Annotated in this window: 54 protein-coding genes, 16 tRNA genes and 1 rRNA gene (1 of these 71 running past the window's edge); 47 read left to right on the forward strand and 24 right to left on the reverse strand. The window is 41.0% G+C overall.

Annotation, left to right across the window (positions count from 1 at the left end; translation table 11 throughout):
• Positions 1 to 217: 217 nt before the first annotated feature.
• The 17 genes from rrf to WFH04_RS09730 all read left to right on the forward strand — a co-directional run bounded on the left by rrf (position 218) and on the right by WFH04_RS09730 (position 2,146).
• Positions 218 to 333, forward strand: a 5S ribosomal RNA gene (gene rrf / locus WFH04_RS09650).
• Positions 334 to 385: 52 nt separating this feature from the next.
• Positions 386 to 460: transfer RNA gene (locus WFH04_RS09655), tRNA-Asn, on the forward strand.
• Between the two features lie 3 nt (positions 461 to 463).
• Positions 464 to 554 (forward strand) — tRNA-Ser (locus tag WFH04_RS09660).
• A 27-nt stretch (positions 555 to 581) separates the two neighbouring features.
• Positions 582 to 656: transfer RNA gene (locus WFH04_RS09665), tRNA-Glu, on the forward strand.
• A gap of 210 nt (positions 657 to 866) precedes the next feature.
• Positions 867 to 942 (forward strand) — tRNA-Val (locus tag WFH04_RS09670).
• A 133-nt stretch (positions 943 to 1,075) separates the two neighbouring features.
• Positions 1,076 to 1,150, forward strand: a tRNA-Met gene (locus tag WFH04_RS09675).
• Positions 1,151 to 1,153: 3 nt separating this feature from the next.
• Positions 1,154 to 1,229: transfer RNA gene (locus tag WFH04_RS09680), tRNA-Asp, on the forward strand.
• An 8-nt stretch (positions 1,230 to 1,237) separates the two neighbouring features.
• Positions 1,238 to 1,313: transfer RNA gene (locus WFH04_RS09685), tRNA-Phe, on the forward strand.
• Positions 1,314 to 1,326: 13 nt separating this feature from the next.
• Positions 1,327 to 1,402 (forward strand) — tRNA-Thr (locus tag WFH04_RS09690).
• Between the two features lie 7 nt (positions 1,403 to 1,409).
• Positions 1,410 to 1,494 (forward strand) — tRNA-Tyr (locus WFH04_RS09695).
• 7 nt (positions 1,495 to 1,501) lie between these two features.
• Positions 1,502 to 1,575: transfer RNA gene (locus WFH04_RS09700), tRNA-Trp, on the forward strand.
• Positions 1,576 to 1,599: 24 nt separating this feature from the next.
• Positions 1,600 to 1,675: transfer RNA gene (locus WFH04_RS09705), tRNA-His, on the forward strand.
• Positions 1,676 to 1,708: 33 nt separating this feature from the next.
• Positions 1,709 to 1,784 (forward strand) — tRNA-His (locus WFH04_RS09710).
• A 10-nt stretch (positions 1,785 to 1,794) separates the two neighbouring features.
• A tRNA-Gln gene (locus tag WFH04_RS09715) sits at positions 1,795 to 1,866 on the forward strand.
• Positions 1,867 to 1,870: 4 nt separating this feature from the next.
• Positions 1,871 to 1,945 (forward strand) — tRNA-Gly (locus WFH04_RS09720).
• A gap of 10 nt (positions 1,946 to 1,955) precedes the next feature.
• Positions 1,956 to 2,029: transfer RNA gene (locus WFH04_RS09725), tRNA-Cys, on the forward strand.
• Between the two features lie 36 nt (positions 2,030 to 2,065).
• Positions 2,066 to 2,146, forward strand: a tRNA-Leu gene (locus WFH04_RS09730).
• Positions 2,147 to 2,299: 153 nt separating this feature from the next.
• Here WFH04_RS09730 and WFH04_RS09735 read toward each other — a convergent pair.
• On the reverse strand, positions 2,300 to 3,004 hold the full coding sequence (locus tag WFH04_RS09735; RefSeq protein ID WP_336823848.1) for a B3/B4 domain-containing protein: 705 nt from the start codon (positions 3,002 to 3,004) through the stop codon (positions 2,300 to 2,302).
• A gap of 55 nt (positions 3,005 to 3,059) precedes the next feature.
• Here WFH04_RS09735 and queG point away from each other — a divergent pair, with 55 nt between their 5' ends.
• Positions 3,060 to 4,187, forward strand: coding sequence for a tRNA epoxyqueuosine(34) reductase QueG (queG, locus tag WFH04_RS09740; RefSeq protein WP_336823849.1), 1,128 nt, complete (start codon positions 3,060 to 3,062; stop codon positions 4,185 to 4,187).
• A gap of 16 nt (positions 4,188 to 4,203) precedes the next feature.
• A complete protein-coding gene (gene trmL, locus WFH04_RS09745; RefSeq protein ID WP_336823850.1) occupies positions 4,204 to 4,677 on the forward strand; it encodes a tRNA (uridine(34)/cytosine(34)/5-carboxymethylaminomethyluridine(34)-2'-O)-methyltransferase TrmL in 474 nt (157 codons plus the stop codon).
• Between the two features lie 244 nt (positions 4,678 to 4,921).
• On the opposite strand, the gene WFH04_RS09750 is transcribed toward trmL, so the two are convergent.
• On the reverse strand, positions 4,922 to 6,223 hold the full coding sequence (locus WFH04_RS09750) for an NCS2 family permease (protein ID WP_336823851.1): 1,302 nt from the start codon (positions 6,221 to 6,223) through the stop codon (positions 4,922 to 4,924).
• 154 nt (positions 6,224 to 6,377) lie between these two features.
• Here WFH04_RS09750 and WFH04_RS09755 point away from each other — a divergent pair, with 154 nt between their 5' ends.
• Positions 6,378 to 7,211: an aldo/keto reductase gene (locus WFH04_RS09755; RefSeq protein ID WP_336823852.1), complete on the forward strand. Its 834-nt coding sequence runs from the start codon at positions 6,378 to 6,380 to the stop codon at positions 7,209 to 7,211.
• Positions 7,212 to 7,292: 81 nt separating this feature from the next.
• Positions 7,293 to 8,231 carry a methyl-accepting chemotaxis protein gene (locus tag WFH04_RS09760; RefSeq protein ID WP_336823853.1) on the forward strand — a complete coding sequence of 313 codons (939 nt, stop codon included), beginning with the start codon at positions 7,293 to 7,295 and terminating at the stop codon, positions 8,229 to 8,231.
• A gap of 259 nt (positions 8,232 to 8,490) precedes the next feature.
• Here the strand turns inward: WFH04_RS09760 and WFH04_RS09765 are convergent, their stop codons facing one another.
• The 3 genes from WFH04_RS09765 to WFH04_RS09775 are packed head-to-tail and all read right to left on the reverse strand — an operon-like array spanning position 8,491 to position 10,246.
• Positions 8,491 to 9,333, reverse strand: a complete 843-nt coding sequence (locus WFH04_RS09765) for an RluA family pseudouridine synthase (protein ID WP_336823854.1) — start codon at positions 9,331 to 9,333, stop codon at positions 8,491 to 8,493.
• An 11-nt stretch (positions 9,334 to 9,344) separates the two neighbouring features.
• On the reverse strand, positions 9,345 to 9,821 hold the full coding sequence (locus tag WFH04_RS09770) for a thioredoxin family protein (RefSeq protein WP_336823855.1): 477 nt from the start codon (positions 9,819 to 9,821) through the stop codon (positions 9,345 to 9,347).
• The gene (locus WFH04_RS09775) at positions 9,818 to 10,246 is read right to left on the reverse strand and encodes a disulfide oxidoreductase (protein ID WP_336823856.1); all 429 of its coding nucleotides are present in this window, start codon (positions 10,244 to 10,246) and stop codon (positions 9,818 to 9,820) included. The genes WFH04_RS09770 and WFH04_RS09775 overlap by 4 nt, the downstream gene beginning before the upstream one ends.
• Positions 10,247 to 10,370: 124 nt before the next feature.
• Here WFH04_RS09775 and WFH04_RS09780 point away from each other — a divergent pair, with 124 nt between their 5' ends.
• Both WFH04_RS09780 and WFH04_RS09785 read left to right on the forward strand, forming a co-directional pair.
• Entirely contained in the window at positions 10,371 to 11,915 is a 1,545-nt protein-coding gene (locus tag WFH04_RS09780; protein WP_336823857.1) for a GNAT family N-acetyltransferase, read from the forward strand.
• A gap of 379 nt (positions 11,916 to 12,294) precedes the next feature.
• Positions 12,295 to 12,477, forward strand: a complete 183-nt coding sequence (locus tag WFH04_RS09785) for a hypothetical protein (protein ID WP_336823858.1) — start codon at positions 12,295 to 12,297, stop codon at positions 12,475 to 12,477.
• 210 nt (positions 12,478 to 12,687) lie between these two features.
• Here WFH04_RS09785 and WFH04_RS09790 read toward each other — a convergent pair whose 3' ends face one another.
• Positions 12,688 to 14,028: a hemolysin family protein gene (locus tag WFH04_RS09790; protein ID WP_336823859.1), complete on the reverse strand. Its 1,341-nt coding sequence runs from the start codon at positions 14,026 to 14,028 to the stop codon at positions 12,688 to 12,690.
• Positions 14,029 to 14,814: 786 nt separating this feature from the next.
• On the opposite strand from WFH04_RS09790, the gene WFH04_RS09795 reads away from it, so the two are divergent.
• From WFH04_RS09795 to WFH04_RS09805, 3 genes are all read left to right on the forward strand, one after another.
• Complete coding sequence (locus WFH04_RS09795; protein WP_336823860.1) at positions 14,815 to 16,554, forward strand: ABC transporter ATP-binding protein; 1,740 nt, start codon at positions 14,815 to 14,817, stop codon at positions 16,552 to 16,554.
• Position 16,555: 1 nt separating this feature from the next.
• Positions 16,556 to 18,307, forward strand: coding sequence for an ABC transporter ATP-binding protein (locus tag WFH04_RS09800; protein WP_336823861.1), 1,752 nt, complete (start codon positions 16,556 to 16,558; stop codon positions 18,305 to 18,307).
• Positions 18,308 to 19,481: 1,174 nt separating this feature from the next.
• The gene (locus tag WFH04_RS09805) at positions 19,482 to 20,744 is read left to right on the forward strand and encodes an MFS transporter (protein ID WP_408020185.1); all 1,263 of its coding nucleotides are present in this window, start codon (positions 19,482 to 19,484) and stop codon (positions 20,742 to 20,744) included.
• A 93-nt stretch (positions 20,745 to 20,837) separates the two neighbouring features.
• On the opposite strand, the gene WFH04_RS09810 is transcribed toward WFH04_RS09805, so the two are convergent.
• From WFH04_RS09810 to WFH04_RS09835, 6 genes are all read right to left on the reverse strand, one after another.
• Positions 20,838 to 22,682, reverse strand: coding sequence for an ABC transporter permease (locus WFH04_RS09810; RefSeq protein ID WP_336823863.1), 1,845 nt, complete (start codon positions 22,680 to 22,682; stop codon positions 20,838 to 20,840).
• Positions 22,672 to 23,433, reverse strand: coding sequence for an ABC transporter ATP-binding protein (locus tag WFH04_RS09815; RefSeq protein WP_336823864.1), 762 nt, complete (start codon positions 23,431 to 23,433; stop codon positions 22,672 to 22,674). The genes WFH04_RS09810 and WFH04_RS09815 overlap by 11 nt, the downstream gene beginning before the upstream one ends.
• 112 nt (positions 23,434 to 23,545) lie before the next feature.
• Entirely contained in the window at positions 23,546 to 24,535 is a 990-nt protein-coding gene (locus tag WFH04_RS09820; RefSeq protein ID WP_336823865.1) for a sensor histidine kinase, read from the reverse strand.
• Positions 24,532 to 25,224, reverse strand: a complete 693-nt coding sequence (locus tag WFH04_RS09825) for a response regulator transcription factor (RefSeq protein WP_336823866.1) — start codon at positions 25,222 to 25,224, stop codon at positions 24,532 to 24,534. Before WFH04_RS09825 ends, WFH04_RS09820 begins: the two co-directional genes overlap by 4 nt.
• A gap of 256 nt (positions 25,225 to 25,480) precedes the next feature.
• The gene (locus tag WFH04_RS09830; protein ID WP_336823867.1) at positions 25,481 to 25,633 is read right to left on the reverse strand and encodes a hypothetical protein; all 153 of its coding nucleotides are present in this window, start codon (positions 25,631 to 25,633) and stop codon (positions 25,481 to 25,483) included.
• A gap of 47 nt (positions 25,634 to 25,680) precedes the next feature.
• On the reverse strand, positions 25,681 to 25,884 hold the full coding sequence (locus WFH04_RS09835) for a YheE family protein (protein WP_336823868.1): 204 nt from the start codon (positions 25,882 to 25,884) through the stop codon (positions 25,681 to 25,683).
• 52 nt (positions 25,885 to 25,936) lie between these two features.
• Between WFH04_RS09835 and WFH04_RS09840 the strand changes: the two genes are divergently transcribed.
• Entirely contained in the window at positions 25,937 to 26,344 is a 408-nt protein-coding gene (locus tag WFH04_RS09840) for a ferritin family protein (protein WP_336823869.1), read from the forward strand.
• A 20-nt stretch (positions 26,345 to 26,364) separates the two neighbouring features.
• Here WFH04_RS09840 and WFH04_RS09845 read toward each other — a convergent pair whose 3' ends face one another.
• From WFH04_RS09845 to WFH04_RS09855, 3 genes are read right to left on the reverse strand one after another with little or no spacing between them, the layout of a single operon-like run.
• Entirely contained in the window at positions 26,365 to 27,165 is an 801-nt protein-coding gene (locus tag WFH04_RS09845) for an ABC transporter substrate-binding protein (protein WP_336823870.1), read from the reverse strand.
• Positions 27,166 to 27,193: 28 nt separating this feature from the next.
• Entirely contained in the window at positions 27,194 to 28,231 is a 1,038-nt protein-coding gene (locus WFH04_RS09850) for a hypothetical protein (RefSeq protein ID WP_336823871.1), read from the reverse strand.
• 37 nt (positions 28,232 to 28,268) lie between these two features.
• Positions 28,269 to 29,291 (reverse strand): S66 family peptidase, encoded by a 1,023-nt coding sequence (locus tag WFH04_RS09855; RefSeq protein WP_336823872.1) that lies wholly within the window; start codon positions 29,289 to 29,291, stop codon positions 28,269 to 28,271.
• Positions 29,292 to 30,018: 727 nt separating this feature from the next.
• Between WFH04_RS09855 and WFH04_RS09860 the strand changes: the two genes are divergently transcribed.
• From WFH04_RS09860 to WFH04_RS09880, 5 genes are all read left to right on the forward strand, one after another.
• On the forward strand, positions 30,019 to 30,678 hold the full coding sequence (locus tag WFH04_RS09860; protein ID WP_336823873.1) for a glyoxalase: 660 nt from the start codon (positions 30,019 to 30,021) through the stop codon (positions 30,676 to 30,678).
• An 87-nt stretch (positions 30,679 to 30,765) separates the two neighbouring features.
• Entirely contained in the window at positions 30,766 to 31,920 is a 1,155-nt protein-coding gene (locus WFH04_RS09865) for a DUF445 domain-containing protein (protein ID WP_336823874.1), read from the forward strand.
• Between the two features lie 13 nt (positions 31,921 to 31,933).
• Complete coding sequence (locus WFH04_RS09870) at positions 31,934 to 32,287, forward strand: YlbF/YmcA family competence regulator (RefSeq protein WP_336823875.1); 354 nt, start codon at positions 31,934 to 31,936, stop codon at positions 32,285 to 32,287.
• A 142-nt stretch (positions 32,288 to 32,429) separates the two neighbouring features.
• The gene (locus WFH04_RS09875; RefSeq protein ID WP_336823876.1) at positions 32,430 to 33,944 is read left to right on the forward strand and encodes a coproporphyrinogen III oxidase; all 1,515 of its coding nucleotides are present in this window, start codon (positions 32,430 to 32,432) and stop codon (positions 33,942 to 33,944) included.
• Between the two features lie 243 nt (positions 33,945 to 34,187).
• Positions 34,188 to 34,967, forward strand: a complete 780-nt coding sequence (locus WFH04_RS09880) for an enoyl-CoA hydratase (protein WP_336823877.1) — start codon at positions 34,188 to 34,190, stop codon at positions 34,965 to 34,967.
• 10 nt (positions 34,968 to 34,977) lie between these two features.
• On the opposite strand, the gene mgsA is transcribed toward WFH04_RS09880, so the two are convergent.
• Both mgsA and WFH04_RS09890 read right to left on the reverse strand, forming a co-directional pair.
• On the reverse strand, positions 34,978 to 35,412 hold the full coding sequence (gene mgsA / locus WFH04_RS09885) for a methylglyoxal synthase (protein ID WP_336823878.1): 435 nt from the start codon (positions 35,410 to 35,412) through the stop codon (positions 34,978 to 34,980).
• An 83-nt stretch (positions 35,413 to 35,495) separates the two neighbouring features.
• Complete coding sequence (locus tag WFH04_RS09890) at positions 35,496 to 35,681, reverse strand: YhzD family protein (protein ID WP_336823879.1); 186 nt, start codon at positions 35,679 to 35,681, stop codon at positions 35,496 to 35,498.
• Positions 35,682 to 36,050: 369 nt separating this feature from the next.
• On the opposite strand from WFH04_RS09890, the gene WFH04_RS09895 reads away from it, so the two are divergent.
• From WFH04_RS09895 to yhaM, 8 genes are all read left to right on the forward strand, one after another.
• The gene (locus WFH04_RS09895) at positions 36,051 to 36,248 is read left to right on the forward strand and encodes a helix-turn-helix transcriptional regulator (RefSeq protein ID WP_336823907.1); all 198 of its coding nucleotides are present in this window, start codon (positions 36,051 to 36,053) and stop codon (positions 36,246 to 36,248) included.
• Between the two features lie 2 nt (positions 36,249 to 36,250).
• Positions 36,251 to 36,562, forward strand: coding sequence for a DUF2178 domain-containing protein (locus WFH04_RS09900; protein WP_336823880.1), 312 nt, complete (start codon positions 36,251 to 36,253; stop codon positions 36,560 to 36,562).
• A gap of 19 nt (positions 36,563 to 36,581) precedes the next feature.
• Positions 36,582 to 36,881 (forward strand): DUF2178 domain-containing protein, encoded by a 300-nt coding sequence (locus tag WFH04_RS09905; protein ID WP_336823881.1) that lies wholly within the window; start codon positions 36,582 to 36,584, stop codon positions 36,879 to 36,881.
• A 24-nt stretch (positions 36,882 to 36,905) separates the two neighbouring features.
• Positions 36,906 to 37,805: an ABC transporter ATP-binding protein gene (locus tag WFH04_RS09910; RefSeq protein WP_336823882.1), complete on the forward strand. Its 900-nt coding sequence runs from the start codon at positions 36,906 to 36,908 to the stop codon at positions 37,803 to 37,805.
• Positions 37,798 to 39,057, forward strand: a complete 1,260-nt coding sequence (locus WFH04_RS09915) for an ABC transporter permease (RefSeq protein WP_336823883.1) — start codon at positions 37,798 to 37,800, stop codon at positions 39,055 to 39,057. Before WFH04_RS09910 ends, WFH04_RS09915 begins: the two co-directional genes overlap by 8 nt.
• A gap of 107 nt (positions 39,058 to 39,164) precedes the next feature.
• A complete protein-coding gene (locus tag WFH04_RS09920) occupies positions 39,165 to 40,385 on the forward strand; it encodes a metallophosphoesterase family protein (protein ID WP_336823884.1) in 1,221 nt (406 codons plus the stop codon).
• Between the two features lie 9 nt (positions 40,386 to 40,394).
• Positions 40,395 to 43,400 carry an AAA family ATPase gene (locus WFH04_RS09925; RefSeq protein WP_336823885.1) on the forward strand — a complete coding sequence of 1,002 codons (3,006 nt, stop codon included), beginning with the start codon at positions 40,395 to 40,397 and terminating at the stop codon, positions 43,398 to 43,400.
• Positions 43,291 to 44,217, forward strand: a complete 927-nt coding sequence (gene yhaM / locus WFH04_RS09930; RefSeq protein WP_336823908.1) for a 3'-5' exoribonuclease YhaM — start codon at positions 43,291 to 43,293, stop codon at positions 44,215 to 44,217. Before WFH04_RS09925 ends, yhaM begins: the two co-directional genes overlap by 110 nt.
• A gap of 51 nt (positions 44,218 to 44,268) precedes the next feature.
• Here the strand turns inward: yhaM and WFH04_RS09935 are convergent, their stop codons facing one another.
• Positions 44,269 to 45,168: a peptidylprolyl isomerase gene (locus WFH04_RS09935; RefSeq protein ID WP_336823886.1), complete on the reverse strand. Its 900-nt coding sequence runs from the start codon at positions 45,166 to 45,168 to the stop codon at positions 44,269 to 44,271.
• A gap of 142 nt (positions 45,169 to 45,310) precedes the next feature.
• On the opposite strand from WFH04_RS09935, the gene WFH04_RS09940 reads away from it, so the two are divergent.
• The gene (locus tag WFH04_RS09940) at positions 45,311 to 45,409 is read left to right on the forward strand and encodes a YjcZ family sporulation protein (protein ID WP_336823887.1); all 99 of its coding nucleotides are present in this window, start codon (positions 45,311 to 45,313) and stop codon (positions 45,407 to 45,409) included.
• Positions 45,410 to 45,532: 123 nt separating this feature from the next.
• Here WFH04_RS09940 and WFH04_RS09945 read toward each other — a convergent pair whose 3' ends face one another.
• The 5 genes from WFH04_RS09945 to WFH04_RS09965 all read right to left on the reverse strand — a co-directional run bounded on the left by WFH04_RS09945 (position 45,533) and on the right by WFH04_RS09965 (position 48,367).
• Entirely contained in the window at positions 45,533 to 45,724 is a 192-nt protein-coding gene (locus WFH04_RS09945) for a hypothetical protein (RefSeq protein WP_381482395.1), read from the reverse strand.
• Between the two features lie 53 nt (positions 45,725 to 45,777).
• Positions 45,778 to 46,392 carry an HTH-type transcriptional regulator Hpr gene (locus tag WFH04_RS09950; protein WP_336823889.1) on the reverse strand — a complete coding sequence of 205 codons (615 nt, stop codon included), beginning with the start codon at positions 46,390 to 46,392 and terminating at the stop codon, positions 45,778 to 45,780.
• A 128-nt stretch (positions 46,393 to 46,520) separates the two neighbouring features.
• Positions 46,521 to 46,883 (reverse strand): YtxH domain-containing protein, encoded by a 363-nt coding sequence (locus WFH04_RS09955; RefSeq protein ID WP_336823890.1) that lies wholly within the window; start codon positions 46,881 to 46,883, stop codon positions 46,521 to 46,523.
• Positions 46,884 to 47,301: 418 nt separating this feature from the next.
• Positions 47,302 to 47,826 carry a tryptophan transporter gene (locus WFH04_RS09960; protein WP_336823891.1) on the reverse strand — a complete coding sequence of 175 codons (525 nt, stop codon included), beginning with the start codon at positions 47,824 to 47,826 and terminating at the stop codon, positions 47,302 to 47,304.
• A 109-nt stretch (positions 47,827 to 47,935) separates the two neighbouring features.
• On the reverse strand, positions 47,936 to 48,367 hold the full coding sequence (locus WFH04_RS09965; protein WP_336823892.1) for an HIT family protein: 432 nt from the start codon (positions 48,365 to 48,367) through the stop codon (positions 47,936 to 47,938).
• Positions 48,368 to 48,547: 180 nt separating this feature from the next.
• Here WFH04_RS09965 and WFH04_RS09970 point away from each other — a divergent pair, with 180 nt between their 5' ends.
• From WFH04_RS09970 to WFH04_RS09995, 6 genes are all read left to right on the forward strand, one after another.
• Complete coding sequence (locus tag WFH04_RS09970; protein WP_336823893.1) at positions 48,548 to 49,297, forward strand: ABC transporter ATP-binding protein; 750 nt, start codon at positions 48,548 to 48,550, stop codon at positions 49,295 to 49,297.
• The gene (locus tag WFH04_RS09975) at positions 49,281 to 50,495 is read left to right on the forward strand and encodes an ABC transporter permease (RefSeq protein WP_336823894.1); all 1,215 of its coding nucleotides are present in this window, start codon (positions 49,281 to 49,283) and stop codon (positions 50,493 to 50,495) included. Before WFH04_RS09970 ends, WFH04_RS09975 begins: the two co-directional genes overlap by 17 nt.
• Before the next feature lie 97 nt (positions 50,496 to 50,592).
• Positions 50,593 to 50,826, forward strand: coding sequence for an IDEAL domain-containing protein (locus tag WFH04_RS09980; RefSeq protein WP_336823895.1), 234 nt, complete (start codon positions 50,593 to 50,595; stop codon positions 50,824 to 50,826).
• A 371-nt stretch (positions 50,827 to 51,197) separates the two neighbouring features.
• The gene (gene uvrB, locus WFH04_RS09985) at positions 51,198 to 53,180 is read left to right on the forward strand and encodes an excinuclease ABC subunit UvrB (protein ID WP_336823896.1); all 1,983 of its coding nucleotides are present in this window, start codon (positions 51,198 to 51,200) and stop codon (positions 53,178 to 53,180) included.
• A 5-nt stretch (positions 53,181 to 53,185) separates the two neighbouring features.
• Entirely contained in the window at positions 53,186 to 56,050 is a 2,865-nt protein-coding gene (gene uvrA, locus WFH04_RS09990) for an excinuclease ABC subunit UvrA (protein WP_336823897.1), read from the forward strand.
• A 135-nt stretch (positions 56,051 to 56,185) separates the two neighbouring features.
• Positions 56,186 to 57,379: a DUF4097 family beta strand repeat-containing protein gene (locus WFH04_RS09995; protein ID WP_336823898.1), complete on the forward strand. Its 1,194-nt coding sequence runs from the start codon at positions 56,186 to 56,188 to the stop codon at positions 57,377 to 57,379.
• A gap of 288 nt (positions 57,380 to 57,667) precedes the next feature.
• Here the strand turns inward: WFH04_RS09995 and WFH04_RS10000 are convergent, their stop codons facing one another.
• On the reverse strand, positions 57,668 to 57,671 hold the final stretch of the coding sequence (locus tag WFH04_RS10000) for an N-acetylmuramoyl-L-alanine amidase family protein (protein WP_336823899.1). Its footprint extends 548 nt past the window's final position; the window shows 4 of its 552 coding nt (coding positions 549–552); its start codon lies beyond the right edge, outside the window — the gene reads right to left on this strand; the stop codon is at positions 57,668 to 57,670.

Raw genomic sequence — 57,671 nt, forward strand, 5'->3', positions numbered from 1 at the left:
TGCAGCTGACGGATACTAATCGATCGAGGACTTAACCTATAAGAAAAGCGGAGACGACCGTTTAACCGCTGAGGCTGGACAAAGAAAAAATTGCACGGTTGATTGATGTACGATGTCTGTTTTATCCGGTTTTGAGCGAATAAAAATACTTTTTTGTAAAAAACGCTTGAAATTTCCAGTGAGATCTGATATACTAAATCTTGTCTTGTGAAAGTAGTCCAGTGATAATGGCGAAGAGGTCACACCCGTTCCCATACCGAACACGGAAGTTAAGCTCTTCAGCGCTGATGGTAGTGAGGGGCTTCCCCTTGTGAGAGTAAGACATCGCTGGGCTGCAATTCTCAAAGAGAATGAACTATACAAAGGTCATTCGTTTCATTATTATTCCGCAGTAGCTCAGTGGTAGAGCAATCGGCTGTTAACCGATCGGTCGTAGGTTCGAGTCCTACCTGCGGAGCCAAATGGAGAGCTGTCCGAGTGGCCGAAGGAGCACGATTGGAAATCGTGTATACGCTAACCGCGTATCAAGGGTTCAAATCCCTTGCTCTCCGCCAGATTTATACAATAGATAATATACATATGGCCCCTTGGTCAAGCGGTTAAGACACCGCCCTTTCACGGCGGTAACACGGGTTCGAATCCCGTAGGGGTCACCATTCTATTTAAAGACTCGTACAACAGTACGTGACTGATTGAGCGAATGAAGCTGACGCAGTAATGCGAAGCTTATCGCACTCCCGTTAAAATTGGGAGAAGCGAGTAGAACAAGGAAGCGATTGAGTGAAAGAAGGAGCGTACAACGGTACGTGACTGATTGAGTGAATGAAGCTGACGCAGTAATGCGAAGCTTATCGCAATTTTAACCCGGAGGATTAGCTCAGCTGGGAGAGCACCTGCCTTACAAGCAGGGGGTCGGCGGTTCGAACCCGTCATCCTCCACCATAATTATTATCGCGGGGTGGAGCAAATCTCATAACGCAGAATGTGATTTGTGAAATTTACTAAAAGGAAATTTCAACTAACTCCCATAAACAGCTGGATGCGTAGGATTTAAAAGTCTTACAACTATTATTATCGCGGGGTGGAGCAGTGGTAGCTCGTCGGGCTCATAACCCGAAGGTCGCAGGTTCAAATCCTGCCCCCGCAACCAAAAGGTCCCGTGGTGTAGCGGTTAACATGCCTGCCTGTCACGCAGGAGATCGCCGGTTCGATCCCGGTCGGGACCGCCATTATATGTGGCTCAGTAGCTCAGTCGGTAGAGCAAAGGACTGAAAATCCTTGTGTCGGCGGTTCGATTCCGTCCTGAGCCACCATATTTATCACCGTGCCGGTGTAGCTCAACTGGTAGAGCAACTGACTTGTAATCAGTAGGTTGAGGGTTCAAGTCCTTTCGCCGGCACCATGCTCTTGGTGGGGTAGCGAAGTGGCTAAACGCGGCGGACTGTAAATCCGCTCCCTCCGGGTTCGGCGGTTCGAATCCGTCCCCCACCACCATCTTTACAGGGGCATAGTTTAACGGTAGAATAGAGGTCTCCAAAACCTTTGGTGTGGGTTCGATTCCTACTGCCCCTGCCATTACAGTTGCAACTCAATATTATGGCGGTTGTGGCGAAGTGGTTAACGCATCGGATTGTGGTTCCGACATTCGAGGGTTCGATTCCCTTCAGCCGCCCCATCCATGCAGTCAAACATAAATACTAATATTATGGCGATTGTGGCGAAGTGGTTAACGCATCGGATTGTGGTTCCGACATTCGAGGGTTCGATTCCCTTCAGTCGCCCCATTTAAAGCTTTGGGGTATAGCCAAGCGGTAAGGCAACGGACTTTGACTCCGTCATTCGTTGGTTCGAATCCAGCTACCCCAGTTTCGCGGAAGTAGTTCAGTGGTAGAATACGACCTTGCCAAGGTCGGGGTCGCGGGTTCGAATCCCGTCTTCCGCTCCACTTTTTCTACGGCGGCATAGCCAAGCGGTAAGGCACGGGTCTGCAACACCCTTACCACCGGTTCGATTCCGGTTGCCGCCTCCAGTATTTTATGTACGCTGTTGGATATTATCATTATATGCCCGAGTGGTGGAATGGCAGACACGTCGCACTCAAAATGCGATGCCGCGAGGCGTGCCGGTTCAAGTCCGGCCTCGGGTATCCACGGAAAAAGCACAACAGATGTTGTGCTTTTTCATTTTCATAGCTTCTCTCTATTTACTATTTGGATCTGAAAAGCCCTTGCAGCAAGGTTGCAAGGGCTTTTTCCTTAGAGACCTGAGATTGGATACACATCGTTTTTTGAGAAAACAATTATTCAATACTATCGTCTATCTCAATCGCTGCTTGTCCTTTATGTAAGACATAGGAGGTAACATCGCCTCCGCTAATGCTAGTGAACATATTCCCGCATGCTTCTGTTAGCTTATATGCTTCTTCAGCTTCCATTAACGGACGAATGAAGAATATGTGCAGTGCATCGGTCGTTTCTTCAGTAACCGCTGTACGGACCGAATCGACGAAAGGGCTGCCGAATGGGCTGTAATCATCTTTTAGTACCAAAATATTCTGAAGCGAGTTGAAGCGGCCGTTAAGACCATCATATCCATCCTCTTCGCTACCTCTGTCCAGTCGGATATTCCCTACAATTTTATGTAGATCGTAAATACCTGCTGGAATTTCGTATTGCAGAGAAAAGAAAGTATTCAAGTCGACTGCACTATGAAAGGGCATTAAATAGTTTTGCTTTTTTACTCTTCTAAAAAGAGCTTCTGCTGAAGGACGATAACGGTTCGGATCTGCACCTAACTTTTTCCAAGCATCTCGCCATTCCTTTATTCCCGAGAATTGAGTGAGCTCTTTTTGTTCTAACTCAAAAAAGAGCTGTTCTTGAAATAATTGCAAACGACCTTTTAGCATTTGGGGAGATTCTGTGACGGTAATTTTGGTATAATGATTAATGCCTAATTTTAAGTTTGGTAACCGTTCAAATACTGTTGGCTCGATATCAAATCTCAATAAGATCACCCTACTATTCTTTTTGTCAATTTTATCATATAGGAGGCGGATTGGTGTGAATGTCGCTCAATTACAACAAGAAATACGAGATTATGCGATGGCCATTGGAATAGATAAAATCGGTTTCACGACTGCAGCTCCATTCCGTGAAATGAAAAATAGGCTTAGACGGCAGCAAGAGTTAGGGTTTCAATCAGGCTTTGAAGAAGAAGACATCGAAAAACGGACAAATCCTGCTTTGCTTTTAGATGAAGCTGAAAGTATTTTATCTATTGCTGTTGCTTATCCGTCCAAAATGGAGAATCCACCTAAAGGAACGAAGAGTGAACGAAGAGGGATCTTTTGCAGAGCGTCTTGGGGTGTTGATTACCATACGGTTTTACGGGAGAAGCTATCGCTCTTAGAAGATTATATTAAGGAAAGGGTACCGCAAGCACATTGCCGCTCTATGGTCGATACAGGGGAGCTAGTCGATCGGGCAGTAGCTGAAAGGGCTGGCATCGGCTGGTCCGCAAAAAATTGCTCAATTATTACTCCGGAGTTTGGGTCTTATGTTTATCTTGGCGAAATGATAACGAATATCCCATTCGCGCCAGATCGGCCTATGGAGGATGAATGTGGAGACTGTACGCTTTGTTTAGACGCCTGTCCGACTGGAGCTTTAATCCAAGGTGGGCAATTGAATGCTCAGCGTTGTATTGCATTCCTGACGCAAACGAAGCAATCCGTTCCTGAAGAATTTCGTGCAAAAATCGGAAATAGGGTTTATGGTTGCGATACATGCCAAACGATTTGTCCAAAAAATAAAAGAAAATTTAATTTACATCAAAATGCATTTCAGCCTGAACCAGAATTGGTCAAACCGCTATTAAAACCGATGCTTACTTTATCCAATAGGCAATTTAAGGAGACATATGGGCATATGTCGGGTTCATGGCGTGGGAAAAATCCTATTCAGCGGAATGCAATCATTGCACTCGCACACTTTAAAGATGAATCGGCGGTACCTGATTTAATAGGCCTAATGGAGAAAGATCCGAGACCAATGATTCGCGGCACAGCTGCATGGGCGCTTGGCCAAATAGGGAACTCGGAAGGGCTCGAAGCAGTGCAAAGAGCTTTACCGAATGAAGAAAATGAAGAAGTGTGTAGTGAAATGAGAAAAGCAATCGAGACTGTGTGAAGGAAGTGTACTTGAAATGACAATACATGTAGCTCTTTTTGAACCTTTAATCCCTGCTAATACGGGAAATATAGCAAGAACTTGTGCAGGAACAGGCACGAAGCTTCATTTAATCAAACCACTTGGTTTTTCTACAGATGATAAGATGTTAAAGAGAGCAGGGCTCGATTATTGGGAACATGTCGATATCACATATCATGAGGGACTCAATGAATTTTTTAATGCTTTTCCGGACGGAGAATTTTATTTCATTACGAAGTTTGGCAAGCAGACGTATTCTTCCTTTGATTTTACAGATACAACGAAAGACATCTTCTTTGTATTCGGCAAGGAAACGACAGGGCTTCCTGACGAAGTGGTTGCTGAAAATGAAGAGCATTGCTTGCGCATTCCGATGAATGAACATATCCGTTCATTGAATTTATCCAATACAGCAGCGATATTAATTTACGAAGCACTGCGGCAACAATCATTTTTGGACTTGAAATAATAAAACGGGACAGCCGATCATGGCATGTCCCGTTTTTTGATGCTTATTTTTTCACTTTACCAGGTTTATCTTCATAGCCGCCTGTTAGAATTGCTGATAAGAAAGCGAAGCAAACGCCCATAATAAGGATTAGTTTCATCGGGTGTACCTCCTGTAAAATCATTAGTCCTTTATATAGTATACCTTAAACGTGCTAAAATTGAAATGTCTGTCATACGTAAATGTGACATTGTTTCAACAATGATTAATGCGGCAAAAATAGAAGCTGGTAAGCAAACAGCAAGGCGAAAACATATAAAAGGACAGGAACTTGCTTCCATTTTCCTTTTACGACCTTCAATAATGGGTAGGTGATAAACCCTAATGCAATTCCCGTTGCGATGCTCGATGTTAATGGCATCGTTAAAATGACTAGAAATGCAGGGAACGCTTCATCAAACGAATCCCAATCGATATGCTTTACTGTGCCGATCATTAGGCTACCAACGATGATTAATGCAGGAGCTGTAATGGCGGCGACATTGGATAGGGCACCGACGACAGGACTGAAAAATGCTGCGCCAATGAATAAGACAGCTACGGTCAATGTCGTTAAACCAGTGCGTCCCCCAACCGCAACACCTGAAGAAGATTCAACATACGCAGATGTCGGGCTTGTTCCAACCATAGCGCCTGCAGTTGCGGCAATTGAATCCGCAAGCAATGCATGTCTTGCGCGAGGCAATGACTTCCCTTTCATGAGACCAGCCTGCTTTGCTACGCCGATCATCGTGCCTGTCGTATCAAATAATGTCACGATAAGAAATGCGAATACAACCCCATAAAGCCCATGTGAAATCACATCTCCTACTGCCTCGATTGGATTCCAAACAATAATTCCTTCGGGGAGATGGGGCAGCTTCCATGGTGCTCCTTCAAATTGTAATTGCTTTGTGAAAAAGGCTACAATCCCAGTAAAAATCATGCCGATAAAAATGGCTCCATAAACATTCAAAGTCATTAATACAATTGTGACGAGCAATCCGAATAATGTTAAGAGTACGGGCGGTGATGTTAAATCACCTAATTTTACAAGAGTCGATTCATGTGACACAACTAAGCCGGAAAGACGCAAGCCTAAGAAAGCGATGAAAAGTCCAATGCCTGCTGTAATCCCATGCTTTAAATTTTCTGGAATGGACTCAATGAGTTTTTCACGGAAAGATGTTAAGGATAGCAGTACAAATAAAAGACCTGCAACGAATACGGCAGAAAAAGCTGTTAAATAATCAAGCTGTCCATCTGAAGCGATAACAACTGAAGCAAAATACGCATTCAACCCCATTCCGGGAGCTATCGCAATCGGATAGTTCGCAAATAACGCCATCCAAAGTGTGCCTATAACGGTTGCTACGATTGTTGCCAAGAATACTTGGTCAAATGGTACGCCGGCATCAGACAAAATGATCGGATTTACGATAACGATATACACCATAGTCAAAAAAGTAGTCATGCCCGATAGTAGTTCTGTTTTTACTGTTGTATTTTTTTCTTTAAGTTGAAACAAGTGAATATACCCCTCTCAAAACACGAACAATTTTACATGCATTTATAATATTATTCGTTTTACACACGAAAAGCAACCATTATCTTAATACAAGTTCGAAAAAAGTATTTATTCATTGTACAATTAGAGAAAATGATAAAGGAAGGTAAAGTCCATGACATCAATTTATCGCAAGGAGCTCACTTTATCGAACGGCGTTGCAATGCCTCAATTAGGATTAGGTGTTTACAAAATGACTGACCCTAAAGAGACGGAGACTGCTATTTCATACGCATTGGAAGTTGGTTATCGAGCAATTGACACTGCTGCAATTTATGAGAATGAAATGGAGACTGGAAATGCAATCCGCCAGTCGGGCATTCCGCGTGAGGAATTGTTCATTACATCGAAGGTTTGGAACAATGATCAAGGATATGATGAAACATTAAGAGCCTTTGAAGTTTCATTGGAAAAGTTGGGTGTCTCTTATTTGGACCTTTATTTGACCCATTGGCCTGTTGCTCATAAGTATGTAGATACGTATCGTGCAATTGAGCGTCTTTACGAGGAAAAGTTAATTCGAGCAACAGGTGTGTCCAACCACCATGCCCATCATTTGAAAGAGCTTTTTAAAACGGCAAATGTACAGCCAATGGTGAATCAAATTGAAGTTCATCCAAGGCTTACGCAGGAACCGCTAAGGGAATTTTGTGCGGAACACGGAATCGTTGTCACTTCTTGGTCTCCTCTAGCGAGAGGAAAGTTAATGGAGCATCCAACTTTGCTCCATATTGCGGCGAAGCATGGCAAAACGACTGCCCAAGTCATCATCCGGTGGCATTTGCAAAATGGATTAGTCGTCATCCCGAAAAGCGTCACTCCTAAGAGAATTAAAGAGAACATCGAAGTGGCGGATTTTGAGCTTACACTCGAAGATATGATGACGATCAATGCACTGAATATGGATGAACGAACAGGGACTAATCCCGAAAAATATGACACACTATAAATGTGACTTTTGAACCTGAGCCTTTCCTCACAATTCATAGTATACTAAGAGTAGATGACAGAGTAATAGGGAGGAATTGTTTTGTTCAGAAGTAAAAAAACAGAAAAAAATGGTGCTGTATTAATTGAGGAAATTGAAAAATTAAAATCTGAATATGCCAATAAAAAAGCTGAAGAGATGGATCGACTGCGCGAGTTGAAGGACGAGTTGCATGCAGCTGTTGACCAGCATGAGAAAGTGAATGCACAGCATACTGTTTTAGGGGATGCAGTAACAGAAATTGAAAAGAAATTTGACAATGTTGGCGAATTAAGCGAACAATCTACTGAAAAATCAAATGAGTTATATGAGAAAGGCTATTCTTTGGAAGAAAAAGCGCAGCGAATGGTAGAAGAGGCTACTGAAGGTACGAAAGAAGTCCATGCGACAGCAGGTGTAATTAAGGAGTTAGGTAGTCAAATCCAGTCTTCCGAAAAGAATATGTCGAATTTAAGTGAACGTTCCGTTGAAATCCAATCCATCGTCGGTGTCATTGAAGATATCGCTGCACAAACGAATTTATTGGCATTGAATGCTTCCATCGAAGCCGCAAGAGCAGGGGAGTCAGGAAAAGGATTTGCTGTCGTCGCGCAAGAGGTTCGTAAATTGGCAGAAAGCACATCTGACAGCACAGCGAATATTCAAACGCTGACGAATGCGTTGCGGGATGAAATTGAACAAGCTCTTGCTGCAACGAAGAAAAGTGCAGCTCTTATTGAAAAAGGCATTACCGTCAGCATGGCAACAGCAGAAAAAATGGAGCGGATCTTAGGTACTGTTGAAGAAAGCAAAATAGATATTACAGCAATTCAGGAAATGATTGAAGAGCAGAAGAAATTGGCGGAGCGGGTGAAAATGGAGCTATCGGATGCCAATTCATTATTCAGCGAAGCGCATGCACTGATTGTTGATCATATTGATGACGCGAAAGAAGTGGACTTACGCCTGGAAAATGGCATAAGGCAATTATCATTCTCATAAAAACAAGCCGGAGTCCTGTTGAGGGTCCGGCTTGTTTCAGATTGTTGACAAACGCTCGCATACTGCGAATCGAACAGCAAAGAGTTGGTTCGATTTGCCTTAATTTCTGCGTTCTTTGCAGAAATTAAGGCAGCTTTACGATTAAGCATATTTAGGTTGCCTTCCTTGACAAGCGTTTTCAAGCCAAGCTGGGCAAACATATATCTCATGACTACAAACCTTTAAAAAGACTGTAGATATAGTGAAAAGATACTTTGTTTCATACGATCCATTCAATTGTAATCGGTTTTTCTGTAATTGGATGTTCGAATGAAATCTTTTTCGCTGCCAATCGATACTGCCCGTCCTCAGTTGGACTGCCATCATATAACGTATCGCCAACAACGGGGTGGCCAATATGTGAAAAATGTACACGGATTTGATGAGTTCGGCCAGTTACTAATGAGGCTTCAACCGTCGTGGAATCAGACCTTCTCTCCATCACGCGAAAATGGGTAGTCGCTTTTTGGCCAGATGGGGATACTCTTCGTTTCGTAGAATGATGCCGATCGCGCCCGATCGGATAATTGAGCACGCCTTTCGTTCGCTTCATGACCCCTTCAACTTCTGCATGATAAATTCTCGTCACTTCATGCTGCTCCAATTTCCGATCCATGATCGATTTAGCAATTGGATGCTTTGCACATAGAATAATGCCGGAAGTCCCCTGATCTAAACGATGGATATGCTCTACGTATTCTCCGCCATTCGTCGCGATAGATTTCATCATTGCATTCATGAACGTACCGCCATTATCTTTTTCATTCGGATGGACCGAAATGCCTGCGGGTTTTACGGCAGCGATTATATGCTCATCTTCGAAAAGTATGTCGACTCCACTTACATCATCTTGTTCATAGTCGGATTTCGCATGAAAGTGAAAATGTAAAACAGCATTTAGAGGCAAAGGAATCCGCCAATCAACCGGTTCGCCGGAAGGATCTGTCACCGCCTTGTCCATTCGCATTTGATGGACAGTTTTTTTGCCGATTTTCCACTTGTCAAGTAGCAGCTTTTCAATTGTCAGCTCTTCTTCATCTACTACATAGTGAAAATAGTTCATTGGATTATTCCTCATTTATTAACATAGCGATCAAAGAAAGCTTTAATATCTTCTTCAGGATTATTTGGCAAACCTGACATTCTGCCGACTTCTTTACCGTCTTCATAATGGATGAGCGTTGGCCAAGATTTAACGCCATAAGGTTGCGCTTCTTTTCCAAACTCCAACATATTGAATTGGTAAATATGGATGCCTTCCTCTTTTGCCAAAGGCATTAGGATTGGCGTCATTTGTTGGCAATATTGGCATTCTGGAGAAAAGAAGTATGCCGTCACTGATTCCCCGGAAGACACCTTGTCATATAAATCTTCTGGAAGTACGATGTTGCTATAGTTTTCATTGCCGATTAATGCGATTGTTGATTTAGATAAGTTATCCGTTCCGTAAGGGTTATCTTTCAGTTTCTCTTTGTTTGATTGATTCGTCAAGACGACGATTAAAACAAAAATCGCAACGATGACTCCCCCGATAATAAGCAATTTCTTCATTTTGTAAACTCCTTTTGCCATTTCATCATGAACAGGCTTGTAATGAAAATAAGTATGAAAGCTAGTAGGGCCATAAATGGAATTGTAATAAACCCTAAGTAATTGACGTATTGTCCCGTACAAGGGACATTCCCGCATGCAGGGGCACTTTCCTTCAAAAAGCTAAGTTTTTGTATACTATAATGGTAGAGCGACATGCAACCGCCAATGAGAGAAAATAATGCTGTCGTCAATGCAATGTTACTATTTTTTTGAATTAAAGCGATTCCTGAAATTAATATAAGCGGATACATTAGGATCCTTTGATACCAACATAATGTACAAGGTTCAAAGCCGCGCACTTCGGAAAAATACAATGAACCTAATGTTGCAATCAAGGAAACTGTAAAGATAAATAACAGGCTATTTTCCAATCGTTTTGGCATCTGTTCAACTCCTGTATCAAAGACTTATATATGATTATAGTGTGTGGATGGGACCATGTAAAATATTCACTCTCCTTGACTTTTTAGCCGTAACTTGGGTAAACATGGAGAGAGGTGATGAAAGATGAGCGAGGAATTTGATTTATCTTCATTTGAAATGAGTATGATTATCCGACAGATGGAAGAAAAGGATATTGAAAAGATTTTGCGTATGCAGGAAATTTGCTTTCCCGGGATGGAGCCTTGGGAGGAAGAGCATTTGAAGAGCCATTTGGCCATTTTCCCTGAGGGGCAAATCGTTGCCGAGTTGGATGGTGAAATTATCGGCTCGTGTTCGAGTTTAATGATTAACTTTGATGAATACGATGATCGACATACTTGGGATGATATTTCGGCACACGGCTACATAACGAACCATAATCCTGAGGGCTATAATCTGTACGGTATTGAAGTGATGGTCCATCCCGATTATCGACGGATGAAAGTAGGGCAGCGGCTATATGATGCAAGGAAGGAACTTGCCCAAAGGATGAACTTAAAGTCGATTATTATCGGTGGCAGGATTCCGAATTACTATCAGTATGCGAATGAAATGTCTGCAAGGGAATATGTAGAAGCAGTTACAAGGCATAAGATTTACGATCCTGTGTTGACGTTTCAACTATTGAATGATTTTACATTGATGCGCATTAATCCGAATTACTTGCCTGATGATAAGGCATCTAAGAAATATGCAACATTAATGGAATGGAATAATGTTGATTATAAAGCGACGACGAAGCGGCATTATAAGACGAGTTATCCAGTTCGTATATGTGTCGTGCAATATTTAATGCGGAAGATCTCTTCATTTGAAGAGATGGCAAATCAATGTGAGTACTTTGTCGATGTTGCATCAGACGCCAATTCCGATTTTGTAGTCTTCCCGGAAATCTTTACGACGCAGCTGATGTCTTTCTTGGACGAGCCTTCCCCGAGCCGGGCAGTCCGCAGGTTAACGGAGTTCACTCCACAATACATCGAGTTATTCACCAATTTGGCGGTTCGATACAATGTGAACATTATCGGAGGATCACACTTTGTTGAAGAAGAGGATGAGGAAGTATATAACATCGCCTATTTGTTCCGTCGGGACGGTTCAATTGAAAAGCAGTATAAAATTCATATTACACCAAATGAGCGGAAATGGTGGGGAATTAGCCAAGGCGACTCGGTTCGTGTATTTGACACGGACTGTGGGAAAATTGCTATTCAAATTTGCTATGATATTGAATTTCCAGAGCTTGCCCGCATTGCGACCGATAAAGGGGCAAATATTATTTTTACACCATTTTGCACAGAAGACCGGCAAGGCTATTTACGCGTTCGTTACTGTGCGCAAGCCCGAGCAATCGAAAACCAAATTTACACAGTCATTTCCGGCACGGTAGGTAATTTGCCTCAAACGGAGAATATGGATATTCAATATGCGCAATCGGCCATTTTTTCCCCATCGGATTTTGAATTCGCGAGGGATGGAATTGTTGGCGAAACGAATGCCAATTTAGAGACGGTATTGATTGGCGATGTGGATCTTGAAATACTTCGTCGTCAAAGGCAGGACGGCACTGTTAAACAGCTAAAAGACCGCAGACATGACGTATACCATGTAGAATATAAAAAGGATTAAAGAAAAAGAGGATTGGACTTTATCAGCATTGCACTGCTCTGGATTCGGTACACGAAAGAAAACGTTAAAAAGCATAGTATATGGGGACGCAAATCATACTTGAATTGGTGTCCCTATTTTTGTTGATATATCAATGTTTAAGGCGAATATCGATAGGAAATAGCATTACAAATGGTCAATGAATTAGCATATAAATTTATGTGTACCTGTTAATTGCAATGAAAAAATGCTTGTTCATTGAAGTTAGAATAGTTTCTTTGTAAGTAATCACAAAATAATTGATAACATCGAAGAGGACAAGGGCCTTTGTGCTAAAATTGTTGATAAGAGGACGGCTTATTTAACAAACGGAGCCAGACAGGAACTGGAGTGATAAAAAATGGCAAGTCAGGTTTTCGGTATGCTTGTTCTTTGGATTGTAGGGTTATTCATTCTATATCTTGTGATTTTTAAAGCTGTCAAAGATGGAATTAACAGGTCGGTTTTAGGGCAATCTCTCGAAAAACCATCCGACCAAGGAGTAAATAAGAAATCATGGCTTGACGATGATTTAGATAATTAACGATTTAGTCTGTAGCTGCAGTCGGAAACGTTTGTGGAACAAAGGATAGGGCAAGAAAAAATGCTTAGGCATAAAAAACCTAAGCATTTTTTCTTGCTTTTCAACTGTCAATTCGGTTGTGAACGATACGCGATAGTTGATAGTTGGGATGTATTCTTATGTGTTCTTCCCATCAACCGAACCTGTTACAGAAAGATGGATGCTTTTCTATTACGATTCGATGGAAAGGTCTGCTGTACCTTTCACTTCTTTATCGCTATGTTTCATGGCTTCCAAGTACAGGATATGATGGCCTTCGACATCTTTAACTGTAAATTCATAGCCTTGTTCAATGATTTTCTCGCCTGGTACGGCTTCGAAACGTTCTGACATGAACCAGCCGCCAATCGTGTCGATATCTTCTTCGTCAATATCAATATCGAGCACTTCGTTGACATTTTCAATCAACATTTTAGCGTCTAATATATAGTGGTCTTTATTGATCATTTGAACTTCCGGAACCTCGTCCATATCGAATTCATCTTGGATTTCTCCGACGATTTCTTCCAATATGTCTTCAATTGTTACAAGACCGGATGTACCGCCGTATTCATCCATTAATATCGCCATATGGATTCTTTCCCGCTGGATCTTTAGGAGCAGATCACCGATCGGCATCGTTTCAATCACTTTTATGACGGGCTGGACATATTCGCTAATTTTCTGCTCGCCTGTTGCCGAGTCTTTAATGTATGCGGTTAAAAGATTTTTCATATTGACAAGACCGATGACGTGGTCCTTATCGCCATCTGTGACAGGATAGCGTGTGTACTGTTCAACACCGACCATTTCAAACATTTCACGCATGCTCATATCTTTATCAATTGTCATCATTTCTGTCCTTGGCACCATGATCTCTTTCGCGACACGATCGTCAAACTCAAAAATCTTATTGACAAATTTATATTCGGACTGGTTGATTTCTCCGCCTTTTAGACTGTCTGACAGAATCATTCGTAATTCTTCTTCTGAATGGACGACTTCGGATTCTGAAACAGTTTTGTACCCTAAGAGGCGGGCGATTAATCTTGCAGAGCCGTTCATCCCTTTTATAACGGGATACATAATGTTATGAAATAGTATTAGCGGCCGTGCAACGGATAAAGTGATGGCTTCGGCACGCTGAATTGCTATTGTTTTAGGAGCCAATTCACCTACAACGACATGTAAAAATGTCACAACTGTGAATGCGATGGCGAATGAGAGTATCGTTGCCACATTCGGGGCTAAATCAAAATATGAAAACAACGGTTTAAGAAGCAGCTTTACAGTAGGCTCTCCTAACATACCAAGCCCCAAAGCAGTTATAGTAATCCCTAATTGGCAGGCGGATAAATACTCATCTAAATTTCCTACAACTTTTTTGGCCGTTATAGCTTTACGGTTACCTTCTGCAACAAGCTGGTTAATCCGTGTTGTTCTTACTTTCACGATTGCAAATTCGCTCGCAACAAAAAATGCGGTGAGTGCGATCAAGGCAGCAAATGCTGCCAATCGTATGGCAATTTCCAAATAGACTTACTTTGCCCATCGCCCAAATGAGGGGTAGAACAAAGTGTACACCTCCTGTAAGGATAAAATAGTTAGTTAAGATTATGATAATTTATTTGAAAGAAAAAAACAAATGGTTTTGCCTGAGATGAAAAATAAAACGATAAGGAGAAAGTCGTGGCTATTATGAAGGAAAAGAAAGAGGGTTAGCACTGCAATAATTATTGCTGCAATGCCAACCTTGTAGACATATAATGTGAATTTGCCGTGGGGAGAAACAGAAAAAAGAGGAATAGCAATCAATGGATGAACATACATATTGTTCATGCTATTCTTTCCCCTTAATTGAGCTGAAAAGGGTATGACAGTCCATACCCGATGAATGAGATATAAAACTAGTTAAAAAATGCATTGACAAATGAAAAACAGTTCGGTAATGTAGAATTATTCGAAAAACGAAATAGTGCAGGAGGTGCGGAAAATGAAAAAAGTACAAATCGTTGTTTCACAAAAATTCAATAAAAAATCCGTACCGAACTGGATAACAATTTTGTAAAAATAATTGAAACAGGATGGTACATTTACCGTCCTTTTTTACGAGCACACGCTTATTATAGGAGGCGTGTGTTTTTTAATCTTTCTTTGTAAAGAAAATTCGGTGTTTTCACGCTATGCGTGCAACATAAATTAATCATTGGGAAAGGAGTGCTGCGGTATGACAATGATGATGCAGCTACGGAAAATTTTAAAAAAGGAATCTATTGAAAGTGGATAGTTGTTACTGAAGAAGGAAGAGGGTAGACAAATATGTTTTCTGTATTATTTAAATTAAAGTGGTTTTTCAAAGAGAATCGCAAGCGTTACACGGTTGCGCTAATTTTGCTAATGTTAGCCAACGTACTTGTCATTTTGCCGCCTTGGATTATCGGGCAAGCGATTGATGCAATTCATACAGATACGATGACGTCAAGACTGTTAGTTATTTTCATCGGCGCAATGTTTACGATAATGGCGATTTCGTATGCAGGAAATTTCGTTTGGCAATATCAACTTTTCGGCGGTGCCTATGTTATTGAGAGGCAGCTGAGAACGAGGCTCATGCGCCATTTCTTGAAAATGACCCCGACGTTTTATGAAAAGAATAAGACAGGCGACTTGATGGCCAGATCGACAAATGATTTACGGGCAATTTCGGAAACAGCCGGCTTTGGCATTATGACTTTAGTTGATTCGACGGCTTACTTAGGTACTTTAATCATTACAATGGGATTCGTTGTTTCCTGGAAGCTGACGCTTGCGGCAATTTTACCGTTGCCGATATTAGCTTATATTTTACAAGTATTAGGAAGGAAAATTCATGAACGCTATATGACAGCGCAGCAAGCGTTCGGCGATCTGAATGACAATGTCCTTGAAGCGGTTGCAGGTGTACGTGTAGTCCGTGCCTATGTACAGGAGCGAGAAACCGAAAAGCGCTTTGCTGAAATGACAGAGGATGTTTATCAAAAAAATATGCATGTGGAAAAGATCGATGCGCTCTTTATGCCTTTTTCGAAAGTGTTTACCGCATTGACGTATATGATTGGTTTAGGATATGGGGCATACTTAGTGTCGATTGGCGACATGACTTTAGGGAACTTGGTTACGTTCAATGTCTATTTAGGCATGATTGTCTGGCCGATGTTTGCGATCGGAGAATTGATCAACGTTTTGCAAAGAGGGAATGCCTCATTGGACCGCGTAATGGAAACTTTAGAGTATGAAGAAGATGTGAAAGACCCAGTTGAGCCTTCGAATGTCGACCAACCGGAAAGTGTTGGCTTTGACGATGTAAGCTTCACTTATCCGATGTCTCATGCGGTCAATTTGGATCATATCCAGTTGCGGTTAGAAAGAGGGCAAACTTTAGGGATTGTTGGAAAGACCGGCAGCGGGAAAACAACTTTCATCAAGCAATTGTTGCGGGAGTATCCTGTTGGGGACGGAGAAATTTCATTCTCAGACATTTCTTTGCGTTCATTGAAAAAGGATCAAGTCCGGGATTGGATCGGCTATGTTCCGCAGGATCATGTCTTATTTTCTCGATCTGTCCGTGACAACATATTATTCGGCAGGCCGGATGCAACTGAAGAGGACATTGCAGAGGCAATCCGCCTATCGCATTTTAAGAAGGATTTGCAAATGTTGCCGTCTGGCCTTGATACACTTGTAGGAGAAAAAGGCGTTGCGTTATCGGGCGGTCAAAAACAACGGATTTCAATCGCACGTGCTCTTGTTAAAAACCCTGAAATTCTTATCTTAGATGATTCACTGTCCGCAGTCGATGCGAAGACAGAAGCAAAAATCATCGAAAATATTCAGGCGGAGCGTTCAGGAAAGACGACGATCATTACGACGCATCGTTTATCTGCAATTCAGCATGCGGATTGGATCATTGTCTTAGATGATGGACGTGTCATTGAAGAAGGAAGACATGAAGACTTGCTTGCGAATAACGGATGGTACAAAGAACAGTTCGACCGCCAGCAGATCGGGGAGGTTGAATAAGATGGGAACGGGAAGAAGATTACTTCAATATGCGTTGGATTATAAAAAGTTATTAATTGCAGGGCTAATCCTGCTAGCTTTCGCAGTCGGCGCAGATTTGATGGGGCCAATGATTGCAAAGCAAATTATCGATGATCATATTGCGACTTCAATCGATCAGTCGATCAATTTTGAACCGATTGCCAAACTATTGGCAGTATTTTTCGGCTTGGCATTGGTGACAGCGGTATTGAGATATTTTCAATATCTTTTATTGCAAAATGCGGCGAACCGGATTATCCAAAAAATGCGCAATGAGTTGTACAGCCATATACAAACATTGCCAATCCGCTATTTTGATAATTTGCCTGCAGGTAAAGTGGTGGCAAGGATTACAAATGATACGGAAGCAATACGGAACCTGTATGTAACCGTCGTTTCACAATTTGCAATTAGCGGTATGTATATGTTAGGGATTTTCATTGCATTGTTTTATTTGGATCCTAAAATGGGAGCCATCACGCTGTTCGTATTGCCGGTCCTTTACATTTGGATGAAGCTATACAGAAGATTTGCAGCGAAAGTGAATCATATTATCCGAAGCAAAAACAGTGAAATGAATGCGATGATCAATGAGTCAATCAACGGAATGACAATCATTCAGGCTTTCCGCCGAGAAAAGCAAATGGATGGCGAGTTCAATGAATTGAACGAACAGCATTATCATTATCAAAGCAAACTGTTGAAAGTGGAAGCTGCGACATCGCATAACTTAGTCGATATTATTCGTTCTTTGGCGTTTGTGTTTTTAATTTGGTATTTTGGCGGTGCTTCAATAAATGCTGAAAGTATCGTCACTGTCGGTATGCTCTATGCATTCGTCGATTATATTACCCGTTTATTCAACCCGATTACTGGGGTGGTTAACCAATTTGCGCGTCTTGAGCATTCTTTAGTTGCAGCGGAGCGTGTCTTCGATTTAATGGATCGGAGCGGGGAACCGGTCAGCGATGAAAAGATTGAACGATATCGTGGAAATGTCCGATTTGAGAATGTTTGGTTCGCTTATAAAGATGAAGAATATGTTTTGAAAGATATATCATTCGAAGCGAAGCAAGGGGAGACTGTAGCATTAGTCGGTCATACCGGCTCAGGGAAAAGCTCAATTATGAACTTGCTCTTCCGTTTCTACGATGTGTCGAAAGGGAAAATTACAATTGACGGCATGAATATAGGTGAAATATCGAGGCAAACGATCCGTGATCATATGGGAATCGTATTGCAAGACCCTTATTTGTTCAGCGGCACTGTTGAATCGAATATTAGTTTAGGTGATGAGAGCATTTCCCGGGAAAAGGTCCAGGAAGCACTTGATGCGGTCGGAGGAGAACGCGTGTTGAAACATTTGCCAGGCGGTATAGATGAGCCGGTTATCGAAAAGGGCAGCACCTTATCCTCTGGACAGCGGCAACTTATTTCGTTCGCACGAGCATTGGCCTTCGATCCGGCAATCTTAATTTTGGATGAAGCAACTTCTAACATCGACACAGAAACCGAAGAAATCATCCAGCATGCCATGGATGTCCTGAAGAAGGGGCGCACGACGTTCATTATCGCCCATAGACTTTCAACTATTAAAAATGCAGATCGCATTTTAGTATTGGACCGTGGTGAAATTGTCGAACAAGGCACTCATGATGAATTGTTATCGCTTGGCGGGCAATATGCACAAATGTATAAATTGCAAACGAACAATGGAGCAAAAGTAGGGTAAAATGTAAAAGGTCCGGTTTAGCCGGGCCTTTTTGCGTTAGCTTGCTACAATCTATAAAACGCTAATAGGGAGAACAACACTTTTTACAGCAATTCAGATTGCTATTCGCGTAAAATTACTTTCTACACATTAACAGATAGGAGAACGCATAAATTACAGCAAAAACGCATAAATCCGCTCTTTCCCGCCTAACCTTGTCATTGCCCCGCAAAGACAGACAGGAGAACGCATAAATTGCAGCAGAAACGCATAAATCCGCTCTCTTCCGCATAACCATATCTTCGCCCCACAAAGACAGATAGGGGACCGCATAAATTGCTACAGAAGCGCATAAATCCGCTCTCTCCCGCCTAACCTTGTCATCGCCCCGCAAAGACAGACAGGGGAACGCATAAATTGCTACAGAAGCGCATAAATCCGCTCTCTTCCGCCTAACCATATCTTCGCCCCGCAAAGACAGATAGGGGACCGCATAAATTGCTACAGAAGCGCATAAATCCGCTCTCTCCCGCCTAACCTTGTCATTGCCCCGCAAAGACAGACAGGAGAACGCATAAATTGCAGCAGAAACGCATAAATCCGCTCTCTTCCGCATAACCATATCTTCGTCCCACAAAGACAGACAGGGGACCGCATAAATTACAGCAAAAACGCATAAATCCGCTCTCTTCCGCCTAACATGATGCTTTCTCCTAACCTAAAAAGCCCTACCATACCCCTCTGTATTGGCAAGATCACTAAATATCCATGTCAAAACGACTCTATGGACACAGCTATTAACCAATTTATGCACCTTTGAAATATTTATGTGGCTTTACAAGGGGATTATGCGCTTTGCAAGAGATATATGCGTTATTCTTTGGGGTTATGAAAGCTTGCCAGCATTTTATGCGCGGTATTTTCCAGTTATACGTTTTCGACAGGCTTTATGCGTATTTTTTAATAGTTATGCGTTTAGAAAGGTATTTATGAGCTTGTAACCCTCATCGCATGAACCTTTGAAGCATATTGACCGATAGGCTATGGAATACCAGTGTACAATTTTGTACGTATTTCTATGAAAATGAGTATGTTTCCAAAGGTTTGATTTCAATGAAAATTCCGTTGCGAAAGAGTTTGTAAACAAGTATATTTAGAGTATCGAAATATATTTTGTGGAAAGTTGGAAATGTGGATGAAATGGTTCACTGAATGGGGACGCAAATTTTCCTCTTTCAACCGGAATGTAAAGCTTTTTATTATCGGAAATGCACTGATCCAAATCGGGATGGGTGTTTTTATGGTTATGTATAATTTGTATATTCGGGAGCTCGGGATGCCGGAGACGGTAAATGGAAAAGTGATTTCAATGACAGCGATGGCTTCGGCAATTATGTTAGTTCCTGCGGGATTTTTAAGCGATAAATTCGGGCGGAAATGGATGATTGTGGGCGGCGCTGTATTGACGGTAACGACACTATTTTATAGGGGCATTGCTGTTGCGGAGACCCCGATCATTACTGCAGCATTTTTGACGGGGTTATTTATGGCATTCGTCCAAGTTTCGGGTATTCCATTTTTAGCCGAAAACTCGTCTCCTGCTGAACGGGTAACTTTATTCAGTGTCAACTTTGCGGTCGTAACGATTGCGAACGTAGCGGGAAGCTTTTTCGGCGGAGTTATCGCAGATGTATTGGAAACTGTTATGAAAATTAGTACGACAGAAGCAATCCGCTATTCATTGCTTTGCGGTGCGGCCATTTTCACGGCAGGGTTACTTCCATTTTTTAAGCTGCAAGAAAAGAATGCGAAAGAAGAGAAAGCTGCACCGCTACTTTCTGATGGAGGTAAGATCGATCAATTAGAGGATCGTTTAAAGAGAAATTTAATTGTTATTTTCCATTTTTCATTCGCTAATTTGCTGATCGGCTTCGGTTCCGGTTTAGTTGTCCCTTATTTGAATTTGTATTTTGCGAACCGTTTTGATGCTACAAATTCTTATATTGGCTTTGTTTTGTCAATGGGCTCCGCGATGACAGCGGTAGCTGCGATGATTGGTCCAGCACTTTCAAAGAAGATTGGGAAAGTGAAGGCGTTGATTTTATTTCAGATGCTGTCCATTCCGTTTCTGCTTTTGACGGCCTATACGACGTCTCTTATGTTGGCCTCATTAGGATTTTTGTTAAGGCAAGCGCTAATGAATGCTGGAAATCCGATTCAAAGTGCGGTTGCGATGGAAGTCGTGTCGGATAAATATAAAGGATTGGCGAATTCGATGAACCAAATGGTGTTTAACTTGGGATGGGCTACGATGGGGCCGATTGCTACAGGCTTAGTCGTTGCGCAAGGAGCTTATTGGGGATACGCGTTTGCGTTTACCATTACGGCAGGTCTTTACATCGTTTCATCTATCTACTACTATTTCATATTTGGCAGGAGGAAGCTGTCAGGGGAGTGAAAATAGAGGAGGAATCCTACTGTTTCATAACATATAAAAAAATGAGTGCGATTAAACCATTTCGCACTCTTTAAGATAATATACTTAACCCCATTAAATCATAAGTTTATTTAAATAACCCTTCCGAATAAAGAAAAAGCCTATTAGAAACAGCAGTAAAATTATACCTAAGCCCATTGCAGTTAATTGATAAAATGCCAACGAGATATGGTTATGCATGCCGAGTAATGTTGCAAATAAAATAAGGGCTGCAATTGTAAAAGGGATAAAAATTAAGGTTACCAATTCTTTTGTTACAACAGTTGATAGTTCTTTCATGGATAAACCAACTTTTCTAATGCCTAAAAACTTTTCTCTTTCTTGTTCAAGAGATGTTTGCAGGTAAAAATACAGTATACTCATTGCGGCGCTCATAAAAATTAAGCTAAGCATAAAGCCAATGAAGAACATTATGCTTTTTACAAACTTCTCTACTTCATATAATTCAATTTTAGATGCCATTAAGCGTCGATCAGAATCTGTAGTAATCTTAGATGAAATCGTATTCGCGACATCGATCTTGTTTGTCCAATCATCCAATTCATAAGCAAATATTTGATAAACTGGATACTCAATCGCCTCATATACCTCATCCGAAACGATATAATATACATTTTGTAACCCGGATGTTAAAATATTTCTCTTTTCAATACCCGTAACGATTAGGTTTCCAAATGGGTAATCATGAATGGATTCTTCATTAGGTTGAACACCTTCATGACCAGCAGCAACAAAATACTCATGATCGTTTAATGTTAAAGGCTCATGCTGGCCCAATTGATTGAAATTCGTAACGGACATAAAAGCAATCCTACGCTTTTCATCGGTTTTAAAGGCAGAATAGTATGCCTCGTAATTACCTGCTTCATCTAAGGTCTCTTCAATAAAGGTTCGATCTTTTTGAGCTTCTAATTCGTTACCTGGTAGTGACGTATATTGGAAACTATAAGGATAGAGCGATTCTGTTTTTTCCTCTACATTGTAGTAAGAGCTGTAAAGTACGCTTGTAAAGACAAAGGTACCTAATAGTAAGATCGTTAATAAATAAATGATATGGGCATGTGAACGCTCTTTTGCCTTTAAATTCGAAACAAAAAGCATATTGGTTTTTCTGAAATACGATGGATGTTTTTGCCACACGCGGATGGTGAATAACATTCCTTGTGTGACTGTAAAGTAAATAGCCAATAAAAGACTAATAAACAATGCAATGTAAGGGAGAATTCCAAAGGATTCCACCCAATTCATTTCCCTTATCATCGAAAAGAGCAAAATAACACTGACCATAATGGATACGATCAATTTAAATGGTGCTGGTTTCGTGAGCTTTTCTTGTGTAATATCTGCTTTTAATAGTTGAACGACATCTTCTTTTTTTATCATCCATGTCATAACTTTAGTAACGATCAAAAATAATAGAGAAAATAAAACGATCGTTATGAGAATGGCTTGGATCGGAATATACATTCCAAACACTTCAGCACGCAATATCTTTTTGGCAACCATTAAAAATAATGGTGCAACAATTAACCCTCCTACAATTGCTGTGATAATCGCTGCAACAGCAATGATCATATTTTCTCTGAAAACCATTTTGCGGATTTGCCTCATGGATGCACCCATCATCATAAAAGTACCTAATGTTTTTGTTTTCTTTTTCAAAAAAGCGAACAACGAATAGATGATAAAGATAAAGGAAAAAACGTAAATAAAGAAGCTGGCTAGCACCATTGTTGTTCCTAAGGTACTTGTTGTATCCAATTCCGCCATCATTGGATGAAAAGCTGTAATTGAAAATAGGAAAAAGACTACTATTGAAAACACACTGCTTAAAAAGTAGGAAATGTATGTCGACTTATCCCTCAAAATATTTTGAACTACAATATGATTAAAATTCATGCTGGCCACCACCTAAAAACGTGAGTGTGTCCATAATTTCTTGGTAAAATTGCTGTTTGTTTTTGCCACGGTGTATCTCATTATAGAGAATTCCGTCTTGTATGAAGATGACACGCTCCGCAAAACTTGCAACGTATGCATCATGTGTCACCATTAAAATGGATGTATTAAAGGTTTTGTTGATCGATTCAAATAAAGTCATCACACCATTTACAGATTTAGAATCCAAGTTTCCTGTCGGTTCATCCGCTAATAATAATTTAGGGTTATGAATAACGGCCCTCGCAATCGCCACCCGTTGTTTCTGACCGCCAGAAATTTCAAACGTTCTTTTTTTCAATAAAGCCTCAATTCCTAAAAAGTCTACCGTTCTCTCTAATCTTTGTTTCATTTCTTTCTCCGATACAGAATCAAGTGTTAAAGGAAGCAAAATATTCTCCTCTACTGTCAAGGTGTGGACAAGGTTAAAATCTTGAAAGACAAAGCCTAATTCTGAACGTCGAAACTTTGCTAATTCATCATCATTTAATCCATACGGATCTTTTGAATTGATGATGATTGAACCATTTGAAGGGCGATCGATAGTGGAAATACAATTAAGGAAGGTTGTCTTTCCGCTGCCGGATGGACCCATTACCGCAACAAATTCATTCTCTCCTAAATGAAAATCGATGCCTTTTAATGCCTTATATGTGATTTCACCCGTATATTCTTTTTGTAGTTGCTTTACTTGTAAAATTGTATGTGACATTACGGTTTCACTCCTTTTTGATACATTTAGTATAAACAAACCGTTCTCTCCATAAAATCTTTGAACATGACAGCAATCTGACAAATTTGTCATATAAAAAACGGCCACCTTATTAGTAGCCGTCTTTACTTCCGGAAAAATCAATCATAAAGGTCGTTTCATTATGAGCAGAGGTTAACGTGTATGGATGGTGCAGCGTAGAAAGTATTTTTTTGACTAAATAGAGTCCGATACCAGTCGCTTCACCTTGGATGCGTCCCTTTGTTCCGGTGTAAAACAATTCAAATACACGGTTAATTTCACTTTCTGGTATCGTCTCGCCTTTGTTCTTGATCCATAACTGACCGTTTTCAAAATGAATGTGAACGAAGGACTTCTCTTCACCATATTTGACAGCATTGCTGAGTAGCTGGTAGATAACAACTCTGAGCCATTTACGATCAGAATAAATGATGATGTTTTCTTCGAGTGCACTTTTTGGGTATACTTCCATCTCAATAAAGTAATCTTTTAAATCGTTAACAACTTCTTGGACGACATTATTTAAGGATATCGGTTCAATCTTTAAATCAGATAGTAGTTGGGATGAACGACTATACGTTAATAGTTGATTTAGAGAGAAATTTACTTTATCGCATTCTTTTTTTACTTTTTGCCATTCTAAAAATAAATCCGGTTCTTTTAATTGATTCGTCTGTATGAGTAATTGAATCACGGAAAGCGGTGTTTTCATTTGATGAACAGTTTGGGAAATCATTAATTGCTGTTCATGTAAACGATCTTTGTGATCTTCCTCTTGTGATAGAAAAAGCGAATGAATGAACTGCATTTGATTTGCATATGCCTTTTCAACCGGAGATTGGGGAAGGTGAATCAATAAATCATTTGCCTCGAATCCATTACCATTCAAATGTGCATACATTTTTTTGCGTCGTATATATCGAATTAACAGAAGAATGGCTAATAAAATGATCGATAGATAGATAAAGTATGCATAATGATTGCTCAAGTCATCTAGTCGGTGAATAATAATTGGTAAGCAAATCATCGTTAGAATGTACAGGATGATAAAACTTATATGATCACGAAAAAAAAGCTTCATAAGCTATTCTCCGTTACTTGATAGCCAATTCCTCGAATGGTTGTGATGGATAGCGATGAATGAATAGCTTCTAACTTTTTGCGTAAACGTACAATATTCACTGTTAGTGTGTTTTCTTCAACGAATGTATCATCATCCCAAATTGCTGAAAGTAGTTGTTGTCTCGTCACAACATTCGGGGATGCTTCAAAAAGCACAGAACATAACTGAAGTTCTTTTATAGTCAATATCGTCTCATGTTCGGGTGTGCTTAATCGAATCGTCTCTAAATTTAATGTTGTATTTCCGACTTTCAATATTCGGGTTTGCAAATCCTCTGCATATTCGCCGTAGACCCGACGTATTTGTCCATTTATTTTTGCTAAGACTACATCCATTAAAAAAGGTTTTGTGATGAAGTCATCTGCTCCATTTTCAATACCATATACTTGATCTAACTCACTCATACGGGCAGAAAGTATCGTAATGGGGCAATTTGAGACTTGCCTAATTTTTCGTGACCAATAATAGCCATCAAAGGCGGGAAGATTAATATCCATTATGACGAGATGCGGTTGGAATTCTTGAAAAATATCAAGTACCCTTTCAAAATCCTCTACAATATAGCAAATATAATTATATTTTTCAAAATGGTTCTTTAATGTATTCGCAATATTCTTTTCATCTTCAACGATTAGTAGTTTATACATTGCAGCCTCCTTTGTTTCAGTGACGAACTTCTATTTTTGATCCGCTATTTCAATAGAAAAATTTGCGCAAACGGACCATTTAACTGGAAATTCATTTTTCATAAGTTAATGAAGAATACTTAAAGTATAGGCGAAATATATAGTATAACCAAAACAAAAAAACAAAGTGACTGTAAAAAATCTTTACAGTCACCTAACATCACTTCTACACAATATTACGTTTTATGGTCTTCAAATTAGAATAACTTTTTTAGCATTATTGCCCTCTTTTATACTGTGTTTCTTTCCACGCATTTTGCTCATTCGGCACTCTGCTTTTATCTTCAAAAACATTTTCGGTTTTTTGGTCTTGCACTTTTAATTGTTCTTGTTCTTTTCGCAATTGTTCAGGTGTTTTTTCTTTATCCATGCTGAACGCCTCCTTATTGAAAGGTAGTATATGCGAAAAGCGGTCAATCATTCATATACATGGAAAGTCATTAATTCGTGAATCATTTTTTTCACTTGGTCTTCGTCGGGTGGCGTTTCGCTGGTCCAATCTATCGTGCCGTCTGGCATATAGTCACCTGTGTATCGTTGGTTTTTGTAGAAGAATGAAAATGTCCAGCCGGGCAAATTGCCACCCGCGTACATTGGCTTGTAGCTATAGTGCTGTAACATTGGTAGGTCTCCTTTCATATGACTGCGCCCGTCCGCATAAAGTGAACAAAAGATGCGAAAGGGTGCTATTTTGTTTGCCAATCAATTGAAACAGGCGATTGAAGAAGAATACAAGGCCTATTACTTTTACCGATCTATGTACGAGCAAACACAAGATCCGCTATGGCGAGATTTCATCCAGCATATCTATGAAGATGAAAAAAGCCATTATGAAATGTTTCAACAACTCTATTATATGATGACCGGGACATTTGTTCAAAACCCTAAGAAGCCTGTGCCTTGCTACAATTTTAAAGAATGCGTGAAACAATCGTTAATTGATGAGTTGGAAGCGGTGGAAATGTATAAGGAAATGCTGCTGACGATTCCATTTCAGCAAGCATACAATCCTTTATTCATCGCGATGCACGATGAAATGGAGCATGCGATTCGGATGTCTACAATTTACAATGGCCTTTAAAGAAAAAACACGAGAGCAGCTCAGCCGTTGTCCTCGTGTTTTTCTGTATGAACAAATTGTTGCAAATATAAAGGAGCCTCGAGCATCCTCGGACCGTACCAAAACATTTCTCCATCAATTAAGAGCGGTTTTGTTTCAGGCATCATCCTCTTAAATTCCTCGAAATGCTTTTCTTTGAATGGGTATGGCTCAGTCGCTAAAAGGACATAATCTAATTTTGCTGCTGCAAAATCCTCTTCTGTTATGACTGGGTAGCGTCCTTCTTTCTGAATGAATGGATTGATCAATCCGATTTCATGTAAGACAGATTGAATATACGTATCGCGCCCAACTGCCATATACGTCTTTTTCCAAATGATATAAGCAGCTCGTTTGCCTTCCATTGAAGGAAGTGCGGAAAAACGATCTCGTATAGCAGTGCTTAACTGTCTGGCTTCTTCCTTCCTGTCCGTAAGCTCGCCCATATCCACAATCATGCGATGGGCTTCTTCGATGGACTGGACTTCAGCTACATAAACAGGATAATGCTCTTGTAATTCCGTGACAATCGCTTCGGTATTTTCTTCTTTTTCAACGATAATCAAGTCAGGCTTCACATCATGGATTTTATCGATTTTAATATCTTTTGTCCCGGCGACTGCGGGAATCTCTTTTACTTCCTCTTTAGGATAAATGCAAAACCTTGTCCGTCCGACAAGCTCTTCCTTCAAATTCAGAGAAAACAACGTATCTGTGATGCCGGGGCAGAGCGAGACAATCCGTTTAGGTGGATAATTGTAAGTGATTGTCCTTCCGACTCGGTCTGTCACTGTTTTTTGCAAGTAAATCACTTCTTTCATTGAACACAAATTATGGATTGACTACATTTTCAAAATAGGAAGCAACCTCTTTCGCTATTTTTTCAGGTTCCTTCAAAGAGAGCGGTTCCCCGTGCAAATAATTAAATACATTCATATCGCTCGTGTCCAACATGCCGATTGTCATTCGCGGAATAAGGCGTACGTGTATCCGTTCTCCAGGCTTTTTTTCGAGAGGGATAAATAAGCCCAAATTGAAACTTTCAACGCCATTTTTTAGGAAGTACGCAAAGAAGCGCTGCATATCATGCGCAAAATCATTCAGGTGGGCTTCTGTTAAATCGGCAAATGAATGCGCATCAAACACGCCGATAAAATCATAATGGCTTTTTGGCGCAAAAGCGTGCAAATAGCTAATAGAGCCGCTTCGGCCGATCCATCTTTCATCTTTTTCTTGTTCTATGCGGACAATTTCTTCAAAAAAGTTTATTCCTGTATTGTCATGGAGAATTTGTGCGTTATGTGCGATGGTAGCTTGATAATTCGTCGGATGTTCCGATAGGAGCACATGAATATGCGGATGGAGAATACTGCCCCCTGATGGCGGCAAGTAATTCCAGTTTATCGAAGCATAGGACGATTTTTGATCAAATTCAACAACCTTATCAATATATTGATGTGCAGCATGAAACGCATCGCGTATCCTTTTCGGTGTAAATTCATCTAATTTTACGAAGTGGTGATCCGTCATGCGGACGACTGCATTATGTTTGCTGTATGGAAATAAATTTGGGAATGCAACCGCTTCTCCTACTAAAATTCTTCCACCTTCAACTAATTCATCCGAAAAGCGAGGTGTTTTGCTAAACACATTTTCTTTACAAAACGGACATTTATCGCCTGAAGTTTCTTCGGCCATCTTACTGTAATCAGAAGGGACGAATGGTGCTCCTGGATCAAAAATGATGCGAGAACTTTCACCGGTAAGCGGGTCATATCGAACCTCAGTTTTTCTGTCAATTAGCTTGCCGTCTTGCATCGGATCATGGAACGTAAAAAATTCTTCTTCCTTTCGAAATGAAATGGACATGACAATCCTCCTCTTTTGATAAATTGGGATGAATAATTTAAGGCTTCAATAATGTAAAAACCGTAGCTTTGCCATTCTCTACTTTGACAGTGCCCTCAGCGCCATTTATTAGCGTAATTTGCGGCGGTACATGACCGATATCCGCGTCATAAACAATTGGAAGCCCCGTCAGTTCCTTCAGTCTTTCCATAGAATCTATGACAGTGAAATCTTCCGTCATTTGACCGGCAGGAGAACGGCCGAAAATGATTCCAGAGGCGTTGTCAAACCAGCCTGCGTAAAATAGCTGAACTACGCTGCGATGAAAGTCTGTTGCATTCAGTTCGCAGTTTTCCAAATACCATAGAATCGGCTCTCCGTTTAAAAACTGTTGCTGAAATGAACGGACATCGCCATATGGTGTTCCGGCTAAATGACGGATCGTATCCAGACAACCGCCTAAAAATCTTCCTGTCATTTCAGCAGAACGACCGCCGATCACTTTCCATTCAGTAATTGTATCGAAATGGAATACGTACGGATCTGGTTTAGCATCATGTTGCCATTTGGATTGATAGTTAGCTGAGGATTCCTGCTCGAACCCCATTCCTTCCGATGCACGAAGGAAGTCGATAAACTTGGATGTAACCGGGTCCCATTCATCACTTCTTAAGTCAACTAAGTTTGTTCCGTGAGCTGTTGCGATTCCAGTCATAATTGTCAATGCGAAAAGGAAAGTGCTTGTGTCCGAGTAGCCAAGCATCCATTTTGGTTCGATCGCATCCCAATCGATGAGGGGCAATACTTCCGATAGAATTTCGCCGCCCCAAGGGGGAATGATCGCTTGGATTGCAGGGTCTTTGAACATTGCCATTAATTCTTTCGCTCGAACTTCTTTTGGCGCTGAAGCAGCTTTTTGCTGAGTCCATACCGTATCGCCTATACGCACATTGTATCCTCTGCGTTCCAATTGTTTTTTTGCCTGATTGATGAGCTCATGCAGTTCAGGTTCAACGCCGGAAGATGGGGCTGTCACACCAATCGTTTGCCCGGTTTGTAAGGGTAGTGGATAACGGATCAATGGAATAACCTCCTAACCAATCACGTCTGAGCGTGATTGCATTTGAGTTTTTTGTGGTCACGCTTAAACATTAACCGCTGAAAATTAGGTACATCCGCTACAGACTTTGAGCCAATAGGGGTGTTTGCAAAATTAGGTGTTACCCTCAGGCGGCGTTGGCATTGCCTATGTTTCATTGTTCGGAAGAAGTTAAATCATAACCGATTGAACAATAACATAGTTGAGTAAACTGAGACAGTAAATTTGAAGAGTTTTAGCCGAACGACGATAAGTAAATATGTTACGATAGTTGTAGAGTAGTTTACCAATAATTTGAGCAATTGTCATTAACAAAATAGGCAGAATGATGAACGATTATGATGTTGCTGGAAATGGCATTCATCTATTGAAGGTAGATTTATGGAAGATCGCTTTTTTTGTATAACGAATAGAGGAGGAAAAGTGATGCTGAAACATAAAAAAAGTGTTTCTTTTCTGTATCGTTGTTTCAGCACTTTCAATCTTAATATTCCATAAACAGAATATGGGTACGGCTGGCAATCGAGTGGGTGTCTATTCATGGTGATCGAACATTGTCAACCGGCTTCTCTCTTCTGTCTCCCCATAATATGAAATTTGTTTTTTTGGATTTCGGAAATGTATTGATCAGTACTCTTATCTTATACGGCTGTACGATTGTTTTAATGAAAATGTGGAAACATAAAAAATCGAATAGGGGAATGTGATCATGTTCAAGAGTGTTACGTTGTATACGAATAAGCTGAAATCATTGAAACGTTTTTATATGAATTTACTGGAGTGGGATTTGGTCGAAGCCGATAACGACCGATTTACAGTGAAAGTCGGCAGTTCACAGCTATCCTTTGTTGAAAGCGAGCGGCCTTACTTTTATCATTTTGCAATCAATATACCCGGCAATCAATTTTCGATGATGAAATATTGGCTAAAAGACCGTGTGACGCTAAATCGGGAAGAAGGAAGAGATGAAGTTTACTTTCAAAGCTTTGATGCTGATTCAATGTATTTTGAAGATCCAGCAGGGAATATCGTTGAGTTAATCGGAAGGAGAAAACGAGATTTATTCGGAGATTTAACGAAAGAGTCATTTATCGATATAAGTGAAGTAGGAGTTGCAACACCTTACGTTACAGAAGTCGGTGAACTGCTTCAGGACAACGGCATCCCGCTGCGCAATGGAACTGAAGTGAATCCGGATGAATTGAATTTCTTAGGAAAGGATGACAAATTCGTCGTATTAGTTCCGCTTCATCGTCGCTGGTATTTTTCCAAAAAACAATCTGAAGTAGCTCCGCTTGAATTTACCGTTAACGAAAAGACATTCAAGATTGATGTCGAAGGGAAAATAGAGACTATAGAAGAAAATTAATGATTAGAAGTTAATGATTGTGTACCATATCTTTTTTCGGATGAAGGATGTTCTGTTATAATTGGAGCGGAATGAATCGGAAAAAAGGTGAAACGATTGAACTTTATATGGACAATAGTTTTTATGGCTGTCATTGGCGCAGTAATCGGCGGTTTTACGAACCATCTTGCGATTAAAATGCTTTTTCGGCCGCATGAAGCGAAGTATATCGGCAAATGGCGCCTTCCATTCACACCAGGGTTAATTCCTAAACGGCGGGATGAATTGGCAGTTCAGTTAGGGCGAACAGTGACGAATTATTTACTGACGCCTGAAACTTTCCGTAAAAAATTATTAACGCCTCAGATGGAAAAAAAAGCCGAGCAATTTATTCAAGAGAAGATTGAACAATATGTTTTTCAATCTGATCGTACGTTGAATGATTGGATTAGCCTGTCGGGAGCTGCTAATTTTGCTGAACAAGCGGAAGGGAAAGTTCTGTCTGTCATTGACAGCCGTTTGAATAACATGCGGGCAAAATTGACAACAGGTACAGTGGCGGAAGTTGTGCCGGAGAAATGGCAGGAACAGGCCGCGGAGCAAATACCGAAAATTACTGTTTATATGCTTGATCGTGCAAATCAGTATGTCAATTCGTTTGAAGGAAAAGTGATGTTTCAAAAGTTGATTAATGATTTCCTGGAATCGAAAGGAACATTTGGTGGCGTGTTGAACATGTTCTTTGGGGATTCCAATTCCCTCGTTGAAAAAGTGCAACGCGAGGCAACGAAGTTCATTGAAGCACCGGGCACGAATCATTTGCTTCGCACGATGATCGACAAGGAATTTAATAAGCTCAAAAATCGACCTGTCGATGAATTGTTGTCAGGGTTTGATTGGGATGGCGCATTTAACGCAGTTAAAGCATACGTTAAGAGAGAATTGGCTTTTTCTGACCGTTTTGATAAGACGATTCAAGATTATTTTCCGAACGGTGCTCAATGGACTGCTGAGAAAATCACGCCTAAATTGACGAGTTTCGCGTTTGAACAAGCGGAAAAGCAATTGGAAATCTCTCTAAGTAAGTTGAAGCTTGATGAAATCGTTAAAGAGCAGGTTGATTCATTTCCGGTGGCGGTGCTTGAAGATCTTGTATTAGGAATTTCAAGGCGCGAATTTAAGATGATTACGGTTTTAGGCGCTTTGTTAGGCGGCTTAATCGGAATCGTGCAAGGCGTAATTGTCTTGCTGACAAATTTATAGGGGGGAACAGTAAATGACTGTTAATATTTATGATGACTTAAACAAATTGGAAGCGTCTCTACGTCAAACGAATGAGTTTGGAGAAGTACAAAAAGCGATCGAGGACGTTAAAGCAGATGAGGCGGCGTTGTCTCTTTTCACGAATTTCCGCAAAATCCAATTGAACTTGCAAGAAAAACAGATGGCTGGAGAGGAAATCTCACAAGAAGAGCTTGAATACGCACAAAAAACAGCCCAGTTAGCGCAGCAAAATGAAAAGATTATGGGCATGTTGCAAGCAGAGATGCAATTGAGCGGTTTAATTGAAGAAGTGAATCGTGTTCTCATGAAACCAGTACAACAATTATATGAATCAATGGTAGAGTAAAACCGGCATATTGCCGGTTTTTTTCATGTAAGTCGATAAAAGCCCCGTATATTTGATACAATATAAAGCGCATATTTGTAGCAATCGTTTAATCCTTTTTATGATAGATTTTTGTACATTGAAGAAAGTTGGTTGGAAACTGATGCAAAAAATAATGATTGATAAGCATTTTGATCAAGTTTATATTCGGATGTTCACGCACTTGTCCAATTTGTTTTTTGAGCAATCAAAGATCGTAACAGAGGCAGATCCAGAGGCGCTTGCCGTTCAAATGGAACTGTCGAAGACGGCTGAAGGAGAAATTGTTTGTATCGCTAACATGGAAGTGGGCGGGCAACAGTACGAAGCAACCTTTTCTGAGCGGGAAGAATTGGCGAATGAAAAGGAGAAAGTGCGTCAAACGAAAAGGCTTTATTCACATGTGTTTTTGGACGTGTTAGAGCAATATACAGGTATGACACAATCATGGGGAATCTTGACTGGCATTCGCCCGATGAAGCTTTACCACCAATATCGCCAACTTGGCTTTGGAGTGGAAGAAGTAAAGTCTTTGCTTATGGAAAAGCATCGTGTGTCGGAAGAGAAATGTAATTTGCTATCTCAAATAGAAGAAGTGCAGTTAAAAGCGATTCCTGACTTACATCAGTTGCGCAATGAAGTTAGCATTTATATCGGCATACCATTTTGCCCGACGAAATGTGCGTATTGCACGTTTCCTGCTTACGCGATTCATAGGAAAAATGGTCGGGTCGAATCGTTTTTAGACGGATTGCATGAAGAAATCCGCGAAATCGGCAAATGGCTGAAAGAGCGCGAAATGAAAATTACGACGATCTATTTTGGCGGAGGCACGCCGACGAGCATAGAGGCGGATGAGATGGATGCCCTCTATCAAACGATGGTTGATTCATTTCCAAATATGGAAACCGTTCGAGAAATCACTGTGGAGGCAGGCCGTCCGGATACGATTACACCAGAGAAAATCGAAGTGTTGAAAAAATGGGGCATCGATCGGATTAGTGTTAATCCGCAATCTTATACGGATGAAACGTTGAAGGCGATCGGCCGACACCATTCTGTTCAAGAGACAATCGATAAATTTTGGCTGTCCCGCAATATGGGCATGAAAAATATTAATATGGATTTGATTATCGGATTGCCAAATGAAGGTTTAGCAGAATTTGAGCATTCTTTATTAGAGACGGAAAAAATGCAACCTGAATCACTCACTGTTCATACGCTATCCTTTAAGCGTGCATCTGAAATGACGAGAAATAAAGATAAGTATAAAGTGGCGGATCGGGAAACAGTGGAACAAATGATGAAGATGGGCGAACGTTGGACAGCTGCGAATGGCTATGCACCGTATTATTTGTACCGCCAAAAAAACATTTTAGGAAATTTGGAGAATATCGGTTACGCAAAGCCGAATGAGGAAAGCTTGTACAACATTATCATTATGGAAGAAGTGCAAACTATTATTGGGATCGGCTGTGGTGCTTCCAGTAAATTTATGGAGCCGGAGAGCGGCAAAATTACCCAATTCCATAATCCGAAAGATCCTGCAGCGTATATACTTACATTTGAAGAGTATATCGATAAAAAGATTGAACATTTAGAGCGAATTTTTCCAAACCAACTCGTTCAGCAAAAGTAATGGGAATTACCCTTGTGACGATACTGTCGCAAGGGTTTTTTCATACGATGTGCTTGCCCCCTCTATAGATGGTAATATGAATTGGCGAATGGAAGTGGTCATCTTCTTCTTAACCTAAGTCATCCATCGAGGGATCGTTGACATACAAGCAAATAATTACGTAGAAAATTAAAGGGTTTTTGAGAAACCGTAGCGAATAGTATAAAGTGAATGATCATTCATTTTTTAAAAGGGGTGTGCGATATGTTTTCTACGATTGAATTGACGACTGACGGCAGATTGGCGAGATTAACGTTGAACAGGCCGGAAGCGATGAATGCGATGGATGATGTGATGATGAGGGAGCTTGCAGAAGCATTTGAATCATTAAAGGAAAATGAAGAGGTTCAAGTTTTAATTATCCAAGGGGAGGGGCGCGCATTTTCGGCTGGCGGAGATATTAAGAAAATGGTAGACCCGGAAAAACCGATGGATATCAGTACTGTAATGGTTGATGTCTCTAGGCTTGCCAAAGGGTTATATGAATTGCCTCAAATTACGATTGCATCCATTCACGGAGCTGCTGCTGGATTAGGTTTCAGTTTATCATTAGGCTGCGATGTGTTGATTGCCGAAGAAAATAGTAAATTGGCGATGAACTTCATTGGCATCGGCCTCGTACCGGATGGAGCTGGACATTTCTTTTTGAAAGAGCGGATTGGAATTCCTAAGGCGAAGCAGCTAATTTGGTCCGGAGAAGTGATGGATGGAAATACGGCCAAAAAACGAGGACTCGTTGATGAAGTCGTTCCGGAAGGGCAAGCTGCGGCGACTGCAGAAGCATTGGCAAGTCAATTCCTTGCTGCTCCAATTCGCGCGATGATCGCATCAAAAAAGATTTTGCATGAACAAAACTTGAAGGAATTGGAACAAGTTTTATCAATGGAAAGCAAGTATCAAGTAGAAATGCGTCAAACAGAAGACCATTTGGAAGGTATTCAAGCGTTTGTCCAAAAGAGAAAGCCTGAATTCGCAGGAAAATAAAGAGAAGGACTCATTCCGCATAATTGGAATTGAGTCCTTTTTGACGATATTTTTTAGCTGTTTCCCGCCATGAGAAATATCCTTTTTCAACAGCGGATAATAATAATTCTGCAGTTTCGATATTTGTGGCAAGTGGTACACCGTATACGTCACAAAGGCGCAATAAGGCGCTGACGTCAGGCTCATGGGGCTGTGCCGTTAGCGGGTCTCGGAAGAAGAGGATTAAATCCAGATGGCCAGTGGCAACCATTGCACCGATTTGTTGATCTCCACCTAAAGGACCGGACATCATCCGCTCAACGGATAAGTTGGTTTCTTCCATAATCCTCATTCCCGTCGTTCCGGTTGCATATAGCTTGTACTTTGAAAAAATATGTTCATAAGCGATTGTGAAATTTACCATTTCATCTTTTTTGCGATCATGTGCAATTAGTGCGATATTCATTTGACGCACCCCCTAATGGAAATGTAAGACTTATAAGGAAGGATAGCTTCCTCCCAAATAGGGTACCACATTGAAAGAAAAACTCAAACGTGGAACAATAATAATTTTCCTGCAGGCGATGCTAGCCGATGTGTCTGTTCGCTCAAGTTTTGTTCTTCTAAAATAGCAGCCCCTTTTTCTTTTGCTTCTTCATCCGACGCTGCAGTAAAAGTTTCCTCTGTAATCATCTTTCCCGTTTTTTCATACGCAGTCAATTTATAAGTTCTCATCAACATTCAGCTCCTTTTTCATCATTATACTATGAAATGGCAAAGAATGAATAGTCATTCACTTTTTGTGAAGGAAAACTTCATACGATTTAAGAAAGCGTTATGCGTGTAAGAGTGACAATAATACGTGTTCAAAATGATTGATACGTTTTTGATTGGATTGAAGCGGTGTTGAAGTTGTTTATGCGCTAAGAACAGTGAGTTTAGCGTTTTCCTGTCAATTAATGCGTTAAAGTAGAAGATTTTTTTTTTGAATTCGAATGATAGAAGAAATTATTATAGAGAATATGTAAAGGAAGCTTGACAATGCGGAAATAGTAAAGTAAGCTTTACGTAAAGTGACCTTTACATCGGGAGGGGTGTTTTCGACTGAACAATTTAATTAGAGAAAAGAGAACGGAGAGGGGATGGACGCAAGATGATTTATCGGAAATGCTTCAAGTCTCAAGGCAAACGATCATTTCTCTTGAAAAAGGGAGATATAATCCATCTCTCATTCTTGCATTTAAAATCGCCAAACTGTTTGGTTGTCGAATAGAAGAACTATTCATACCGGAGGAGGAATGAAAATGTATGAGGGGTTTGACATTTGGGCGTTCTTGGCTGGATTGCCTACCGGTTTACTGATCTGTGGCATTGTGTTTTATTTTGTAAGAAAAAAGAACATGAAAGAAAGAGTGTATGACGAGCGGTATAAGAATCTTCATAGACATGCAAAGTCGATATCGTGGCATGTAACGGCAGTCGCTATTTTTATCGCATGGCTTATTACGATGATTGTAGAAGGGCCTAAGTTAGCGTTTTTCCTTTTAACTTTTTTATGGGTTACCCATATGATTTCCTGGATAATCGGCGCGGCTGTTGCAAGCAAACATCATTGAATTGAAAGGAGTGGAGGCGATGCCTTCATTGGAAAGCATTGCGGGTTTTTTCACAGGGGCGGGAGTCGTTTTGTTATTGCTGTTCTTGTATATAAGAAAGGGAAAGAAAGAGAAGCGGTTTGATGAGCGTTATGAAGAAGTGCATTCGAAAGCAAGAACAATTTCATGGTCGATTACACTCATCGTATTGATGCTTTTGTGGGTCGCCGCAATCGTGTTTGATCTTGGAACGTTGCCGTTTATTTTTGCGATCAGTGCATATAGTGTGTTGTTGCTCAGTTATATTGTATCAGCGATATGGCTTAATAAAATTATGTAGGATGAGTTAGAAAGGGGAAGGCGCATGACATTATTATTAGAACATGTCACGAAACGATTTGGAGACTTCACGGCGGTAGATGATTTGTCATTGTCCGTTGCAGAAGGGACGATGCATGGCTTTTTAGGAGCGAACGGTGCGGGGAAAACGACAACGTTCCGGATGGTTTTAGGTTTATTGAATGCAAATGAAGGACAGATCACTTGGAATGGGAAGACCATTTCGTATGAAACGAGCCCGCAAATCGGGTATTTGCCGGAGGAGCGCGGACTTTATCCGAAAATGAAAGTTGGAGACCAACTCTTATTTTTGGGTGAGTTAAGAGGGATGAAGAAAGTGGATGCTAAAAAAGCGATGGCCCATTGGCTCGAACGTTTTGAAGTTCCTCAATATGAACATAAAAAAGTTGAAGAGCTGTCCAAAGGGAATCAGCAGAAAATACAAGTGATTGCCGCGTTAATGCATGATCCGAAGCTGCTCATTCTTGATGAACCATTTTCCGGTTTAGACCCGGTGAATGTTGAGATGCTGAAAAGTGCAATTCTTGATTTCAGGAAAAATGGAGCGACAATCGTATTTTCAAGCCATCGGATGGATCATGTCGAGGAATTATGCGAACAGCTTAGCATCGTCCATAAAGGGAAGCAAATTGTAAATGGTAATTTAAAAGATGTTAAAAGATCATTCGGCAGGCAAAATGTGCGTATTAAATCCGATTATGATCTATCAGGTTTGGAATCAATGAATGGCGTGCGATCCTTTACAAAATCGGTTGAAGGCGGACTTTATCAAATTGAGGATGAGGCAGTTGCCAACCAATTGCTTGAAAACGCATTGAAGATCGGGCCGATCCGCCATTTTGAAATTGAAGAGCCTTCATTGCAAGATATCTTTATCGCAAAGGTGGGGAAAGAGCATGCGTGAGTTTTGGATTATTTTTAAGCAGGCGTTCATTACAAAGACGAAAACGAAGTCTTTTATCATTACGACTGTAATTATGGTTGCAGCCATTTTCTTGCTGGCGAATGCACAAAAAATTATCGATGGTGTGCAACAAGCATCATCGGGTTCTGAGGAGCCTGTTATAAAAGTAATGGATGAAAGCGGGCATCTTGTAGATCGGCTTAAAGGTCAATTGGATGACAGCGATTTTGGTATGCGTATTGAGGCTTCTGACGAAACAGAAGAAGCATTGAGTAAACAGCTATCAAAAGAAGAAATTGATTCTTTTATGACTTTGTCAATTGATGAGAATAATATTATCCATGCAAACTATGTAACGATGAGTCTCGTAGATTTCAGCTTACCGACAAGATTGCAGGATGCTTTGCAAACGATTCAAACGGAAATGAAAGCAGAAGAACTTTCATTGACAGGTTCGGAAGTTCAGACGCTTTTTGCACCGATTCAATTTGAACAGAAAAACGTGTCGCCGTCAGCGAAGTCTGAGGATGAATTAATGCAGGCAAGAATTCTTGTATATGTGCTCATGTTTGTCATCTATTTTGCTGTCATTATCTATTCAAGTATGATTGCCATGGAAGTGGCGACTGAAAAATCTTCGCGTGTTATGGAAATTCTTATTTCCAGTGTTTCTCCGGTGAAGCATATGTTTGCTAAAGTGTTAGGAATCGGCACATTGGGCATTGTTCAGATCATTGTTTATGGAATTGCCGGTTGGATTGCATTTCAAACTTCTAAGAGCGATGCAACGGAAGGCATTCAAAGCTTCTTCAATTTTTCGGATTTAAATAAAGTGACACTAGTATACGCAGTGATCTTCTTCCTATTAGGCTATTTCCTATATGCAACATTGGCGGCGCTTTTAGGATCGTTAGTTAGCCGTACTGAAGATGTTCAGCAAATGATTATGCCGATGTCATTGCTCATTATTGCTGCATTCATTATAGCGGCGACTGGGCTAGGGAATCCAGAATTAGGTTATTTGAAATTCACATCGTACATCCCATTTTTCGCGCCTTTAGTTATGTTCCTGCGGGTTGGCATGCTTGATTTGCCTGTATGGGAGCCATTGCTCTCAATTGGCATCATGCTATTGACGATTTTCGTGTTAGGCTGGTTCGGCGCACGTGTTTATAAAGGCGGCGTTTTAATGTACGGTCCGTCACGTTCATTGAAAGATATTAAGAAAGCGATTCAATTAGGGAAAGAATGATAAGCACCGGCAAAAGTCCGTAAATACGGATCTCTGCCGGTTTTTTCATGCGCTCTAATTGGATTTATGATAGAATTAGAACAAATATTCGTTTGGGAGGGATTGGCATGGCGTCCATCCGTTTTATTCATGCAGCCGACTTGCACTTGGATAGTCCATTCAAAGGAATGACGGAGCTACCGCAAGAAATGCTGGAACAGCTACGGGAAAGCACATTTGCGGCTTTTGATCAACTGATCAATTATGCAGTTGAAACTAAGCCGGATTTTGTTTTAATTGTTGGCGATGTATACGACGGGGAAGAAAGAAGCTTGAAGGCGCAAATGCGATTCCAGTCAGGAATGGAAAAATTGAATGATGCCGCAATTCCTGTTTTCGTTACCTATGGCAATCATGATCATTTGAACGGCAAATGGACACGGTTTGCATTGCCAGCCAATGTTTTTGAGTTCGGAGGACAAGTTGAAGATGTCTGCATAGACATTAGGGGTAGACGAGTTGTGCTGCATGGCTTCAGTTATGCAGAGAGACATATTAAGGAAAGAATGATTGACTCCTATCCTGTAGCAGAGGATCGGGACGTCCTTCATATTGGCCTTTTGCATGGCAGTGCGGCAGGCGATGAAACACATGCTGTCTATGCTCCTTTTACAATCGCTGATTTAGTATCTAAACGCTACGATTATTGGGCATTAGGCCATATTCATAAGCGACAAATTCTTCACGAAGAACCAATGGTCGTTTATTCGGGAAACTTGCAAGGAAGGCATCGAAACGAAAGGGGAAGCAAAGGGTTTTACGAGGTCGAATTGGACGGGCATGAAACAAAATTGAATTTTGTGTCCACATCATCGGTTGTATTTGAACGTGTGGAAGTGAGCTGCAAAGGGATTCAGCACGCTAATGAATGGTTTTCCGCATGTATGGAAGCAATTGATTCGTTTACATATGAAAATGGTTCAGCAATCGTTGAAATTATTTTGACAGATGTTGAAGAAATGACGATGGAGCTGTTTAGCCAATCGGGAATGGATGAATGGCTGCATGCATTGAGGGAAATGGCAGCAGAGAAAGAACCGTTTGCGTTCGTTCAGAAAATCCACATCGTTCAAACAAGTAAATTGCATGCTGCCTATGAACCTTTAGTGGAGTCGGTTCTTCAGCAAATTGACAGTTGGACAACTGAGCAATGGAAAGGAATCTTAGAGGATCTTTATGGGCATGCCCAAGCAGGGCGTTTTTTAGATAGACTGCATTCAGAAGATTTGATGGAAATACGAAAAGATGCAGAAAAGCTTCTGTACGTTGAAATGTCGAAACTGAAATGAGGTGAATAGATGTTTATTAAAAAACTTGTCATATATGGGTTTGGCAAGCATCGTAATGTTTCGCTCGATTTGGAACGGGGCGTCAATATCGTATACGGCATAAATGAGGCCGGCAAGACGACGTTACAGCAGTTCATCCTGCAAATACTTTTCGGTTTCCCGCAGAAAAATAGTGTACTGCAACGGTATGAACCGAAAAACGGTCATGCATTCGGAGGCCAGTTGCATATAGAAGATGATACATATGGCAGCTGCATTATTGAAAGAGTGGCCGGGAAATCTGCAGGGAATGTTACTGTACGCTTTGAAGATGGCACGACAGGGGGAAATGAGGCGTTACAAGCTATATTGCGGCAATATGATCGAACTTCATTTGAGTCGATTTTTTCCTTTTCACTGTTCCAGCTGCAAGGTTTGGAGAAGATGACCGAAGATGAGTTGAATAGGCTTTTATTGGCGTCTGGGACGACTGGTGTCGATGCTTTGCTCCAATTGGAAAAGCAAATGGAAAAAGAAATGGGCGAGCTGTTCAAAAAAACGGGACGCAATCCGGTTATGAATGTCCGTTTGCAGGAGCTCCGGCAATTGGAAAAGGAATTAAAAGAAGAGCGAGCAAAAGTGGATTCGTATGCACCGAAAATGAAGCGCCTAAATGAAGTGGACGAAGAGATTGAACAATTGCAAAAAGCATATGCTTCCCTGCAAGCGGATAGTAGAGAAACTGCAATGCACTTACAAGCTATGCCTCAATTAAAACGGATGCGTTCAATTGAAAACCGACTTGCTCAATTGAAGACGACAAAATTCCCGAGGGACGGCATTCGCCGCTATGAAATGTTGATTGGAAGAAAGGAGGAAGCTGAGGCAAAAAAAGCGACCTATCTTTCAGAACGGCAACAATTGGAGAAACGACTCTTAGACAAGCCAGACCGTAAAATGATCGATCAGATGGCGTCATTGTTATCCCGAGAAAGTGAATGGCATAATAACGTTGCTCTGCGGGAATCGTTGATCGAAGAAAAGCGGCAATTGCTAAACCGAAAACACCGTTTATTGGATCGGATAGGGATTCGTGAGGGCGACAGCCGATTGTCGGAAGGCGACCTGTCGATTAAGCAGGAGGAGCTGCTGCATGAGCAGCTATCAGAGGTGAATGAAACAGAGCGTCAAATCGGCTATGTCAAACGGCAGTTAGAGCAATCCGAAGCAGAATGGAAAAGCTATGAACGGGAATGGCAAGAAAATGAACGACTTTCACCATCGCCAGCTGAAGAAGAAAAGGTAGAACAGTGGCATGCAGACCGAAACAAGTACTTGGAAGCAAAAGCGTATATACAGCTTGTAGAGCAAAAACGAAGAAATGTATTGCCTGTCTTGGCAATAGGTGCCGTTGCAGTCGCAGCTGCAATTACGGGAGCAATCTTGCAAAAGATCATGTTTATAGTGATAGGCGTTTTAATGGCAGCTGCAGCACTATATGTTCATCAACTGCAAAGCAAAAATGGATCCGACTCAAAGAAATTTGCAGAAATGAAACGGTTGATCGCTACATATGATGGACAAGTAGAGCAGCTTGATGATCTGTTCGAAAAGATTCGGGTTTACAAGGAGCGGAAAGCAAACTTGGAGCTGCAATTGAGAAAGATCAATCAAGCAATGCAAGTGTTGGATGCGGAATTGATTGCTTTAACAGATGAGCGAAAGCGGCTTGGACAGTCTGTCAATCGTTTCTTTGAACAGTACGGCATTCAACAATTGCCGAATAGCGGCGTAGTGCAGGAGCTTTTTAGAATGCTAAGGGAAGTTCAGGAAATCAAAAGAGACGTAGAAGAAATTGATAGACGAATTGCAGTACTATCCGAAAAAACAACGATGTGGAAGAAAGAAATTTCTTCATTGTTGCCAAATGAAGTGCCGGAAAACCTATTGTTTAACGTTCTTCGACAGGAATACACAGCGCTTGTTGCGGATGAAGCCGCTTATTCGGAAGCAGTGATACGTTTCGATGCAATCGGCAGGAAATTGATGGAAATAGAGCAGATTGCCGCTTCATTACAACAGCAAATTCGTCAATTATTCGATGAAGCGAATGCAGATGGAGAAACCGGTTTTTACAAAGCGCATGAGGATTATCAAGAGTATTCATCGCTCACTCGCCAATTGGCCGATATGACAGAAAACAAAACATGCCAAGGCGCAAATAAGGCGTTTGAACATTTTACGGAGTTCGAGTTGGAACAGAAAATCGAAGATACTAATAACGCGATAGCAACGATGGAAGAGCAACTTCACCATCTCCAACAGGAAAAAGCATCGTTGGCATACGAAACGGATCAATTATTGTCGGATGATACAATGCAGAAAAAACGTCAACTCTTTGAGATGAAGAAGGCTGAATTTGCCGAACTGTCGAAGCGATGGGCGACAGTTCAGGTCGTATCTGAAGGGATTAAGCGGACGATGGATGAATTGAAAGAGAAGAAGCTTCCGGAAGTAATGAAAACCGCAGAGCAATTTTTCAAACGGTTAACTGGAGGAGCATACGATACGCTTAGCATCTCCGAAAAGGGTCTCTTTCAAGCAATTGATTGTACAGGTAGGCAATTTTCAATTTATGAATTAAGCCAAGCGACGAAGGAACAAGCTTATTTATCGCTGCGGCTGTCACTTTCGATGGCGATGGAGGAATCCGCTCCGTTTCCGATCATTATGGATGATCCGTTCGTCCACTTTGATGAAACACGACTTTCGAGTATGATTACTATTATGGAAGAGAGAAAGAATGCGCAGCAATTCATCTACTTTACTTGTCATGAAAGTTTGAAGTATGCATGGACGGATGCAGCAATACTAAACGTTTCTGAATTAGGGAACGAGGAGGGGATGTTGTACGATGAAAAAAATCATGGAGCACCAAGTTGGAGAACCGGTCGACCTTTACTTGCTGATCAAACAATCGACGAAAGGGATCACGCAACAAGGAAGTCCGTTCATGACCCTTATCCTGCAAGATAAAAGCGGAGATATTGAAGCGAAGCTATGGGATACAGGAGAAGAGCAAGAAAAAATGTATTGCGCTGCGACAATTGTAAGAGTTGGCGGCGAAGTGCATGAATATAGAGGCAAAAACCAACTGCGCATTAAAAGCATCCGCCCTGTCAGAGAAGATGAGGACATTTCCATTTCCGACCTATTGCCGTCGGCTGAAAAAAGTAAAGAAGCGTTATTCGAAGAGCTTCTCCAATTCTTTTTTGAAATGAAAAACCCAGCTATCCAAAGGATTACTCGGCATATTTTGAAAAAGCATCAAGCTGATTTCATGGTATATCCGGCTGCGACTAAAAATCATCATGACTATGTCTCAGGATTGTTGGATCATGTTGTCTCCATGTTGAAATTGGGCAAAGCAATTGCTGATTTATATCCGACATTGAACAAAGACCTTTTATATGCAGGTATTATTTTGCATGATATCGGAAAGGTCATCGAATTATCCGGACCAGTCGCAACTCAATACACGGTAGAAGGAAATTTGATCGGTCATATTACGATTATGGTCAATGAAATTTCAAAAGCTGCAGATGAACTTTCGATTCAAGGTGAAGAAGTTGTGCTATTACAGCATATGGTATTATCGCATCATGGAAAAGAAGAATGGGGAAGCCCTAAGAAGCCGATGTTGAAAGAGGCTGAAATGCTTCATTACATTGATAATATCGATGCAAAGATGAATATGCTGAATCGGGCGATGGCGAAAACAGCAAAAGGTGAATTCACTGAGCGGATATTTCCGCTCGACAATCGATCATTTTACAAACCGACCTTTGAATAATAGAAAAAAAGTAGAGATAGCCAAATTGGCCAATCTCTACTTTTTTAGATCTTATTTGCTTTCTTTGTCTGCGTCTTTATCTGTGTCTTTTTTGTCGTCAGCTGGAAGGTAAGGGTCCATCACGTGTTTGAATTCATCCGCTTTAACATCGATATCCGCTTTCTTCAACAGATCTGTTAATTTCTCTTCGAATTCAATGCCTTTCAAATTGTTTTCTACTTCAGCACGGATGTCTTCTTCCGTTTTTTCTGTTTCCGCTTTGCGAGTGTCTAACAGTTCGATAACATGGTATCCGAAGCTTGTTTTAACAGGTTCGCTAATTTCGCCTTTTTTAAGTGCGTATGCAGCGTCTTCGAATTCTTGTACCATTTTACCTTGTCCAAACCAACCAAGGTCACCGCCAGTTTCTTGTGCAACGGGTTCAGTCGAGAATTCTTTCGCCAATTTTTCGAAGTCTTCTCCATCTTTCAGCTTCTTAATAATATCTTCTGCTGTTTTTTCATCTTTTACAAGTATGTGGCGTGCGTGTAATTCAGTTTGAGCTCTTTCGACGCCAGTCTTAATTGCTTCATCGGATACTTCAAGAGAATCGATCAGTTTTTGTTGCAGCATTTTCGATTTAATATTTTTCTCAAAGAATTTTTCAGTTATACCATTTTGTTGCAAATAAAGATCGAAGCTATCTCCGTAAGCTTCTTTTTCTTTATCAATTTCCTCTTTCAATTCTTTATCGGAAACTTTATATTCACTTTCAATTGCGCGCATAAGGATTAAGTTTTCCATTACTTGAGCGCCAAGTGCATCTTTCATTTCTGTATACAAGTCTTCTTTCGTAATATCGCCTACTTTAGTAGCTACAAGCACTTCATCATCTGAAGCTTTGTCATTTGTACAAGCGGATAATGCCAATACTGATGCGGCCATGGATATAGCAAGAATCGTTTTTTTCATGGATATTCTCTCCTAACTTTTGTGTACAACAGTTGATACTATAACATAAAAACGCTCATAAAACAAAAAGGTTCCATCAAATGATTCGCCTACGACGTGTAAAACCCGTTGCATACGATAAAAAGAGAGAGGAGGTGCTCGTATGAGTGGATATGGCGTAGGGCAAGGTTCTTCCGGATTCGCGTTGATCGTCGTATTGTTCATCCTGTTGATTATCGTCGGTGCAGCATATTTGTACTAATCAAAAAGTCCACGTCCCGGGGTAAATCCCGGCGTGGACTTTTTTATTTTCATTTGGATATCGGACTGGATTCGTACCCTTACCTCGTCCCGCCTTTTATTGGATGTTTAGAATAAGAACGAGTTATACTTTTAATAAAACTTCTAAATAAAACGATAGGATTAAGATTGTAATTAAAATATTGACGGTACGGTAGATTTTCGGTTGCTTTTCTTCCGGAATTTCGCGTGTTTGACAAAGTGCATATGTCATTTTGTTTATTTGGAATAAATAAAATAACGAGAATAGGACAGTAATAATAAGGATCAAATCCATTCCTCCTCTTCATAGCTTCTATTTATGATAGCAGAAATAGAACGCTGTGCAAATTATTTTTCCTCCGCTACTTGCAATTCAGGCAGCGTCTCTTCTTCTTTTTCGATTTGTGAGGAGTACAGAGCGACTAATTCTCCGTTTTGATCCGCAAAGGAATCGTCAATACTTTTAAAGCCCCGTTCAAAAATTTCCATAAAATCTTCCCCGTAAATATTGCGAATGACCGCCATGACTTCTAAAAACTCTGGGAATTTGCCGTAAATATTTTTTATTTGCAATGAACCATCTAATATGCCATGGTCTGACTTATAATAATTTTCGTTCATCTCATGGAGTAGAATTTCACCTTTATCTGTGACTGCGACGTATGTATTTCGACGATCGGTATCTTTTTTAAAGAAATTTAAGTATCCACGTTCCTCTAATTTCTTTGAAAAGTTAAATGCGGTAGATACGTGCATGACACCGAATTTAGCTACATCTGAAATCGTTGCCCCTTTAAGATGGTGAGCAATCATAAGAATATGGTGTTCATTAATATTCAAATCATAAGGTTTTATCCACTGTTGCCAATCTTTTTCAACGGCTTTCCAAAGAGCTTTAGACATCTGTGCAACACGTTGACTATAAATCATCGCATCTTTTTGTGAGAATTTTTGCTCCGTCATAAGATACCTCCAAAAGAAAATAATTTACGCTCCTTTCATTATAGCAGGAAAATAACAAATAAAAAAGTTGGAATTGCAAAAATTCTTTATAGAAAATAAAAAAAGGTACCCGAAAAGTGGATAACCTTTTACTTTTGATGTGATAGAAGTGATTGTTCCAATTCAGCGATAGACTGTTGAATCGATGAAATTTCCTTTTCCAATCGCTTTTTGTTCGCTTCTGTCGATTGTTGCCAATGTTGCAATGTGTCTTTTAAATCTTCTACTGTTTCTGGAAGTCGTTCCTTCGTTTCTTTCGCCAGATGACCGATCGAGGATTTTAATTCGGCAAATTTTCCTTTTACATCGGATAGCTTATATTTTATATCGGACGAAGCATGTTTGACAGATGTACGTAGTTCACTGCCTGTTTGAGGTGTGGAATAGAGCACTGTAATTGCTGCTGTAACAGAGCCCGCTAAAAGTCCGAGGACAAATGTAGAAGTTTTCAAATCGTCCCGCTCCTTTCATTATGAATAGTATTCCTGTTCTTAATTCAATTAAAACATGGGAGTGCGGGAACGGGCAAGAATGAAGATATACAAAAAAGCTTCCCCTGTAAGAGGAAGCTTGCAGCTTGTTGACAAACGCTCGCATACTGCGTTGCTCGTCTCGCTCGTCCCCTCATGAACTTAAGTTCTATTCGGGTCTTCGCTCGACTTCGCGCGGGCCTGCACGATGCAGGTCATGCAGTCGTTGCGACAGGATGTCGCGCACTTAGACTGCCTTCCACGTGACAAGCGTTTTCAAGCCAAGCTGGGCAAACACCTATCTCATGACTACAAACCTTAAAAGGACTGTAGACAAAGTAAAAAGATACTTTGTCTACAGTCTGAAAGCTTCCCCTGTAAGAGGAAGCTTGTAGATTCATTAATGGTGTAAAGCTGTTTTGAATGAAGTTCTTTTTAATAGCCCGGTAATAATCGGATACATGATGAAGAAAACGACTCCATTCATGGCGATTGCCGGCAGTACAACTGTTAAAAATAGCAATCCGAAAGGTACGTTTGCCCCCATTACATAAATGGCGACGGATAAGAAAATTGTACCTGACAAAAGCGTTCCTAAACATGCGATCATTGTTGACACGACCAAATGTTGAGATAGCTTTTTCATTGCCACGATCACCGCATAGACGATAAATGCCGTAATGAATTTATCGATAATATTGGGGATGAACCCACCAGGAAAGCTCGTAAAGATGCCAGAAATGATGCCGGTTGTAGCACCTAAAAGAAACACGCTTTTCACATCAGGAAACAGGAAAATGCCGATAAACATCATCGTCAGCATGAAGTCAGGCTTCATGCCTTCACCGTAACCAGGGATCACCAAATATAAAGCTGCACCGACCGCGACTAAAATAGCCATTAACGTCAAATTTTTCGTATTCAATTCTACTCTCTCCTCTTCTATTCTCTTCTCAATACCTGTATTTTCCTAACGTATCCTCGTGATCGTTAGCGAAAATATTTATATACTGTACCACCAATTGTCCGAAAAATCAAGGTAGTTCATTGAATCTTTTCCGAATGCCATTTGCAATTTCATGTAATCGTTCCTGCGTAAATTCTTCTACTTTTGCATTCCACTCGAATTGGAAGCCATCCGTTTCATCATAGCGTGGAATTAAATGCAAATGAAAATGGAACACAGCTTGTCCTGCAGGCGCACCATTATTTTGCAATAGATTCATCCCGGCAGGAGCAAATTCTTCCTTTAGTATGTTTGCGATTTTAGGGACGACCTGAAAGAGATTCGCCGCCTCTTCCGCAGTCATTTCATAAATGTTTTCACGATGTGCTTTCGGAATGATCAACACATGGCCTTTTGTGACAGGCATGACATCCATGAAGGCGACTACCGATTCATCCTCATAAATTTTTTCACTTGGCAATGAACCTTCCGCGATTTTGCAAAAGATGCAAGAAGTCATTTGAAATCATCCTTTCCAGTTCATTTCTTGTTGAATTTCGGGCATTTCTCATCATAGTGTAGCATAGTTTATATGAAGGCGTGAAAGGTGGACAAAGCATTTCCTATTATTTTTTGGTAAGATGTTTATCATAACATAGCAAAAATGCAACGGAACGAATGCCGGGAGTGGAGGATGGATATGGCAATCTTATCAGTGAAAGATGTAACTGGCGGCTATACTCGAAAGCCTGTTTTGCATGATTTAACATTTGACATCAATGAAGGGGAGTTAGTTGGCTTAATCGGCTTGAACGGTGCCGGGAAAAGTACAACGATTAAGCATATTATCGGGTTAATGAACCCCCATGCAGGAGAAATAGAAGTGAATGGCGTGACTTTTGACGAAGATGCAGAGCAATATCGAAAATCGTTTACGTATATTCCTGAAACACCGATTTTGTATGAAGAACTTACGTTAAAAGAGCATTTGGAATTGACAGCGATGGCTTACGGCTTGGAACGGGAAGTTTACGAGGCGAGGGCCGAATCATTGCTTAAAGAATTTATGATGGAGAAAAGGCTGAATTGGTTTCCTGCGCATTTTTCAAAAGGGATGCGCCAGAAGGTTATGATTATGTGTGCATTTTTAGTGGAGCCTTCGCTGTACATAATCGACGAACCATTTGTCGGCTTAGACCCGATTGGAATTCGTTCACTATTAGATCAAATTTCAGAGCGGAAAGCTGCAGGAGCTTCCATTTTAATGTCTACACACGTATTATCGACTGCTGAAAAGCATTGTGACAGGATCATTTTCTTGCATGAAGGGAAAGTGCGTGCGCAAGGGACGATGGATGATTTGCGAGCGGCCTTCGGCAAGCCGGGCGCTTCATTAGATGAAATTTACATTGCGATGACAGAGGTTCAAAATCATGAAAAATTTGCGTGAGTTATGGGGGAAACGGCTAGCCCATTATATGAATGAACTGCAAAAGTATATGAAATTCATCTTTACCGGGCATTTAGCAGTTGTCTTACTATTTGCGATCGGAGCTGCTGGCTATGCCTATAGCGAATGGTTAAAAGACGTACCTGCCGGTTTCCCATCTGCGATCCTAACAGCAGTTGTCATCGGAGCGGCGCTTACATTTAGTGCACCTGTCACATTATTGCAGCCGCCCGATAGCGTGTTTTTCCTGCCGCTTGAAACCAAATTAGATCGTTATATGAATCGCGCTTTGCGCTACACATTCTTTTCTCAGTTGCCGCTTCCGTTAATTTTGTTCATCGTAGCAATGCCTTTGCTGTCAGCGACTGGCCTCGGTGAGAGCAATATGTATTTATTGTTAACAGGTATCATACTATTGCTTGTGAAATGGCTGTATGTGCACACTGAATTTTATTTTCGATATGCGAATGAAGGAAATGGTGTTTTATTCGATCGGATCGTTCGGTTCGTATTGGCAGCATCCTTGCTGTACGTTGTCATTGAAGGACATGTATTTTTCATCCCGGTAATCGGTCTTGTAATGGCTATATATGATGTAATTTTTAAAATGAAAAGTGCAAAGGTGCCTTTCCCATATCGTCATTTCATTTCACTGGAACAAAATCGCATGATGCGTTTTTACAGATTCGCGAATTATTTTACGGATGTACCGCATTTAATGGGCTCAGTTAGCAGAAGAAGCTATTTGAATTTCGTTTTACGTCCTGCTATTTTTGGAAAAACGAAACCACAGCAATTTTTACTTCGGAGAACGCTTTTGCGTACAGATGACACGTTTTGGCTATGGGTACGGCTTACGTTATTATCCATTGTAGGCATTATACTCATTCCGTTTCCGATCGTGATTACAATCTTTGTAGGAGCGCTCTCTTTTGCAACGGCGATCCAACTGCTTCATTCGCTGAAGGCAGATGATGATTTCAGAATGGATATGCTATTTCCAGAAGTGGATCAAACACGCTTTCAGGCGATTCGGAAAACAGTCAGCTCTGCGCAATGGGTACAGACAGCCGCGGTGCTGATTACAGCATTTTTCATATATGGATTCAGTTTGACGCCGTTTATTTTATCGATCGTCGTCATTGTTATATCGCAATTGACAATACGAAGGACAAATTTGCAAACCGAATACGATTGACATCCAAGATTTGAAATGAAATAGAATATTCTCAAAACCCTTGCAACATTCCTTGATCGTTATGTATAATGGAAAAAAGGCATCAGGGGTGAGGGAGATGGAAAAAAACTATTCATATGCCGAGTTCTTAAAAGCCGTTGGGAAGAACAGTTCTTCGTTGCATGCTGAAAAACTGTTAAATGAAATTTATATGGATCTATTCATTAGCCATATACATCGTGAACAAAACAGAAACCGTCTCTTGGAACTGATTGACGAATCTCTTGTCCATAACGATAAAGAAGCTTTTCATCGCTTAACGGAAGAGCTGCGTTTATTAGATGAAAACTGATCAACTGAAATTGTTATGTAAGAGGAACTTCCAATTTGAAGAATAGGAATAGAGCTGCTAACAAGCCACCGATTGGCTGTTAGGAGCTCTTTTTGTATTCAAAATGGTTGAAGGGCAAGTTTTTCGGCAAATGTGTAAGTGAGAGAAAGACAAATTTTAAAACGTACGTTCGTTTATTTCTTTAGGAATATGATAGACTATGATAAAATGTAGAATAACTTCATACAGCACAGATCCCCCATTTCAAGAAGTGGCGGGATGACCGCAGGCGAAACTTGCTAATCAGCAAGGAACATTACTCTGATTCAAGTGAAGCCTTTGGATACAATGACGCCGATGTGTCATTGATTTTGAAACGGGGAGTGACATTTATGGTCGAAACATTTGATTTGCGTGCGCCGTATAAGCCATTGGGGGATCAACCATCAGCAATATCAAAATTGGTTGAAGGAGTACGCCGAAATGAAAAGCATCAAACATTGTTGGGGGCAACAGGTACAGGGAAAACGTTTACGATATCGAATGTTGTAACAGAAATAAACCGGCCGACGCTTGTTATGGCACATAATAAGACGTTGGCGGGACAATTATACAGTGAGTTCAAAGAGTTTTTTCCGAACAACGCAGTCGAATATTTTGTCAGTTTTTATGATTACTATCAACCCGAAGCATATGTGCCGCATACGGATACGTATATCGAGAAAGACGCGACGATCAATGATGAGATTGATAAGCTGCGGCACTCAGCGACGACAGCATTGTTCGAAAGAAATGATGTGTTAATCGTTGCATCAGTATCTTGCATATATGGGTTAGGTTCGCCGGAAGAATATCGGAAGCATGTAGTTTCGTTAAGAACGGGTATGGAAATCGGGCGCAACGAGTTGCTTCGAAAATTTGTTGACAATCAATATGCCCGAAACGATTTGAACTTTGTTCGGGGAACATTCCGAGTGCGTGGGGATGTGATAGAAATTTTCCCTGCTTCACAAGATGAACATTGCATCCGGATCGAATTTTTCGGTGATGAAATTGATCGCATTCGGGAAGTCGATGCGCTGACAGGAGAAATATTAGGCGAGCGCGACCATGTTGCCATCTTCCCGAACTCCCACTTCGTAACTGGCGAAGATAAAATGGTAAAGGCAATCGCGAATATTGAAACAGAGTTAGAGGAACGGTTAAAAGTGCTTCGAAGCGAGGACAAATTATTGGAAGCGCAACGTCTTGAGCAACGTACACGGTACGATCTTGAAATGATGCGCGAAATGGGATTTTGCTCGGGCATTGAAAACTATTCGAGGCATTTGACGTTAAGACCGCCTGGCGCAACGCCTTATACATTGTTGGATTATTTCCCAGACGATTTCCTAATGGTGATCGATGAAAGCCATGTTACGCTGCCGCAAGTGAGAGGAATGTACAACGGAGACCAAGCAAGGAAACAAGTTCTTGTAGACCATGGCTTCCGCTTGCCATCCGCCCTTGATAACAGGCCGCTAATGTTTGAGGAGTTCGAAAAATATATTCACAACGCCATCTATGTCTCGGCAACGCCAGGCCCTTATGAAATTGAACATACGACAGAGATGGTTGAACAAATTATCCGTCCAACGGGCTTGCTTGATCCAATCATTGAAGTGCGGCCGATCGAAGGACAGATTGATGATTTGATTGATGAGATCAATGAGCGTATAAAACGCAATGAACGGGTATTGATTACAACATTAACGAAAAAGATGTCGGAGGACTTGACCGATTACTTAAAAGAAATCGGTATAAAGGTGCAATATCTTCATTCAGAAGTGAAAACCCTTGAACGGATTGAGATTATTAGGGAACTTCGGTTAGGCACTTACGATGTGCTGATCGGAATTAACCTTTTGAGGGAAGGGCTTGATATTCCGGAAGTATCACTCGTCGCAATTTTAGATGCAGATAAAGAAGGATTCCTTCGATCCGAACGTTCTTTAATCCAAACGATCGGACGTGCAGCGCGAAACTCGGAAGGGAAAGTAATCATGTACGCTGACCGATATACCGATTCTATGACGAAGGCGATCGAAGAAACGAAACGCCGGCGAGAAATTCAAGAAGCTTACAATAAAAAGCATGGCATTACTCCGACGACGATCAAAAAGGAAATTCGCGATGTGATCCGGGCAACACAAGTCGCAGAGGAAACGGTCACCTATATTGAAAAAGTGACAAAAGGAAAATCCTTGTCCAAGGAAGAGAAAGCGAAATTGCTCGCAACGCTCGATCAGGAGATGAAAGAAGCGGCAAAAGCACTCGATTTCGAAAGGGCGGCCGAATTACGCGATACGATACTAAGTTTGAAAGCTGAAGGGTGAAAACGATGAAAAATAAGGAAATCGTCATTCAAGGGGCAAGAGCCCATAATTTAAAAAATATAGATGTCACGATCCCTCGTGATCAGTTGGTCGTCATTACAGGTTTATCGGGATCCGGAAAATCTTCGCTTGCGTTCGATACAATTTACGCTGAAGGGCAAAGAAGATATGTGGAATCGCTCTCTGCCTATGCAAGGCAGTTTTTAGGACAAATGGACAAGCCGGATGTCGATGTGATCGAGGGCCTTTCACCTGCTATTTCGATTGATCAGAAGACGACGAGCCGCAACCCGCGTTCCACTGTCGGTACGGTTACGGAAATCTATGATTATTTGCGCCTTCTTTATGCGAGGGTCGGTAAACCGATTTGCCCGAAACATGGAATCGAAATTACATCACAAACGATTGAACAAATGGTCGATCGCATTTTACAGCTGCCGGAACGTTCACGGCTGCAAATTTTGGCTCCGGTCATTTCAGGCAGAAAAGGGACGCATGCCAAGCTTATTGAGGATATTAAAAAACAAGGATATGTCCGTATACGAGTCGATGGCGAAGTAATGGATTTAGACGACAACATCGAGTTGAATAAAAACAAAAAACATACGATCGAAATTGTCATTGACAGAATCGTATTGAAGGAAGGCGTCGAAACGAGACTGAGTGATTCCCTTGAGTCAGCGCTTCGATTATCAGAAGGCACTGTATTAGTGGACGTTATCGGAGAAGAGGAATTGTTATTCAGCGAACATCATGCATGTCCGTTATGCGGATTTTCCATCGGTGAATTGGAGCCGCGTATGTTTTCTTTCAATAGCCCGTTTGGAGCTTGTCCTGATTGCGATGGATTGGGAACGAAATTGGAAGTTGACCCTGAATTGGTCATTCCCGACCCTTCGTTATCACTGAAAGACGATGCCATCGCTCCTTGGATTCCTACAAGCTCACAATATTACCCGGAATTGTTAAAAACAGTTGCCAAGCATTTTAAGATTCCGATGGATGTGCCAGTGAGCGAGCTATCGGACGATGATTTGAAGATATTATTGTACGGTTCGAAAGATGAAAAAATCCATTTTAAATATACGAATGAATTCGGAAATACGCGAGTGAATAATATATATTTTGAAGGTGTCTTGTCGAATGTGGAACGTCGGTTTAAAGAAACGACCTCCGATTACATCCGCGAGCAAATGGAGAAATATATGGCTCAGCGTCATTGCCCGACATGCCACGGCTATCGTTTGAAGGAAGAAGCACTTGCTGTCAAAGTGAATGATCGCCATATCGGCGAAGTGACGGCAATGTCGATTACTGAGGCGAATGAGTTTGTACACAATTTATCCCTTTCCGAAAAAGATATGAAAATAGCCGCACTTATTTTGCGCGAAATAGAAGAGCGCTTAGGTTTCTTAGTGAATGTTGGGTTGGATTATTTGACATTATCTCGTGCAGCAGGAACTTTATCCGGTGGGGAAGCGCAGCGGATTAGGCTGGCGACGCAAATCGGATCGAGACTGACTGGAGTATTATATATATTGGATGAGCCGTCCATCGGGTTGCACCAAAGAGATAATGACCGATTAATCGGTACGCTGCAAAGCATGCGAGACATCGGCAATACGCTCATCGTAGTAGAACATGACGAAGATACGATGATCGCTGCAGATTATTTAATAGATATCGGACCAGGAGCTGGCGCGGCTGGCGGTCAAATCATTTCCGCCGGGACGCCTTCAGAAGTGATGAATGATCCAGCTTCCTTAACCGGTCAGTATTTAAGCGGTAAAAAATTCATTCCACTTCCGACTGAAAGAAGGAGCGGAGATGGCAGAGTTGTTTCTATTAAAGGAGCTTCGGAAAATAATTTAAAGAACGTCAATGCAGATTTCCCTCTCGGCAAATTTATTGCAGTTACCGGTGTATCGGGGTCCGGGAAAAGTACACTCGTCAATGAAGTTCTCTACAAAGTACTATCGCAAAAACTGAACCGCTCCAAACAAAAACCGGGACAATTCAAATCAGTATCCGGTTTGGAAGAATTGGAGAAAGTAATCGATATCGATCAATCGCCGATCGGCCGGACGCCGAGATCGAATCCAGCAACGTACACAGGAGTGTTTGACGATATTCGCGATGTTTTCGCGATGACGAATGAAGCGAAAGTGCGGGGCTATAAAAAAGGTCGATTTAGCTTCAACGTAAAAGGCGGTAGATGTGAAGCGTGCAGGGGCGATGGCATTATAAAAATCGAAATGCATTTCTTGCCCGACGTCTATGTGCCATGTGAGGTTTGCCATGGGAAACGATACAATAGGGAAACGTTAGAAGTGACGTATAAAGGAAAAAGCATCGCCGATGTCCTATCGATGACAGTAGAAGATGCGCTCGTTTTCTTTGAAAATATACCGAAAATCAGTAGGAAGCTCCAAACTTTAGTCGATGTCGGTCTTGGATATGTCCAGATGGGTCAACCGGCGACGACGCTATCAGGAGGAGAAGCCCAACGTGTGAAATTAGCGTCCGAGCTGCATAAACGTTCGAATGGAAAATCGTTTTATATATTAGATGAACCGACGACCGGCTTGCATGTTCATGATATTGAAAAATTGCTTGTTGTATTGCAAAGATTAGTTGATAGCGGCAATACGGTTTTAGTGATCGAGCATAATTTAGACGTCATAAAAACAGTGGATCATATTATCGATCTTGGTCCGGAAGGCGGAGATAAAGGCGGGCAAATTATTGCTGTCGGCACTCCGGAAAAAGTAGCTGAAAATGAAAATTCTTATACAGGCAACTATTTAAAGCCGATTTTGGAAAGGGATCGCCGTCGAATGCATGAAATGATTGAAGAAGCGGCAAAATAATAAGATGAAACCAAACGGGAGGATAGGACGTATATATTGATAGGTAAAGCGAATGGCGGAATGGGGATTTATTCGTTAACTGTCCCTCTAAGCCGATAGGCATTCCGTATGAAGACATTTTAGGAGGCGGAAAAATTGCAAAATGAACGGAAACGAATCTTGACCATGTTGGAGAACGGCACGATTTCAATGGAAGAAGCCTTAACCCTTTTAGAGACAATGGAAAAGAAGCAAACAGGCAATCCTTCATCCACGGCAAGTGAGCAAAGTCAATCCGAAAACGTCTATAGGAATACAGAGGGTGCAGAAGAACGGAAGAGTGATTCATCTTTTAGAGGCAATCAGGGTTCGGATGATTCTCATAATCCATCCATGGATGAATTCATCGAAGATATCCGAAAAGATTTTGTTACGGTAGGTGACCGGTTCATGCAATTCATGCAAACGGCGGTTGACCGGATGAAAAAATTCGATTTTGACACCCCTTTTGGCGGCGGTACTACTTTTTCGCATACAATGATCAAAGCTGCTGAAGATATAGAGGAAATTATCATTGATGTCGATCACGGAAATGTCACTGTTGAAACAGCTGATGTGCAAGAAATCCGTGCAGAATTTACAGTGAAAAATTTCAATAACAAGAATGAAGAGGAAACGAAAAAAGAGTTTCTCGATAAAGTCGTCTTCGTTCAAGACGAAGGAACGCTGCGGTTGTTAAGCGATTTGAAATTAATGCAAGTGAATGTTACATTGCTACTTCCGAATGAGGCATACCATAAAGCTTCAGTACGTTTGCTGAATGGTGATTTTACCATTGCAGATTTGAAAGCGGAACGTATTTACGTAAAAACGGCTAATGGCAAAGTGGAAGCAAATGGCTTACAATTCGATGCTGCAGAATTAGAAACAGCGAACGGCTCTATCCGTTTAAATGGCAGCACTGGTGCTCAATTGTCAGCTGAAACGATCAATGGCCGGGTTTATATCGATGGAGCTTTAAAAGATGTCGAAGCAAAATCGTTAAATGGTGCGGTAGTTGTGACAACTACTGACAAAGCGGCTGAGAAAATTGAAGCGAAGACAGTGAGCGGTTCAGTTGAAATTTACATTCCTTCTGAATTACCTTTAGATGGCCATATTTCTACAAATATGGGGAAATTGGATCTTCAATTGAATGATGTCGATAAGACAACAGAGCAGGAACAATTTTTACAGCGTTCCGTTTCATTCAAAAAGCATGCTGAAGGCGAAACGAAGCCTCTTCATATTCAAGGAGAAGCGAAAACGGGTACAGTGATCGTCTGCTATAATGTAAATCACAGTGCCTAATCAAATGAAAAAGCAAGGGAGAAAACAAATTGTTTTCGTACCCTTGCTTTTTCTGTTGTTCACTTACAGCTTGTTGAAACGCTCGCATACTGCGAATCGAACGGCGAAGGGTTCGATTTTCTGTATTTCTGCGTTCTTTGCAGAAATTAAGGCGCATCTTGGACGTGGCGTTCTTAGGTTGCCTTCCTTCACAAGCGTTTTCAAGCCATGCTGTGCAAACATTTATCTAATGGCTAAAAATCTTAAAAAGACTGTAGACAAAGTGAAAACACATTGTCTACAGTCTGCTTAT

It is taken from the genome of Sporosarcina sp. USHLN248 (assembly GCF_037144575.1).
GTDB lineage: Bacteria > Bacillota > Bacilli > Bacillales_A > Planococcaceae > Sporosarcina > Sporosarcina contaminans.

What these genes read in the sequence shown, in the direction of transcription:
- trmL (WP_336823850.1), top strand. Translation starts at nt 4,204, where the DNA reads ATGACAATACATGTAGCTCTTTTTGAACCTTTAATCCCTGCTAATACG.
- WFH04_RS09755 (WP_336823852.1), top strand. Translation starts at nt 6,378, where the DNA reads ATGACATCAATTTATCGCAAGGAGCTCACTTTATCGAACGGCGTTGCA.
- WFH04_RS09765 (WP_336823854.1), bottom strand. Translation starts at nt 9,333, where the DNA reads ATGAACTATTTTCACTATGTAGTAGATGAAGAAGAGCTGACAATTGAA.
- WFH04_RS09770 (WP_336823855.1), bottom strand. Translation starts at nt 9,821, where the DNA reads ATGAAGAAATTGCTTATTATCGGGGGAGTCATCGTTGCGATTTTTGTT.
- WFH04_RS09775 (WP_336823856.1), bottom strand. Translation starts at nt 10,246, where the DNA reads ATGCCAAAACGATTGGAAAATAGCCTGTTATTTATCTTTACAGTTTCC.
- WFH04_RS09780 (WP_336823857.1), top strand. Translation starts at nt 10,371, where the DNA reads ATGAGCGAGGAATTTGATTTATCTTCATTTGAAATGAGTATGATTATC.
- WFH04_RS09785 (WP_336823858.1), top strand. Translation starts at nt 12,295, where the DNA reads ATGGCAAGTCAGGTTTTCGGTATGCTTGTTCTTTGGATTGTAGGGTTA.
- WFH04_RS09795 (WP_336823860.1), top strand. Translation starts at nt 14,815, where the DNA reads ATGTTTTCTGTATTATTTAAATTAAAGTGGTTTTTCAAAGAGAATCGC.
- WFH04_RS09800 (WP_336823861.1), top strand. Translation starts at nt 16,556, where the DNA reads ATGGGAACGGGAAGAAGATTACTTCAATATGCGTTGGATTATAAAAAG.
- WFH04_RS09805 (WP_408020185.1), top strand. Translation starts at nt 19,482, where the DNA reads ATGAAATGGTTCACTGAATGGGGACGCAAATTTTCCTCTTTCAACCGG.
- WFH04_RS09810 (WP_336823863.1), bottom strand. Translation starts at nt 22,682, where the DNA reads ATGAATTTTAATCATATTGTAGTTCAAAATATTTTGAGGGATAAGTCG.
- WFH04_RS09815 (WP_336823864.1), bottom strand. Translation starts at nt 23,433, where the DNA reads ATGTCACATACAATTTTACAAGTAAAGCAACTACAAAAAGAATATACG.
- WFH04_RS09820 (WP_336823865.1), bottom strand. Translation starts at nt 24,535, where the DNA reads ATGAAGCTTTTTTTTCGTGATCATATAAGTTTTATCATCCTGTACATT.
- WFH04_RS09825 (WP_336823866.1), bottom strand. Translation starts at nt 25,224, where the DNA reads ATGTATAAACTACTAATCGTTGAAGATGAAAAGAATATTGCGAATACA.
- WFH04_RS09830 (WP_336823867.1), bottom strand. Translation starts at nt 25,633, where the DNA reads ATGGATAAAGAAAAAACACCTGAACAATTGCGAAAAGAACAAGAACAA.
- WFH04_RS09835 (WP_336823868.1), bottom strand. Translation starts at nt 25,884, where the DNA reads ATGTTACAGCACTATAGCTACAAGCCAATGTACGCGGGTGGCAATTTG.
- WFH04_RS09840 (WP_336823869.1), top strand. Translation starts at nt 25,937, where the DNA reads ATGCGAAAGGGTGCTATTTTGTTTGCCAATCAATTGAAACAGGCGATT.
- WFH04_RS09850 (WP_336823871.1), bottom strand. Translation starts at nt 28,231, where the DNA reads ATGTCCATTTCATTTCGAAAGGAAGAAGAATTTTTTACGTTCCATGAT.
- WFH04_RS09860 (WP_336823873.1), top strand. Translation starts at nt 30,019, where the DNA reads ATGTTCAAGAGTGTTACGTTGTATACGAATAAGCTGAAATCATTGAAA.
- WFH04_RS09870 (WP_336823875.1), top strand. Translation starts at nt 31,934, where the DNA reads ATGACTGTTAATATTTATGATGACTTAAACAAATTGGAAGCGTCTCTA.
- WFH04_RS09875 (WP_336823876.1), top strand. Translation starts at nt 32,430, where the DNA reads ATGCAAAAAATAATGATTGATAAGCATTTTGATCAAGTTTATATTCGG.
- WFH04_RS09880 (WP_336823877.1), top strand. Translation starts at nt 34,188, where the DNA reads ATGTTTTCTACGATTGAATTGACGACTGACGGCAGATTGGCGAGATTA.
- mgsA (WP_336823878.1), bottom strand. Translation starts at nt 35,412, where the DNA reads ATGAATATCGCACTAATTGCACATGATCGCAAAAAAGATGAAATGGTA.
- WFH04_RS09890 (WP_336823879.1), bottom strand. Translation starts at nt 35,681, where the DNA reads ATGAGAACTTATAAATTGACTGCGTATGAAAAAACGGGAAAGATGATT.
- WFH04_RS09900 (WP_336823880.1), top strand. Translation starts at nt 36,251, where the DNA reads ATGTATGAGGGGTTTGACATTTGGGCGTTCTTGGCTGGATTGCCTACC.
- WFH04_RS09905 (WP_336823881.1), top strand. Translation starts at nt 36,582, where the DNA reads ATGCCTTCATTGGAAAGCATTGCGGGTTTTTTCACAGGGGCGGGAGTC.
- WFH04_RS09910 (WP_336823882.1), top strand. Translation starts at nt 36,906, where the DNA reads ATGACATTATTATTAGAACATGTCACGAAACGATTTGGAGACTTCACG.
- WFH04_RS09915 (WP_336823883.1), top strand. Translation starts at nt 37,798, where the DNA reads ATGCGTGAGTTTTGGATTATTTTTAAGCAGGCGTTCATTACAAAGACG.
- WFH04_RS09920 (WP_336823884.1), top strand. Translation starts at nt 39,165, where the DNA reads ATGGCGTCCATCCGTTTTATTCATGCAGCCGACTTGCACTTGGATAGT.
- WFH04_RS09925 (WP_336823885.1), top strand. Translation starts at nt 40,395, where the DNA reads ATGTTTATTAAAAAACTTGTCATATATGGGTTTGGCAAGCATCGTAAT.
- yhaM (WP_336823908.1), top strand. Translation starts at nt 43,291, where the DNA reads ATGGAGCACCAAGTTGGAGAACCGGTCGACCTTTACTTGCTGATCAAA.
- WFH04_RS09935 (WP_336823886.1), bottom strand. Translation starts at nt 45,168, where the DNA reads ATGAAAAAAACGATTCTTGCTATATCCATGGCCGCATCAGTATTGGCA.
- WFH04_RS09940 (WP_336823887.1), top strand. Translation starts at nt 45,311, where the DNA reads ATGAGTGGATATGGCGTAGGGCAAGGTTCTTCCGGATTCGCGTTGATC.
- WFH04_RS09945 (WP_381482395.1), bottom strand. Translation starts at nt 45,724, where the DNA reads ATGGATTTGATCCTTATTATTACTGTCCTATTCTCGTTATTTTATTTA.
- WFH04_RS09950 (WP_336823889.1), bottom strand. Translation starts at nt 46,392, where the DNA reads ATGACGGAGCAAAAATTCTCACAAAAAGATGCGATGATTTATAGTCAA.
- WFH04_RS09965 (WP_336823892.1), bottom strand. Translation starts at nt 48,367, where the DNA reads ATGACTTCTTGCATCTTTTGCAAAATCGCGGAAGGTTCATTGCCAAGT.
- WFH04_RS09970 (WP_336823893.1), top strand. Translation starts at nt 48,548, where the DNA reads ATGGCAATCTTATCAGTGAAAGATGTAACTGGCGGCTATACTCGAAAG.
- WFH04_RS09975 (WP_336823894.1), top strand. Translation starts at nt 49,281, where the DNA reads ATGAAAAATTTGCGTGAGTTATGGGGGAAACGGCTAGCCCATTATATG.
- WFH04_RS09980 (WP_336823895.1), top strand. Translation starts at nt 50,593, where the DNA reads ATGGAAAAAAACTATTCATATGCCGAGTTCTTAAAAGCCGTTGGGAAG.
- uvrB (WP_336823896.1), top strand. Translation starts at nt 51,198, where the DNA reads ATGGTCGAAACATTTGATTTGCGTGCGCCGTATAAGCCATTGGGGGAT.
- uvrA (WP_336823897.1), top strand. Translation starts at nt 53,186, where the DNA reads ATGAAAAATAAGGAAATCGTCATTCAAGGGGCAAGAGCCCATAATTTA.